Source organism: Chitinophaga sp. 10T418, assembly GCF_056394125.1.
Genome location: NZ_JBFTHG010000008.1, coordinates 1 through 57,671, shown reverse-complemented (window position 1 = coordinate 57,671; position 57,671 = coordinate 1). Strand labels below are relative to the sequence as shown.

45 protein-coding genes, 2 tRNA genes and 1 pseudogene (1 of these 48 running past the window's edge) are annotated in these 57,671 nt (G+C 45.1%); 20 read left to right on the top strand and 28 right to left on the bottom strand.

The window, feature by feature from the left end:
* From AC1DCV_RS22905 to AC1DCV_RS22890, 4 genes are all read right to left on the bottom strand, one after another.
* Window positions 1–160, bottom strand: partial view of an IS1096 element passenger TnpR family protein gene (locus tag AC1DCV_RS22905; RefSeq protein WP_477025329.1) — the start only. It extends 419 nt beyond the left edge of the window; the window shows 160 of its 579 coding nt (coding positions 1–160); it begins with the start codon at window positions 158–160; its stop codon lies off the left edge, out of view.
* A gap of 102 nt (window positions 161–262) precedes the next feature.
* On the bottom strand, window positions 263–1,699 hold the full coding sequence (locus AC1DCV_RS22900) for a CCA tRNA nucleotidyltransferase (protein ID WP_477025328.1): 1,437 nt from the start codon (window positions 1,697–1,699) through the stop codon (window positions 263–265).
* 69 nt (window positions 1,700–1,768) lie between these two features.
* The gene (locus AC1DCV_RS22895) at window positions 1,769–2,335 is read right to left on the bottom strand and encodes an L-threonylcarbamoyladenylate synthase (RefSeq protein WP_477025327.1); all 567 of its coding nucleotides are present in this window, start codon (window positions 2,333–2,335) and stop codon (window positions 1,769–1,771) included.
* A gap of 16 nt (window positions 2,336–2,351) precedes the next feature.
* Window positions 2,352–3,488, bottom strand: a complete 1,137-nt coding sequence (locus tag AC1DCV_RS22890; RefSeq protein ID WP_477025326.1) for a glycosyltransferase family 4 protein — start codon at window positions 3,486–3,488, stop codon at window positions 2,352–2,354.
* A gap of 141 nt (window positions 3,489–3,629) precedes the next feature.
* Here AC1DCV_RS22890 and AC1DCV_RS22885 point away from each other — a divergent pair, with 141 nt between their 5' ends.
* Window positions 3,630–4,442 carry a 2,3,4,5-tetrahydropyridine-2,6-dicarboxylate N-succinyltransferase gene (locus tag AC1DCV_RS22885; RefSeq protein WP_477025325.1) on the top strand — a complete coding sequence of 271 codons (813 nt, stop codon included), beginning with the start codon at window positions 3,630–3,632 and terminating at the stop codon, window positions 4,440–4,442.
* Window positions 4,443–4,572: 130 nt separating this feature from the next.
* Window positions 4,573–4,656 (top strand) — tRNA-Leu (locus AC1DCV_RS22880).
* A gap of 400 nt (window positions 4,657–5,056) precedes the next feature.
* Here the strand turns inward: AC1DCV_RS22880 and AC1DCV_RS22875 are convergent.
* Window positions 5,057–7,669 carry a DUF7133 domain-containing protein gene (locus AC1DCV_RS22875; RefSeq protein WP_477025324.1) on the bottom strand — a complete coding sequence of 871 codons (2,613 nt, stop codon included), beginning with the start codon at window positions 7,667–7,669 and terminating at the stop codon, window positions 5,057–5,059.
* A gap of 272 nt (window positions 7,670–7,941) precedes the next feature.
* On the opposite strand from AC1DCV_RS22875, the gene AC1DCV_RS22870 reads away from it, so the two are divergent.
* The 4 genes from AC1DCV_RS22870 to AC1DCV_RS22855 all read left to right on the top strand — a co-directional run bounded on the left by AC1DCV_RS22870 (window position 7,942) and on the right by AC1DCV_RS22855 (window position 14,787).
* Window positions 7,942–8,532: an RNA polymerase sigma-70 factor gene (locus tag AC1DCV_RS22870; RefSeq protein ID WP_477025323.1), complete on the top strand. Its 591-nt coding sequence runs from the start codon at window positions 7,942–7,944 to the stop codon at window positions 8,530–8,532.
* A complete protein-coding gene (locus AC1DCV_RS22865) occupies window positions 8,532–9,542 on the top strand; it encodes a FecR family protein (protein ID WP_477025322.1) in 1,011 nt (336 codons plus the stop codon). The genes AC1DCV_RS22870 and AC1DCV_RS22865 overlap by 1 nt, the downstream gene beginning before the upstream one ends.
* Window positions 9,543–9,670: 128 nt before the next feature.
* The gene (locus AC1DCV_RS22860) at window positions 9,671–13,312 is read left to right on the top strand and encodes a SusC/RagA family TonB-linked outer membrane protein (protein ID WP_477025321.1); all 3,642 of its coding nucleotides are present in this window, start codon (window positions 9,671–9,673) and stop codon (window positions 13,310–13,312) included.
* Window positions 13,313–13,314: 2 nt separating this feature from the next.
* Window positions 13,315–14,787 (top strand): RagB/SusD family nutrient uptake outer membrane protein, encoded by a 1,473-nt coding sequence (locus tag AC1DCV_RS22855; protein ID WP_477025320.1) that lies wholly within the window; start codon window positions 13,315–13,317, stop codon window positions 14,785–14,787.
* Window positions 14,788–14,895: 108 nt separating this feature from the next.
* Here the strand turns inward: AC1DCV_RS22855 and AC1DCV_RS22850 are convergent, their stop codons facing one another.
* The 10 genes from AC1DCV_RS22850 to AC1DCV_RS22805 form a co-directional block, all read right to left on the bottom strand.
* Window positions 14,896–15,807, bottom strand: a complete 912-nt coding sequence (locus AC1DCV_RS22850) for a DUF4302 domain-containing protein (protein WP_477025319.1) — start codon at window positions 15,805–15,807, stop codon at window positions 14,896–14,898.
* A 35-nt stretch (window positions 15,808–15,842) separates the two neighbouring features.
* On the bottom strand, window positions 15,843–16,730 hold the full coding sequence (locus AC1DCV_RS22845) for a substrate import-associated zinc metallohydrolase lipoprotein (RefSeq protein ID WP_477025318.1): 888 nt from the start codon (window positions 16,728–16,730) through the stop codon (window positions 15,843–15,845).
* A 77-nt stretch (window positions 16,731–16,807) separates the two neighbouring features.
* Window positions 16,808–18,283 carry a RagB/SusD family nutrient uptake outer membrane protein gene (locus AC1DCV_RS22840; protein ID WP_477025317.1) on the bottom strand — a complete coding sequence of 492 codons (1,476 nt, stop codon included), beginning with the start codon at window positions 18,281–18,283 and terminating at the stop codon, window positions 16,808–16,810.
* Between the two features lie 21 nt (window positions 18,284–18,304).
* On the bottom strand, window positions 18,305–21,682 hold the full coding sequence (locus AC1DCV_RS22835) for a SusC/RagA family TonB-linked outer membrane protein (RefSeq protein WP_477025316.1): 3,378 nt from the start codon (window positions 21,680–21,682) through the stop codon (window positions 18,305–18,307).
* A 366-nt stretch (window positions 21,683–22,048) separates the two neighbouring features.
* Window positions 22,049–22,381, bottom strand: coding sequence for a hypothetical protein (locus AC1DCV_RS22830; RefSeq protein WP_477025315.1), 333 nt, complete (start codon window positions 22,379–22,381; stop codon window positions 22,049–22,051).
* A gap of 295 nt (window positions 22,382–22,676) precedes the next feature.
* A complete protein-coding gene (locus tag AC1DCV_RS22825) occupies window positions 22,677–23,438 on the bottom strand; it encodes a DUF72 domain-containing protein (RefSeq protein WP_477025314.1) in 762 nt (253 codons plus the stop codon).
* A gap of 10 nt (window positions 23,439–23,448) precedes the next feature.
* Complete coding sequence (locus AC1DCV_RS22820; protein ID WP_477025313.1) at window positions 23,449–24,159, bottom strand: LytR/AlgR family response regulator transcription factor; 711 nt, start codon at window positions 24,157–24,159, stop codon at window positions 23,449–23,451.
* The gene (locus AC1DCV_RS22815; protein WP_477025312.1) at window positions 24,159–25,184 is read right to left on the bottom strand and encodes a sensor histidine kinase; all 1,026 of its coding nucleotides are present in this window, start codon (window positions 25,182–25,184) and stop codon (window positions 24,159–24,161) included. Before AC1DCV_RS22815 ends, AC1DCV_RS22820 begins: the two co-directional genes overlap by 1 nt.
* Before the next feature lie 25 nt (window positions 25,185–25,209).
* Window positions 25,210–26,433 (bottom strand): acyltransferase family protein, encoded by a 1,224-nt coding sequence (locus tag AC1DCV_RS22810; protein WP_477025311.1) that lies wholly within the window; start codon window positions 26,431–26,433, stop codon window positions 25,210–25,212.
* 136 nt (window positions 26,434–26,569) lie between these two features.
* Window positions 26,570–27,214 carry an NADPH-dependent F420 reductase gene (locus AC1DCV_RS22805; RefSeq protein ID WP_477025310.1) on the bottom strand — a complete coding sequence of 215 codons (645 nt, stop codon included), beginning with the start codon at window positions 27,212–27,214 and terminating at the stop codon, window positions 26,570–26,572.
* 237 nt (window positions 27,215–27,451) lie between these two features.
* Here AC1DCV_RS22805 and AC1DCV_RS22800 point away from each other — a divergent pair, with 237 nt between their 5' ends.
* From AC1DCV_RS22800 to tsaA, 10 genes are all read left to right on the top strand, one after another.
* Window positions 27,452–31,516, top strand: a complete 4,065-nt coding sequence (locus AC1DCV_RS22800; RefSeq protein ID WP_477025309.1) for a hybrid sensor histidine kinase/response regulator transcription factor — start codon at window positions 27,452–27,454, stop codon at window positions 31,514–31,516.
* Between the two features lie 275 nt (window positions 31,517–31,791).
* Window positions 31,792–34,869 carry a SusC/RagA family TonB-linked outer membrane protein gene (locus AC1DCV_RS22795; RefSeq protein ID WP_477025308.1) on the top strand — a complete coding sequence of 1,026 codons (3,078 nt, stop codon included), beginning with the start codon at window positions 31,792–31,794 and terminating at the stop codon, window positions 34,867–34,869.
* A gap of 28 nt (window positions 34,870–34,897) precedes the next feature.
* Entirely contained in the window at window positions 34,898–36,397 is a 1,500-nt protein-coding gene (locus AC1DCV_RS22790) for a RagB/SusD family nutrient uptake outer membrane protein (RefSeq protein ID WP_477025307.1), read from the top strand.
* Between the two features lie 121 nt (window positions 36,398–36,518).
* Window positions 36,519–37,568, top strand: coding sequence for a glycoside hydrolase family 130 protein (locus AC1DCV_RS22785; RefSeq protein WP_477025306.1), 1,050 nt, complete (start codon window positions 36,519–36,521; stop codon window positions 37,566–37,568).
* 5 nt (window positions 37,569–37,573) lie between these two features.
* Window positions 37,574–38,836, top strand: coding sequence for an MFS transporter (locus AC1DCV_RS22780; protein WP_477025305.1), 1,263 nt, complete (start codon window positions 37,574–37,576; stop codon window positions 38,834–38,836).
* A gap of 11 nt (window positions 38,837–38,847) precedes the next feature.
* Complete coding sequence (locus AC1DCV_RS22775; RefSeq protein ID WP_477025304.1) at window positions 38,848–40,554, top strand: hypothetical protein; 1,707 nt, start codon at window positions 38,848–38,850, stop codon at window positions 40,552–40,554.
* 202 nt (window positions 40,555–40,756) lie between these two features.
* Entirely contained in the window at window positions 40,757–41,221 is a 465-nt protein-coding gene (locus AC1DCV_RS22770; RefSeq protein ID WP_477025303.1) for a carboxymuconolactone decarboxylase family protein, read from the top strand.
* A gap of 66 nt (window positions 41,222–41,287) precedes the next feature.
* Window positions 41,288–41,623, top strand: coding sequence for a YciI family protein (locus AC1DCV_RS22765; protein WP_441574497.1), 336 nt, complete (start codon window positions 41,288–41,290; stop codon window positions 41,621–41,623).
* A gap of 58 nt (window positions 41,624–41,681) precedes the next feature.
* A complete protein-coding gene (locus AC1DCV_RS22760; RefSeq protein ID WP_477025302.1) occupies window positions 41,682–42,917 on the top strand; it encodes an RNA polymerase sigma factor in 1,236 nt (411 codons plus the stop codon).
* 17 nt (window positions 42,918–42,934) lie between these two features.
* The gene (gene tsaA, locus AC1DCV_RS22755) at window positions 42,935–43,333 is read left to right on the top strand and encodes a tRNA (N6-threonylcarbamoyladenosine(37)-N6)-methyltransferase TrmO (protein WP_477025301.1); all 399 of its coding nucleotides are present in this window, start codon (window positions 42,935–42,937) and stop codon (window positions 43,331–43,333) included.
* A gap of 51 nt (window positions 43,334–43,384) precedes the next feature.
* On the opposite strand, the gene AC1DCV_RS22750 is transcribed toward tsaA, so the two are convergent.
* The 11 genes from AC1DCV_RS22750 to AC1DCV_RS22700 all read right to left on the bottom strand — a co-directional run bounded on the left by AC1DCV_RS22750 (window position 43,385) and on the right by AC1DCV_RS22700 (window position 52,608).
* Complete coding sequence (locus AC1DCV_RS22750; protein ID WP_477025300.1) at window positions 43,385–43,678, bottom strand: DUF1330 domain-containing protein; 294 nt, start codon at window positions 43,676–43,678, stop codon at window positions 43,385–43,387.
* Between the two features lie 18 nt (window positions 43,679–43,696).
* Window positions 43,697–44,104, bottom strand: a complete 408-nt coding sequence (locus tag AC1DCV_RS22745; protein WP_477025299.1) for a DinB family protein — start codon at window positions 44,102–44,104, stop codon at window positions 43,697–43,699.
* A 67-nt stretch (window positions 44,105–44,171) separates the two neighbouring features.
* Window positions 44,172–45,029, bottom strand: a complete 858-nt coding sequence (locus AC1DCV_RS22740) for a helix-turn-helix domain-containing protein (RefSeq protein WP_477025298.1) — start codon at window positions 45,027–45,029, stop codon at window positions 44,172–44,174.
* Between the two features lie 65 nt (window positions 45,030–45,094).
* On the bottom strand, window positions 45,095–46,738 hold the full coding sequence (locus AC1DCV_RS22735) for an FAD-dependent oxidoreductase (RefSeq protein WP_477025297.1): 1,644 nt from the start codon (window positions 46,736–46,738) through the stop codon (window positions 45,095–45,097).
* A complete protein-coding gene (locus tag AC1DCV_RS22730; protein WP_477025296.1) occupies window positions 46,713–48,212 on the bottom strand; it encodes a polyamine aminopropyltransferase in 1,500 nt (499 codons plus the stop codon). Before AC1DCV_RS22730 ends, AC1DCV_RS22735 begins: the two co-directional genes overlap by 26 nt.
* Window positions 48,213–48,225: 13 nt before the next feature.
* The gene (locus tag AC1DCV_RS22725; protein WP_477025295.1) at window positions 48,226–48,441 is read right to left on the bottom strand and encodes a DUF350 domain-containing protein; all 216 of its coding nucleotides are present in this window, start codon (window positions 48,439–48,441) and stop codon (window positions 48,226–48,228) included.
* Window positions 48,442–48,706: 265 nt separating this feature from the next.
* Entirely contained in the window at window positions 48,707–49,981 is a 1,275-nt protein-coding gene (locus AC1DCV_RS22720) for a DUF4178 domain-containing protein (RefSeq protein ID WP_477025294.1), read from the bottom strand.
* 21 nt (window positions 49,982–50,002) lie between these two features.
* Complete coding sequence (locus AC1DCV_RS22715; protein WP_477025293.1) at window positions 50,003–50,356, bottom strand: S-adenosylmethionine decarboxylase family protein; 354 nt, start codon at window positions 50,354–50,356, stop codon at window positions 50,003–50,005.
* Between the two features lie 72 nt (window positions 50,357–50,428).
* On the bottom strand, window positions 50,429–51,616 hold the full coding sequence (locus AC1DCV_RS22710; protein ID WP_477025292.1) for a hypothetical protein: 1,188 nt from the start codon (window positions 51,614–51,616) through the stop codon (window positions 50,429–50,431).
* A complete protein-coding gene (locus tag AC1DCV_RS22705; protein ID WP_477025291.1) occupies window positions 51,616–52,014 on the bottom strand; it encodes a hypothetical protein in 399 nt (132 codons plus the stop codon). The genes AC1DCV_RS22710 and AC1DCV_RS22705 overlap by 1 nt, the downstream gene beginning before the upstream one ends.
* A 189-nt stretch (window positions 52,015–52,203) precedes the next feature.
* A complete protein-coding gene (locus AC1DCV_RS22700; protein ID WP_477025290.1) occupies window positions 52,204–52,608 on the bottom strand; it encodes a DoxX family protein in 405 nt (134 codons plus the stop codon).
* Between the two features lie 130 nt (window positions 52,609–52,738).
* Here AC1DCV_RS22700 and AC1DCV_RS22695 point away from each other — a divergent pair, with 130 nt between their 5' ends.
* Entirely contained in the window at window positions 52,739–54,646 is a 1,908-nt protein-coding gene (locus AC1DCV_RS22695) for an AAA domain-containing protein (RefSeq protein ID WP_477025289.1), read from the top strand.
* On the opposite strand, the gene AC1DCV_RS22690 is transcribed toward AC1DCV_RS22695, so the two are convergent.
* Window positions 54,633–55,559, bottom strand: coding sequence for an alpha/beta fold hydrolase (locus AC1DCV_RS22690; protein WP_477025288.1), 927 nt, complete (start codon window positions 55,557–55,559; stop codon window positions 54,633–54,635). The genes AC1DCV_RS22695 and AC1DCV_RS22690 overlap by 14 nt on opposite strands.
* Before the next feature lie 170 nt (window positions 55,560–55,729).
* Here AC1DCV_RS22690 and AC1DCV_RS22685 point away from each other — a divergent pair, with 170 nt between their 5' ends.
* From AC1DCV_RS22685 to AC1DCV_RS22675, 3 genes are all read left to right on the top strand, one after another.
* On the top strand, window positions 55,730–56,365 hold the full coding sequence (locus tag AC1DCV_RS22685; RefSeq protein ID WP_441574508.1) for a LysE family translocator: 636 nt from the start codon (window positions 55,730–55,732) through the stop codon (window positions 56,363–56,365).
* A gap of 107 nt (window positions 56,366–56,472) precedes the next feature.
* Window positions 56,473–56,922 carry a KTSC domain-containing protein gene (locus AC1DCV_RS22680; protein ID WP_441574509.1) on the top strand — a complete coding sequence of 150 codons (450 nt, stop codon included), beginning with the start codon at window positions 56,473–56,475 and terminating at the stop codon, window positions 56,920–56,922.
* A gap of 131 nt (window positions 56,923–57,053) precedes the next feature.
* Window positions 57,054–57,137 (top strand) — tRNA-Leu (locus tag AC1DCV_RS22675).
* Between the two features lie 110 nt (window positions 57,138–57,247).
* On the opposite strand, the pseudogene AC1DCV_RS22670 reads toward AC1DCV_RS22675, so the two are convergent.
* Window positions 57,248–57,648, bottom strand: a pseudogene (locus AC1DCV_RS22670) (ISL3 family transposase).
* Between the last annotated feature and the right edge of the window lie 23 nt (window positions 57,649–57,671).

The following is a 57,671-nucleotide window of genomic DNA, read 5'->3' as shown; positions in this document are numbered from 1 at the left end:
CGTTGCTACGGAAAAAGGTAGCTTTATGTTTTGAATCAAATTCGAATGCTTGCAAAATTGCTTGGTGAAATACTAAAAACGTCTGATTCGGCTTAATGGCAATGTCTCTGTAGACACTTTCATCTTCTTCCCAGTAAACTCTGAATTTCAAAACCGGCATGACAAAAAGGTTATAAGTTATGTAATGTTTAAACAGGCCGCAGTTAGCGGTAGGTTCTAAATGCTAGTGAATACTTATTATGGTTATGTAAAATTACCAATTTTATTTAACCGGGCTTAGATTCAATGCACCGGCTTTTTCCAATAAAAAAGCATAAGCTGCATCGTAAGTATTTGGGATTTCGCCATCCAGGATAGCTTCTCTGATGGCGCTTTTCAGATCGCCTACGATCCTGCCGGGTTTCAGCCCAAATGTTTCCATGATCATTTCGCCGGTTACGGGTGGCTGCCAGTTGCGGATCCGGTCGCTCTCCTCTACTTCTTTCAACCGCTTGCGTACCAGTTCAAAATTTTCCAGGTAACGTTTTACCTTGGCTTTGTTTTTTGAGGTAATATCCGCTTCACAGAGCATCATGAGTCCTTCTATATCATCTCCGGCATCGAAGAGTAATCTGCGGATAGCCGAGTCTGTTATGTTCTCTTTAGTGAGACTGATGGGTCGCAGGTGTAGTTCTACCAGTTTCTTTACCAGTTTCATTTTATCACTCAATGGTAATTTCATCCGGGTAAAAATACGTTGCACCATTTTACCTCCTACCGCATCGTGGCCATGAAAAGTCCAGCCATGACCCGGTTCAAATTTTTTGGTAGCTGGTTTGCCTATATCGTGTAATAAAGCGGACCAGCGGAGCCACAGATCCCGGGTATTTGCCGAGATATTATCCACTACCTGCAAGGTATGATAAAAATTATCTTTGTGCCCCTTCCCTTCGTTCATCTCTACGCCCACCATATCGATCATTTGGGGAAAAATGATTTTGAGCAGGCCGGCCTTGTATAAAAGATCCAGTCCTACAGAGGGTTTTGGCGAGAGCATGATTTTATTAAACTCATCGGTAATTCTTTCCTGGGAAATGATACGGATGCGTTCTGCATTTTCCTGAATGGCCGTAAAGGCGGAGGCTTCGATGGTGAATTGCAACTGTGATGCGAAGCGGATAGCGCGCATCATGCGCAGAGGATCATCACTGAAAGTTTGTGCCGGCGCCAGTGGGGTACGGATAATTTTCTTATCAAGATCAGCCAGTCCATCGAATGGATCGAGCAGGGAGCCATAATCGGCATCTTTCAGGCTGATAGCCATGGCATTGATGGTAAAATCACGACGGTTCTGGTCGTCCTGCAGGGAACCTGCAGATACTTCCGGATTACGTGATTCCTGGCGGTAGCTTTCTTTGCGTGCGCCTACAAATTCCATTTCCAGCTCATTCCATTTTACCTGAGCAGTACCATAAGTTTTAAAGAAACTAACGGGAATGTTGTTGCCTAAGCTTTCTGCGACTTTATGTGCGAGGGCAATACCATCACCTACACACACAATGTCCATGTCTTTTGTTTTCCTTCCCAACAGTTTATCCCGCACAAAGCCACCGATCAGATAGGCAGGCACCCCCAATTCGTGGGCTGCTAATGCTATCTTCTCCAGCACTTTTCTTTCCTGCAGGGAGCAGGGTATGTCCAACGGCTTGCTGCTGATCATATTAAAATATTCCTGTTAAATTTATTCCTTTCGCTGAAACCAGGGCGCAAATGTAATAAATAAACGTTTTTAATCCCGGATTATCGCTATTGATCCGTCTTTGTTTATCCGGATAATCCTGGATGCGATGCTGTTGGCAGCTTCTTCCTGCCTGTGTTTCACGATATAATCCACACCATTCCGGATATCGTCCGTTACATCGGAGAAGCGGGCGGGAGAAGGTGCTCCGCTGATATTGGCAGAGGTAGACACCAATGGTTTACGCAGTCTTTTTATCAGATGGCGGCAAAAAGGATCTTTTACAATACGGATGGCGATGCTGCCATCTTCGCTGATGACATTGGGAGCCAGGCCCAGCGCGCCTTCATAAATCACGGTTGTAGGACGGGTGAAACCGGCAATAATATCCGCGATATCGGGCCGGGGATTGGCGATAAAATGCAACAGGTCTTTCACATCTGCCAATAATATTACCAGGCTTTTACTTTCACTCCGCTTTTTCAGGTCAAAGACTTTCTGCACTGCTGCCTCATTGGTAGCATCGCAGCCAATGCCCCAGATCGTGTCTGTAGGATAAAGGATCAGCCCACCATTGCGCAGCACCGGCATCGCCGCACTGATATCATCTTCAAACATTTCGGTATGTTGTTATTTAGTTATTTAGTTGTTTGTATACTTTCATCATGGCCGCTGCACATTTTTCCGGTGTAAAATGTTGTGCATGCTGCCAGCCCTTTTCCTGCATCTGTTTTACCAGCGAGGGGTTATCCACCACCTGTTTCATAGCATGGGCAATGGTGCGGGGATCCAGGGGATCTACGTACAGGGCCGCGTCTCCTGCTGTTTCTGCAAAACAGGAACCATGAGAGGTTATAACCGGTGTACGGCTCCACAATGCTTCCAGGATAGGAATACCAAAGCCTTCGAAAATGGAGGGGTAAATCAGCGCCATCGCGCCCTGGTAAAGGCCAGGCAGCTCATTGTTTTCCAGGCGGACATGCTCATTCAGAAAAATCACCTGTTGCGTGAGCCCATTGGCCACCAGGTAATCCTTTACTTTCTTTTTATAACCACTGCCATTGCCCAGCACCACCAGCGGCAGGTCCATCGATCCTTTTAGTGTATTCATGGCCGTTACGATGCCCAGCAGGTTTTTGCGCTCAATCAGTGAGCCTACATACAGAAAATATTGGGAAGGCAACTGGTATTTAGCGCCTATAGCAGCAATTTCATCATCCGCCCAGGTAACGCCAAAAGCCGGATCACAGCTTTGGTATACCACCGCTATTTTATCGGCAGGCGTCTGGTAATAATTGATCAGATCCTGCTTTGTTTGCTCGCTGATGGCCACCACCCTATCCGCATGCTGACAAGCGTAGCGGGCCTTGCGGCGATAGGTAAGCACATCTATCCGGTTGTATTGCTCCGGGTATCTTTCAAAAATAAGGTCATGCATGGTCACCACAGAGCGGATACCGCTTTTATGGATTCCAAAAGGTAACTCGTGGCTGAGGCCATGGTACAGATCCATCTGATAACGCAACAGGTCCTTCACCACAAAGCGGCTGCGCCAGGCTGATTTAAGCCAGCGATGCAACTGCTTTTCGGGCAATACTACCTGTAGTTCCGGCATAGCACTCAGGTCGTACATGGGTGTTTGCTTAGGGGCAAACAGGTAGTACTCATCTTCCGGAAAATCCTTTACGAGAGATGATATAAGGGTACGGCTATAGTTCCCTAAACCTGTGTCATTCTGGAACGCGCGCTTGGCATCGAATCCTATTTTCATGGGGTCAAAATTACGAATTACGGATTATGAATTACGGATTTGTGGGGAGAATACCCGTTATTATCTTATACAAATCCCTAATTCGTAATTTCCCATTCGTAATTTCCCATTCTAGGTATTATGTTTGCAAAAAAAACGACAATGGATTTACAACAACAAATACTGGCTGCCTGGGCTGATCGCAGCCTCTTACAGGAGACACAGTACACGGATGCAGTTAAAGCGGTAATAGAGGCAGTAGATAAAGGACATCTGAGAGTTGCAGCACCAACAGAAAACGGCTGGCAGGTGAATGAGTGGGTAAAACAAGCCATCTTACTGTATTTCTCCATACAACCCATGGAAACAATGGAAGTACCTCCGTTTGAGTTCTATGATAAAATGAGATTGAAGTCCAACTATAAAGAACTGGGCGTAAGAGTTGTTCCGCATGCGATAGCACGTTATGGCGCTTTTATCGCTAAAGGTTGCATCCTGATGCCGTCTTATGTAAACATCGGTGCATTTGTTGACGAAGGTACCATGGTTGATACCTGGGCCACCGTAGGATCCTGCGCACAGATCGGTAAACACGTACACCTGAGTGGTGGTGTGGGTATCGGCGGTGTACTGGAGCCATTACAGGCAAGTCCGGTGATCATTGAAGACGGTGTTTTCGTAGGCTCCCGTTGTATCGTAGTAGAGGGTGTAAGAGTAGAAAAAGAAGCGGTATTAGGTGCTAACGTAGTACTGACACAGTCTACCAAAATCATTGACGTAAGCGGCAGCGAGCCGATTGAATATAAGGGCCGCGTACCTGCCCGCAGTGTGGTAATTCCTGGTACTTATACCAAGAAATTCCCTGCCGGCGAATACCAGGTTTCCTGTGCACTGATTATTGGTCAGCGTAAAGCTTCCACTGATCTGAAAACAAGTTTAAATGATACGCTGCGTGAATTTAATGTAGCAGTATAAATATCACCTTCTTCGTGGATCGCGCAGGGCATTTTATGGCTTTGCGCGATTTTTTTTGGGGCTGCGAAAAAAAATTTGGTGAATTTAAAAAAACGCTTACTTTTGCAATCCCTTAACGGGGACATGCGATGCCCAGATGGCGAAATTGGTAGACGCACTGTGTTCAGGTCGCAGCGTTCGCAAGGATGTGCTGGTTCGAATCCAGTTCTGGGCACAAAAAGGACAAACTTAGGTTTGTCCTTTTTTATTTTAAGCAAGAACACCCAGCATTACCGTCAGCATTACCTCATCATTATGGAGACCCCGTCTATACTATGCTTGGCACCCGCTAAGTGCGTATAGAAACACTGCAGCAGAGGTGGACTTGAGGTGGACTTGATGCGGGGGGGAGGTGGACTTGATGCGGGGGTAAATTCCGGATGTATACCCCCGGTTTTTCAACCTGATCCTTAAAGAAACGCTTCTACCGGCATTATGCAACAGCATTAGCCGGATAAAAGATAAACCTCTGGCACCAGGGTATAATATAAACTAAAAGCCCGCTCAAATTGAGCGGGCTTTTAGTTTATATTAGGCTTAACCCAATCATCGGGCATCAACTTTTAMCGGTTGTTTTATTTCTTTTGCTGAGACAGAAAAGTAACAAGCGATGCAAATTCGTCGTACGATAATGCATTAGCAAGACCAGTCGGCATCATAGATGTTTTCATTTCCTTACGGGTCAGGATATCCGCTGTTTTAACGGTGAATACGGTACCACTGATATCTCTCATAACTACTTTAGCAGCCGTTTCTTCTGTAACAAATCCCATATAAGACTTGTTACCTTTCGCCGTGATCATCACTGTGGCAAATCCCTGTGAAATGGATGCACTAGGTTTGAGAATGGATTCTGCGATCTGCTCCCGGTTCATGATAGATCCAATTTGTCCCATAAAGGGGCCTTTCATGATCTCTCCCTTGTTAATACTATGGCAGGCTACGCAACCCTGGTTGGTAAACAATACTTTCCCTCTGACAGGATCTCCTTTTAATTTATTAACGGCCAGCAAAACATCTTCGATAGATGATTTGCCCACCTGACCTTTTTTACTTTTAATTTTTTCCAGATCTACTTTGGGTTCTTTAGCTGCTACTGCTTCCACTTTTTTCGGTGTTGCAAATGCAGGAATATCCATCCTGTCGCGGGCGTCAAGATCTCTGAAAAACGCTATGCCGGCAGGGCCTTTCTTCAGCGACTCCTGTTTGAGGAATTTTTCGATAGCTGGTGATGCTTCCCAGGTTACGCCTTTGTAATAGGGGCCATGCGAATCCGGTCTGGTACCCCACCACCAGGATGCATCATAGGTATCCTCTTTTCTGTAGAGGCGTGCTAACGTGATGATGATCTGCTGTTTTAACTTCGCATCTTTCGACAGCTGGTAAGCATTTATTAAGCCACTCACTGCTTTCTGATCGTGCATATAACGTAACGCCCACAATGCGAGGGTGGCGTTTTCGCTGTTGATTCCCGCTACGGCAGCATCTACAGCATGAAGGTTTACAAGGGACTGTACGGCCAGATGAGGCAGCACAATAGCTGAATTGGGCGTAGCGTGCGGTCCTTCCACATCTTTCACTGGTGCGACAAATGATGCCGGAACTTTTGTTTGCAACAAAGCATTGGCAGTTTCAATACGGCCTAAGCGTCCCAGTCCGATTATCGCAGCAGCCTGCACGCGCGGAGACGGATCTTTAAGTCCTTCCAGGAAAGGTTCAGTAGCAACATCTTTAATGATACCTTTTCGGTCTGCCAAAGCCCGCAATGCATGTTCCCTCATGGAAGCATCTTTTGTTAATGCTGTTAAAGCAGGGATGCCATCTGCGCCGGCCGCCTGTGCATAAGTATAGATACCGGCCACGCGGGCATATAAAGGCAATTGAGCATCTGAAGCAATTTCCAATGCAGCAGCAATGGCTTGTTTATCCCTACGTGCGATTAATTCCTGAGAGGCATTCAAACGGGCTACCGCACTGGCCGATTTAAGCAATCGTGCCAATTCCTCAACCGGGGCTTTGGCCACGTCAGGAAATGGTTGATAAGTCCAGTTGTTCGGTACTGCCCGAATCACATAGCCTTTATCCGGACTGCCGGAATAGCCGGCGCCATCCCATGCGGAAAGGTAAAGTCTGCCGGATCCGTCAACATCCAGATCTGTAATCTGAGGAAGACCTATAAACTCTTCTTCTTTTTGAGTGAATGTAGGGCCATCAGGTGTTACCCTGTGAATGTACAGCATGCTGCGTCCCCAATCCGCCATCATTGGAACGTTATTGTATTTCTCGGGCCAATTGGGTTCCGCCATATATAAGGCGCCTGTACCGGAGCCACCGCCCAGATCCGCGAGGGCGGGCATTATTTCATCTGTAAAATGCTGAAACAATACCGGGTATCCGTATTCTCCGGATTGGATATGGTGGGAAAACCGCACATTCCATCCACCGCCGTCATTGGTATTTTCTCTTGTAAAAACGTTCATATATGGATCAATAGCCACATCGTATACATTGCGCGTACCGTGTGTATATATCTCCATTTCGGTACCGTCAGGGCGTACCCGGACAATACCACCGCCCAGCATGGTCAGTTTCTTACCGGAACGATCTGTTGCGTTATGAAACCCAAAATCACCTACCGCAATATAGATCCAGCCATCGATACCCATTCTGATACCATTGGTAGCGTGATCCGTTCCACGCTCCTGTATGTATTTGGTATTGCTTAGATTTTCGACAAGTGGTTGAGGAGGTCCATCTGCTTTTCCATCTCCGTCCTTATCTTCAAAAACAACCAGGGCCATTCCGGTAGCTTTACCGGTTTCACTGGAAAAGGTGGTGTGTAATACAAAAACGCGGTTACCCTGCACAATGATGCCACGTGGGTTATCCACCGTTGCAAATTCAATGTGCTGGTCCATTTTACCATCGTTATCCTTATCGATTAACTTAAGAATCCGGCCTTTACCCGGATCTTTCCCTAATGAACCGATCATATCCACGCCTACAAATACTTCGCCGGTAGGCGCAACTGCCAGGCAGGCGGGGCTGGGCGTTACATCAGGACCAGCAAATCTGGTAATAGTTAATTCAGGTGGATTGGGAGAACCGGTTAAAGTGTCTCCAACGAATTGTTTTGCGCCAATAAATACTGCAAGAGAATAAATCAGGCCAATAGAAAATTTCATCATTTTTGTTCGCTGTATTAATATGTAGGATTAGTCAATACTTTATCAAAAGCACCGATCAATATAGAAAAAATAAATTTTCAGGGCGGAATTATTTGCGGAGCGGCATAAAAAACGATTGTATTGGTAGCATCTTGTGGTATAAATGGGGAGAACAGGGTTAGCAGCTCCCCCTTGATTTCATAGGCATCATATGTTTATATCACTTATATTTACGAATGAAAAGGTTACAATAAACACAGTAATTCCGACGCCATTTTAGTGTTAGCAATAATATGAGCAATTCAAGCCTTAGCCAGATCAGGTTGGAATATTTATTTAATAAGTATTACGAAGTACTGTGTCAGTTTTCTTATACTATTGTGAAAAACAATGATGCAGCAAAGGATATAGTGCAGGATTTTTTTGTGAAATACTGGGAAAAATATATACTTCAGGAGCAGCCTGATAACTTTGAATCTTATGCCTATATTTCGGTTAAAAACAGGAGCCTTAACTATCTTGAAAGTGAGCAGGTAAAGCTACGTCACCAACAAGGAATTGAAAGATTGCTATATAGCGAGGATGATCTGCAACCAGGCAACAAGGAAAAGGAAAATGAAAATTACAGCATAAGGCTTTTAAAAGCCATCAACCAATTACCGGAACAACGGCGCAAGATTTTTACGATGAGCGCTATTGAAGGATTAAAGTACCTGGAGATAGCTGCACAAATGAATATTTCCATCAATACCGTAAAAACACAAATCCGGAAAGCCTACCTATTCCTGAGACAAAACCGTGAAATTTTGTCCATCCTGATTTTGTCCACCTCTTATATGGGGAGTCACCCTTTTTTCCTTTTCAACTGTCTTAATACAATATAATGGGTAAGCATAGAAAAAACACGGAAGTAGATTGGGAGAAGATCCATCATTTGCTCGATGAGCAAAGCGGATTGCCTGTATCTACCGGGCAAATGAGTGGGGAAGAACTTGAACTTTTAAAGGAAATAATTGCTATCCGTACACAGGCAGGTGAACTGAAGGGTTGGGAAGGCGTAAATACCGCGGAAGATCTTGCGAAACTCAAAGCGCGGTTATCACTGCCGGCCACTGCTGCTGTGTTTCCCATATGGCGCAAGGTAATACGCTATGCTGCCGTTATTTTCATACCGCTTGCCATAGCCGCTTCGGCATGGTTGTTTTTTAAGCAAAGAAGCCTGCCTGCTGCCGATGGGCTTAAGTATATCACCCAGGAAACACCAAAAAACAATACACAACCAGTTATCCTACCGGATGGCAGTAAAATATGGCTGAATGCGGGTTCCCGGTTACATTATTTACCGGCTTTTACCGGCAAACAAAGAGTAGTGGAAATGAGTGGTGAGGCCTATTTCGAGATCGCCGCCAATACACAGCAACCATTCATCGTTAAAGTGAATAGCCAGGTAGTGCAGGTGTTGGGGACTTCGTTTAACATTAATGCCTATGGAAGGCAGATCATCACGACCCTGACACAAGGTAAAATTACTGTAGGAACGGCAGACCAGCCTGCCACCACACAATACCTCCTGCCCGGGCAACAGGCAGCCTATGATACCCTCACCGGTGCACTGCATGTAAGTCAAGGCAGTACAACAACTGCCCTTGCCTGGAAATCAGGCCAAATTGCATTTACGGATGTAGCATTTGATGATTTAATGAAACAATTGGGCTTACGTTATGACTACAGGATTATTTTTACAACTGAGCAGTTCAACCGCCTTCATTATAATGTTCCGTTGATGCCCAGGCCTGAAACCATTCTCCCGTTATTGGAGTTGATAAAAGCTACCACTGCTTCTCCTGTTAATTTCAATATCGATACCTTAAACCGCACCATTGAAATAAAATAATAATTATTTATCTTTCAGGATTGGGAGGAGCTTTTGCTTAGAGAAGTACAATGACAGGCCAAAGTTGATATCGTTCTTTTGTTATCCATCATTATCGCATTAATTTGATGAACCAATCCAATTGTCTTTTGAAGGACTGGTTACATCTGTCCTTGCCATCATACCTGAAATGTTCGTTTTGCTTTGTCATTTGTTTACTCACATGGACTGCCAATGCCCAATCTCCGCGCATTTCAATTCACGTAAGGCACAAACATATCGCACACGTTCTAGGACTGATTACAGAAAAAACAGGCACCGCTTTTTTTTACAATACGGAGGAAATTAAAAAGCTCCCTCCTGTAAGCCTGCAGGTTGATAACGAAACGGTCGACAACATATTACAGCTCCTGTTAAAAGATCAGGCGCTGCGTATTGTTCATACAAATGGAATCATTGCCATCATACCCACCCATAGTGAAGACAACCTCTTATCAGTAAATGAAGTGACGGGCCGTATATCAGACACAAACGGAAATCCTTTACCACAGGCCACGATCATTGAGAAAGGGAGTAACAATTTTACAAAAAGTGATACCGCGGGCATATTCCATCTCAGCGTGAAGCCCTATGCAATATTACAGGTAACCTACATTGGTATGCAAACGAAGCAGGTGCCCATTAAAAGCCCTGCATTCCTCTCAATTTCTCTGCAACCCATATTAACTGCTATTAACGAAGTGGTGATAAACGGGTATTCCAATATTAAACAAAAATATTCTGCCGCCTCGGTGACCAATATTGTAGCCGGCAGCCTGGATCGCAATGATCAGCTTTCTATAGACAACATGCTGCAAGGCCAGGCACCTGGTCTGTCTATCAACGTAAACAATACTAATCCAGGAGCCGCTCCTAAAATAAGGCTACGCGGAACAGCCACACTACTGGGGAACCGGGAGCCTGTTTGGGTGATTGATGGTATTATCAGTAATCCGCCGGTGAAACTGGATGCTGCAAGTGTAAATTCACTGGACGATGTAAACCTGATGACCAGTCCTATCACTGGCCTGAATCCCAAAGACATCAAACAAATAGATGTATTAAAAGATGCTGCGGCAACGGCATTATACGGAGTCAATAGTGGCAACGGCGTGATCCTGATTACTACCCGTAACGGAATGTTGCATAAAGCACCGGCCGTTACATTTTCGCAAATGACCAATATTACCTTCCGGCCCGGCTATCATCAACTGAACCGGATGAACGCCTCACAAAGGATGGCGTTGTCAAAAGAAATTATAGATAAAAAATTACCCTTTTCAAATGGTATCCTTCCCCAGGGATTTGAACGGGACTATACTGCCTTTCTTAACGGGAATATGAGCAAGGAAAAACTGGAGGAACTGGAAAGAGGCTACGAATCCATGAATACAGACTGGTTCGATATTCTGTTCAACAACGGTGTTGCGCAAAACTACCATTTATCTGTAAACGGAGGTGGGAGTAAAACTGCGTATTATTTGTCTATGGGCTATGCCAGTCAGAAAGGGCCTGCCATCTTCACACAAGCCAGGCAATATTCCGGGATGATAGGGCTTACTTATCATCCTATCCCCGCATTCCAGGCCGGGATCAAGTTATCCGGCTCTCAGCACGCAGGCACCTATCCTTACCAGACAAATCCTTACCAGTATGCCTATAATACATCCAGGAGCCTGCCCTATACCATAGGACAGCAGCGAATGTATTACAGCTCCTCCCCTTTTACGCCTAACTGGTCACTGCCTAATTATGTAATGGACACTTCTCAGGTGGCATTGTCCAATATTGTTTCTGACATGGAGAACAGCCATACCAGTACGTTGGTGAACACCTACAAGGCAGTCATCCATGCAGACTGGACATTTCTTCGTTCATTTAAACTTCACGGATTATATGGCCTGGGGATGTCCGGGTCACGAAACAATAGTTATGCAGGAGAGACAACCGATTATATCGCCTCCAAATACCGGCTGGGACTGGGGTCGGGTATAGTATACAGTGATGCTGCAAAACAAAATATCATTCTTCCGGCGGGAGGCGAATACCAGGAAGCAAATACCCAACAACGTGACTATACCATCCGTCATTCCATAGAATATAATTTCACTACCTCTTCACACTATATACAATTGCTGGCCGGCAATGAATTAAGGCAATCAAAATACGATATCAACAAGCTTTTTATACTTGGATATTATCCTGATAGTGGAAAGGTAGCCCATCCCCCATCAGCAAAGGAATATCCCTTGTACAACAATTTTTTCCCCTATTCAGGTATTCATCCTACGGAGGAAATCATCAATAAATACCGGCAGATGAGCTGGTACGGCATGCTGGTATATTCCTATAAAGACAGATATACACTTAATTTTAACATCCGGCAGGATGGGGCCAATTATTTTGCTCAATATGGTAACGAAACCTGGCAGCGGACCTGGTCTGCCGCCTTCAAATGGAGCATCCTCGATGAACCCCGGATAAAAAAAACGATGCATGCGGATAACCTGCTCGCACTCCGGATATCATACGGATACAATATCGGATTACCTGAAATAAAATCACCGAATCTATCCATTTCCAATTCGTCGCGGAATGTTATTTCCGGAGATGGTCAGGCAACCGTGACCAATTTCACCAACCCCGGATTGCGCTGGGAAAAAACATATGTATTCAATGTGGGCATAGACTTTTCTTTTTTCAACAACCGGTTTTACGGAACGGTGGAAGCCTATAATAAACGAAGCACCAATCTGCTGGCCAATATAGACCTGGCCGAAGAAAACGGCTTTAATTCAGGCATGTATAACAGTGCGGGTGTGGACAACAGCGGTATAGAAGCCGGTATACAATGGCAGATCATCCGGCAACGCAACTGGAAATGGAATGTAGGCACCAATCTTTCATTTAACAAAACCCGTGTACTGCAAACTAACTTCACGGACCCCGGCATTATAGGCAATCAGCAACAGTACCTGGATGGAAACATTATCAAGTCAGGAACAGATCCTAATACGATGTATGCCTACAGATTTACAGGACTCAACAACAAGGGACTTCCAACTTTCCGGGGAATTTATGATAAAGACTATGCAGTTCAACCAACGGTGGCAGAATACTACGCCAATGTTTTCGTTCCTGTAGGTAGTCGTATCCCTTTAATAGATGGTAGCTTCTCCACGAATGTCAGGTACCGTAACTGGAATCTTAGCGCCGTTTTCCGGATAAAGCTCGGCTATAAACAACGACTGATCAACCTTTACGGAAGCGGAGGATTTATACCTAACCCGGCTGAAAATACTTCCAGCGCCATTGAGAAGCGATGGAAGCAACCCGGCGATGAAAAAACAACTGATATCCCCGGCATGGGTAACCAATCCGGACTTTATCTGGTTGATCCCATTACGATGTCTCCTGTACAATATTATCGCTTTGATGCTGCCACCATGCAATACTTTAATGGAACACTCCCACTTTACCTGATGTCTACATTCCCATCTGAGATGTATAACAATAGTGATATCCGGACTGTCAATGCCAGCCATGTGAGCCTCTCTACACTTTCCCTGCAGTACACTATTCATTCCCGCAAAGCCGGCAAGCAACTGTTTAAGGATATTTCCTGTTACACACAGGTACATGATGTATTGTTACTGGCGAGTAAAAAACTGCATGGTCAGGACCCGGAACTGCCCCCGGGAACAATGCCCAGGCGGCCTTCTCTCACACTTGGCATGGATGTAAATTTTTAGCAATGATGAAAATTAACTACTTAAAATATATCATCTGCCTGCTTACCTCCATATGTATCTTCAGTGGATGTAAAAAATACCTGGATACCCCGGCCGATAATCTGCGTACTCCAAAAACAGTGGCAGATTATACCGAAATGCTGAATGGTGAAGGATGGAGCAGGAGCCTGTCGGCCAACAGCGACTTGTCTCTTTACTTTCTGGATATGATGACAGCGGATGTAACAGAAAGTACAGGCCCCACTCCCCCGGTAGATGAGAGAGGTGCTTACTCCGCGTTTTACACCTGGCAAAATATATATGATGCCCAATATGATGAAAGACGTTCTCCCTCTGCTATCCTGAATAACACCTGGCTGGGACTATATAGAATTATAAAGGTTTGCAACATTATTACCGATGAAGGAGAAAACATCCAGGGAGATATTTCTTCCAGACAATTTTTGCTGGGGGAAGCACATTTTTCGAGAGCACTGGCTTACTATTATCTTGTAAATATCTGGGGGACACCCTATGATCCGGCAAATATTGCCGACTCCATGGGAGTACCATTGCAAACAAGCAGTACTTTAGTAAATACTTATCTCCCGAGAAGTTCGGTACATGAGGTTTATAATCAAATACTGGAAGATCTCAACAATGCGCTTGTTTATGTACAGGCATCCGGGAAAGCGGGAAGCATTTATCACTATTCTCCTGCTGCTGTTTACCTGTTACTGTCAAGGATACACCTCTATCTTCAACACTGGGAACTGGCCGCTACATTTGCAGGAAAATGCCTGGAAATCAAATCTGTCTTAAATGATATCACTACCCAAAACAATGTCCGGTCTGATTTTTATTCCAGTCTTCTGGGGGTAGATAACCCAGAGGTGATATATACCTTTTATAATGATTTAAATCCAAATGTCTTTAATATTTTCGGAGATGGAAATAGTTATGGCTTTAGTGTTTCCCGGGAACTCCTGCAACTGTATGCCGGAGCTGATCAACGGTTAGGCGGTTATTTTTATGACAATGATGCAACGATTATTCCAAAAACATTTAACACTTACGGCAACATTTATTGCTTTTCCTTCCGTACAGCAGAAGCCTATCTTAACAGGGCAGAAGCGAATGCACATCTGGGAGAAACCGGTAAAGCACTAGCGGATATTTATCTATTAAAAAACAATCGCGTAAAGGGTGGTGCCTCCAATCCCCTGATGAATCAACCAAACCTGTTACCAGAAATACTGATGGAGCGGAGAAAAGAACTGGCGTTTCAATTGCATAACTGGTTTGATCTCAGACGAACAAACAGTCCGGCTATTATCCACTATTTTACGCCGGTAATTAACCAGCAGGTCCATGCCATGCAACAATTTGTACTTCGAAAAAACGACCCTGGTTATACACTGGAGATTCCGGCCAAAGCTTTACAGGTTAACCCGGCATTAAGACCACTTGGCCTTAATACCAGGATACCTCAGTGATAGTTAACAGCTACATCTTCATTACAAAATTTAAATTGCAGCAGTAATAATACTGCCGCCTCTGTTATCAACCAAAGTCGCTATTATGAGGACTTACATTTCCTGACATTACTGCCGGATCAATATTTCTTCGGTAACCCGATCCGCACCGGCGGAATTAGTATAAAATGTTTTTAAGTATATGCGCCCGCTCACCGGATCATAAGACTTATCCAGCACTTTAAAGGAACCTTCTTTTATTCCCTTTTGCATTGTTGTATTAATAGTAACTGTTATGTCCCTGTCCGTAGCGTTTTTCGCGAAGATGCTGTACTGCCAGCCAGATGCCCCCAGATCACTGTAGTCTACACTCACAGTACCGGCATATTTAATCGGATTGGCTGTCTTAACTCCGGAAATTTTCGCAGTACTTGCAATTGTTCCATTTGCCAGTGTTGTTTTGTACAGGATACGTACAGAAGTATCCAGGTAATTACCTGCCAACGGATATCCCGGAATAACAACGCTGCCGGAAGTATCTTTCACAGTGGCTCTTGACATAGTAACGTCAGATCCGTTGTACTTGCCTTTTAAAACAAAGCTATCTGCCGAACCGGAAATAATTTCCAGTTCGAAGTCGGACTTCAGTCCTGTACCTGGCTGTGCGCCAGGCACTTTGGCTTCTGCATCCGCCAATAAATGCAGGTAGGTGTAAGTATCAAATATTAATTCAGGCTGCTGTAATGCTTTAAGGCGGTAACTGCTGTTTAATGATGGCTGGTCTTTCCATCGTGAAGCCACCCGATTGCTATCGTTGAACTTAAACCAGAATGCATATACGTTGTCGTTTTCTTCCGGATTAGGAACCACCGTTGCTATCCAGCCGTAAGGAGCTGCTACCAGGATAGACTGATAATTCGCCAGCACAGCATTCAGCCGTTGGTCTGAAGATTTGTCAAAAACCGATGAATGAAGGTCCTTTTTACAGGAAACAAAAACCACCGCAGCCAATAATATAATATATACCAGATATTTAATCATTTCTGTAAAATTTATAGTGAAATAACTGACTGCACCTATCGATGCAACACATTATGGATCTGTTGTTGAACAGAGGTTTGTAAACTATAGAAATCAAGGTTATAAGCATCTCTAAAGTAACCCACCACTATTTTCTCTTTTTCTCTCAGCAACCTGATACCATCGGGATTATTAAGACTGTCAGGATAGTCCGGGAAGGGATGGTAAAGCGTATAATCATACCGGGAACGGCCCATTACCAACATGGTGGATACCAGTTCAGCAATGTCTTCGCCTGGCTCTTTCCGGGCATAGTTGGTAACAAATCCATGCGTCCATGGATTATCATCGTCGGGCAAAGCGCTCCAGTTACCGGTATAACCGTCCGGTGTTACCTGGTTAAAAGCAATTGGATAAGCTTTCTTCTGGTTCAGGATATGTGTATACTCATGATGGATCAGATGCGCCATATCGGCTACTCTCCCACTATCCTGCCTGCTATATGAATTAATACCGAACAACAGTATTTTAAGTCCACCTTCTGCCAGGCCGGCTACGGCATTACCGTTACTTTGCAATGCAATACTTCCGGAGAGCATAATTTGCTTCGGCGTATTTAATTTCATAAAAGTAGAATCGCCTGCGGTCTGATTATAAGGTGCAATCCATATGCTGATAATATCCTGTGTTACCGGGACTACTCTATTCTCGATCGGGGGTACCAGTATCAGGCTCTTATCAAACTCCGACTGATCCCATTTGTATTTCATTTCTATATTATAGGGCTTTATCATAGAATCATATAGCCACTTATCAACGGAGCTCTGTATCCATGAATCACCACCCAATCCGGTAATATCTGCATTCAGCGTTTCTTTCTTGTTACAGGAAATAACAGCGCCTGCAATTACTACCAGAAACATGAATGATTTTAAATATTTCATTCTTAAAAATTTAAATCAGTTGTATATATTATTTCAACACGCATGATGTACCATGCCTACATGGATCAATACCACTACTACCTGGGGTTAGGAGCCAGTCCATTAGCTTGTGCCACCTGCGGTATTTGTAACACTTTCTTTGGATCATCAGCAGTAATATTGATAATAACGCCCTTATCATCTTTATGTGTAACCGGGAGTTTATTTCTCAGGATATCCATCCAACGCATTCCTTCCTGCATAAACTCGGATCTGCGTGTATCAAGAATTGCCTGAATGGTAGCATCCAGAGGATCCGTGGCCTTATTATAATAACTGGTAATTTTATCTAAAGTAATACCGTTAATAACCGGATCGTAATTACTAACTCTCGTGCTATAGTAGGTGTTCAAATCTGCGATAGCCGCATTGAAATTTCCGGTCCGCGCACTTGCTTCTGCATGATTAAATAATACTTCTTCTGCAGTAAACAACGGTACATATATATAAGGATTGCCAATATCGGCGCTGGTGTGCACGAAATTTTCCAGCCACTTTTCGATGCCCTGATCGTTGTTATTGGAACCATAATAAAACACATTATAGGCCAATGACCCCCTGGTGATATTCCCGGAAAAAAACACACTTCTGGAAATAGCAGCGTTTAATCCATACTGGTACCCAATCCAGGCCCTTGCCCATACAGAGTTGGTGGTAGCAAGCAACAGATTCGATTTTGTATCGGGGCTTGTAAATCCAGCCTGTCTTTCTGCACGGGTGGCGGTACTAAAAGTAGTATTAAGTGGACGCAGGTAATCCCCGAAATTATTGCCAGGGAAAATCCGGCTGGTATAATTCAGTACTTTGATATAGTCTTTCTTAAACAGGTAGAAGCGGGCAGCAAAAGCATTTGCTGCTGCTTTGTTGAAATGAAAAGAAGGAACTTTATAGGCGCTGTTGTTGATTAACGGCAATCCATCGGTCAAATCTTTTTCAATCATTTCGTACACATACTTCACCGTTTTCCTTTCATACTTTGGATTGATGGTTTTTTCCGGTGCCAGCACATATGGAATACCAGGATCAGTGGCTGCACTGGCTGGATCATAAGCCTTTGAGAAAAAAGTCACCAGCATAAAATGTGCATAAGCCCTTGCCAGCAAAGCTTCTCCTTTATAAGGACTATAGRCAGTTTGGTTAGCCGCCTTATTAATAGCATCCAATGCCTGGTTTGCTGCAGCGATTGCCTTATAACAACTTTGCCAGTAAACATCCGGAGAGCCCTGTTCCGTACTCGCATAATCTATAAACTTATACGCATTAATGTTTACACGGAGATCACCACTGTATTGATCACCCGAATGCCCCCTGTCACCTGCATTATCAGACATGGACTCGCTAAAACAGATATAGTCCTGATCCGGGTAGGCTGAGGTAAGCATTTGTGCTACCTTATCCGGTGTATCCAGGGTGGTTCTGTTATCCGGATCTACTTCCAGGTACTTATTGCACGCGGTTAGTAACAACGCACCCGTACCTATCAATACACTTACTTTTATAATATTTTTCATCATGATAGTTCTTTTAAAATATCCTTACAAACCAACTTTTAATGACATCACCAACTGGCGTTGCAGTGGTTGAGCAACACCCCCTGCATTAAAGAATTCGGGATCCTGTCCTCTTAGTTTACTATCGGAATACAACAACCAGAGATTGCTGGCCGAAGCAGTCAGTGACAGATTATTTAACCCTATATTCTTAATCATACGAGGAGGTAATACATAGCTGAGCGCTATATATTTAACCCGTATAAATCCTCCGTCTGCCACCCTTGCGGAAGAGTAATTGTAGTTATTGTAAGGATATGCATCCGTCATTCTGTAATTGGTGAGGGCGTCAAGAATAGAAGGCACATTGGTTACCTTTTGATCGCCCGTCAATGACCAACGGTCCAGGAACTCCCTTGGAAATGCGTCGAGGTCGGAGTAGGTGGATTTAAATACAGGATTGAGTCTTATTTTATTTCCTGCCTGGTAGGTAAGCAATACATTCAGCGATAAACCTTTGTAGCGGAATGTATTTGAAAAGCCACCGGTAACAGGTGGATCAACAGGTCCTTCGTATACCAGGTATTTTGTTTCTATATCCTGTAAATTCACTTTACGGGAAACTTCTCCTTTTTCATCCACAAACAACGGGATTCCTGTATTGCTTTCCAATCCTTTGTAGTCAAGGGAGAAAAGACTGCTTACCGGGTAGCCATCTTTGTTTCCACCTTCTGGTTTCACCTGGTCAAATATAATAGGGGTATTTTTTGCGTTGGTAATTTTATTCTTGTTGTAACCAAAAGTCACGTTCGTTTTCCATCCTATATCAGTACTACGAATGATATCAGCACCAATGGTTACTTCTATTCCATGTGAGCTCAGGTTGGCATAATTGGCGACTCTCACATCCTGCCCACCTATGCCGGAAGTTTTTATCCCGGCAATGAGATCGAATCCTTTTTTTCTATAGAGATCAATGCTGGTGGTGAGCCTGTTGTTAAATAGTGCCGCATCTACGCCAACGTTCAATGAGTATTGCTTTTCCCAGGTAAGGTCGGCATTCTCCAGGTCAATAATCTGAATACCTGATTCAATTACCCGTGCATATTGACGGTAAGTATTCTGCGCTTTTAGTACTGCGGCCGAATTGGTAGCGGAGCCTAAATCTGCCGTCAGTCCGTAACTAGCCCGTAACTTCAACATGTTTAATTTTCCTGCATCTTTCAGAAAATTTTCCTGATCCAGGTTCCATGCACCACTCAAACTCCAGGTAGGCAACCAGCGGGCAGATGGTGATTTCCCCATACGATTGGAACCATCTGTACGTACTGCTCCTGTAAAGTTATAGCGGTTATTGTAAGTGTATCCGGCAGTGGCATAAAAGGCCGCATAACGATCATATGTTTGCTGCATACCGAAATACGGAAGGTTGGCTTCACTGGCCTGTTTAAATGCGAGGTAGTAAGGAATTACACTACCGCCATAACCATATTGATAACCATAACCGGTATTCAGTGCATTTTGTCTGTTAGCGTATTTAACTTCCTGTCCTACCAATACATTCAGGTCATGTTTACCAAATGTTTCTGTATAGTTCAGGCTATTCCTGAAGTTATAATTGGTCAGGGAATTTTCATTCCTGTTATAAAAGCCACCTACTGGTAATACAATCTGTGGGAAGGCATTTGGATTATCCGGATCCTTGTACAGAAAGCGGTTCGCATTGGCGATAACAGAATTGGTAGCAGCCCGGTATGCCTGTGCTTTATTGGAACTCTCATTCACCAGGTCTTCCTGGCTGGTTTTAGCATACCTGATAGCTCCCAGGAAATCGTACCTGAGATGTTTGGTAATTTTGTAAGACAGGTTACCCTGTAATTTGAGGTCTATGACGGAGAGTTTTAACTTGTTATTCTGCAGCTCGTTGAGAATATTAAATGGCGCATAGTTTCTTGTAAAATATTCCAGGTCGCCATTCTCATCATAAGCCGTCAATGCGCGGCTGGTATTTAATGCGTAGTTATATGGGTTGATGTCAAAATCCCTGCTCATCTTCCCATAGAAGGCATCGGTGCTGCGTGATACTGTACCAGGAGCTTCCTGTTGTCTGACAGATCCGGTAGCAATTAGTCCGGCAGATAATTTATCAGAAAAAGTATAATTATTCTGGGAGTTAAAGGTGAAACGTTTGACTTTATCGGCCACTGTCCAACCGTTGTCATTATAGAATCCGGCAGAAAAATAAGACTGCATTTTTTCTGAACCTCCGGAAAGACTGATCGTATGTTCCTGTATCAGTGAGTTGCGGAACAAGATATTAAACCAGTTGGTATTCGCCAGTGCGTAACGTTGTAAAAAAGCTTTTCTGCCTTCCTGTGTATTTTCCAGCAGGAACTTCCCGGTAGCAGGATTATAAGTTTGTAACTCGTCATACATTTTACCGTAGACGCCCTTGTCGGCACGATTGCCAATATCCGCCAGATTCATTAATCCTTTTCTGGCTATCTCTGCATCAACAGACATCTGTTCTGCTGAGTTCATGATATTGAAGTTATTATAGCTGGGCCTTAATTGTGTGCTGAAGTTGCCTGTATAATTAGTGGTCATTTTTCCGGAACGGCCTTTCTTGGTATTGATGACCACCACACCGTTCATAGCCCTGGCTCCATATAAAGAAGTAGCCGCCGCATCTTTCAGGATATAAATATCTTCCACATCGTTCATATTCAGTCCTGCAACGGAAGACGCAAGCAAAGTAGATGGATCTCCGCTGGACAACTGATCATTGGAAACATCAATTACATCTTCCAATGCAATACCATCCACTACCCATAAAGGTTTGTTTTCACCGGTAAGAGAGGTGACGCCCCTGATACGTACCTTGGGTGCAGATCCGAACGTGGCAGATACACTTTGTATACTTACCCCGGCTGCTTTTCCTTCCAGCGCACGACTGATATCTGTGGTGCCATCCATCCGGATATCCTCTGCTTTCAGCCTGGTAGAAGCACCCGCAAATTTTCGTTTATCAATTTCCTGGAAACCGGTTACAATGACTTCATTCAAGCCTTTTGCCCCCTGCTTCATGATTATATCCAGGTGTTTGCTGCCATTAACATTTTTCACAACAGCAGCATAGCCTAAAAAAGTAAATGCCAGTTTATCGTCCGGAGTGGCCGCAATGCTGAATTCCCCCAGGTTGCCGGTCACGGCTGCCTTCTTACTGTTTGCCGCTCTCACCACTACGCCGGGTAATGCGTTTCCTTTTTCGTCCGCTACTTTACCGGAAACGATAATGGATGAATCGCCGGCCCTGGATGCTGATACCCCCTTTACCGGATTTTGCTGCGCTGTGGCTTCCCCGGTGCCCGTTACAACTAATATAAGACCAGTGGCGATGACCAGTGATAATTGTTTGATCATGAAGACTGGCCTGACAAATGATTTGGTTGACACGCACAGGTTCCCTATACGGAACGCTCTGTAAAAGTCCATATTCATACTGTTATAAAATTAATTAATCCCCTACCTGGTGGTCAGGAGCGAGTCAGGTTTAGTCTTTCGTTATAACAGTGGGCCCACTGTCTGATTTTAGCCGATTATGTTTTATTACATTTGGTTGCAAATGAAATTACTGATATACGACAGGCGAGAAGTGAAAAAGGGTGACTGGGAGGAAAAAAAATCTCAAAGAAAGCGGGGCTGGATAAATTCCAAGGTAACGGGTAAATCATTTATTATAGAAAAAGCCGTATAAACCTTACAGTCTATACGGCTTCCAGGCAAAATTTAATTAATCCTGATACGGGATATCTTTCCATCCAGGCCATTATTCCGGATGAAAGTTACTCTCACGTATTCATCCTCATAAGTCCGTTCAAACGAACCCACCACATACTCTGGAGACACCCGCTTTACGTTAACGATGCAGAAGTCATCATTAGTAGATGCATCAGGGGAGTCATACACCCGGATCTCTGCGCCGGGACGTACGCCATAGAGTTTGGCTGACCGGATCTCATCATTCCTTACTGGTTTAAAATCCTGCCCTGGAACGTCTTCCACGGTTTGAACAATGTTCTGGGTGGCGTTGTTGCCTTCATAAAATGCAATGATTCCCATAAAATGGTGATTTGAGGTGAAGAAAAATTAGCAATAAAAGCTTCTTTATAAGACACAGCAAAGCCTAAGGAATTATCCTTACCCATCTGCACAAAGATGCTACAGATATTACTTTACGTGCAAAAAATATGTTTGATTGAAAAACAATAAAGTTCATTCATGGATAGTTATTTTGAGTAACATTCAATTCTGTAACAAAACAATCAATTAAAGGGAAGGTGAAGTTAAGTAACTTTTGAGATAAAAAAAAGTTCCATTAAATATTCTCTCATCAATAATATGGAAGGAATACTTACTACTTATGAAGGACATTCTCCACATAAGACTTTAGTAACTCCAGGTCATTTAAGGCAGCTCCTATTGTATTATTAAAATAGACATACACTTCTTTTCCGGCCGCCAGCCATTCCCTGATGTACCCGGCGTATTCGTAGAGAAAACCATCGTCATAACTACCTTTATAATCACCTGCAGGGCCATGAAATCTTACATAAACAAATGGCAGTTCCATCTCTTCCAATGGCGATTCTGAATTTGTTTTATCATGAATCACCATTCCCGCTTCACAGCTACTTAACAGCCGGTAAGTTTCTTCCCGGTACCAGGAAGTATGCCGGAATTCTACTGCCAGCTTCCATTCCCGGTGTGGATCTACTTTGATGATGGTGGCCAGTAATTTTTTAACGTGGGAGTTATGGTTGTAACGCAATCCTGGCGGAAACTGTATCAGTAAACAACCTTTCTTTGATCCGGCAGCTGCCATGATGTCCATAAACTGCCTGACATCTTCCGCATTAACATGCAGTTCTTTTTGGTGGGTTATTTCTCTCCATAGCTTAAAAGTAAATTTAAAATGTGCCGGTACACTATCTGCCCATTTCTGAATAGTACTTTGCATGGGCAGTTTATAAAACGTGCTGTTGATTTCTATGCTATTAAACAACGCGCCGTAAACGGACAATCTGCTTTTACCCTGAAACGCAGCAGGGTAAAACTGCTGATTTTTATAGGGCAACAATAATCCGCTGGTGCCTGTGTAATAGGTTCCCTTCTTCATCTGCAGCTATTTACTTCTTAAGTAACTTATTGTTGACGATTCTTTCCAGTACCTCTTCCTTCTGATATTTGCTGATGGGTACTTCATATTTACCTACATGCAATACATTCCCTTCAATAGCACTGATATGATTGATGTTAACCAGGTAGGATTTATGTGGCTGCAAAAACTGCCGCGGGTGCAGCTTTTCCTGTACAGCCTTCAATGTAGCATGGGTCACTATTTTTTTGTCTGCCGTATAAAAGGCCACATAGTTGCCCAGGGCTTCGGCAAACAGGATGTCGTTGAATAATATCTTTTCCAGTTTGGTATCTGACTTAATAAAAATATATTGCTGATCACCGGTTTGCTGGGCAGAAAAATAATCATAGGCTTTATTTGCCGCCTTTAAAAACCGTTCAAAAGAAACGGGCTTTACCAGGTAATCCAATACATCCAGTTCAAAACCCTGTATAGCATATTGCTCATAAGCAGTGGTGAAGATCACCTTGGGTGGATTAGGATAACTTTTCAGAAATTCGATGCCTGTCATATAAGGCATCTCAATATCCAGGAATAGCAGGTCCACCTGTTGCTGTTTCAGCACGGTATTCAGCTCAATAGCATCTTCACATACGGCCACTACCTGTAAGAAGCCAATTTTGGAAGCATATCCCTGCAATCCTTTTCCGGCAAGGGGTTCATCATCGGTGATAACACATTTTATGATAAGGTGATCCATCAGTTGAATGTTAGTTTTAACTCAGCTAAATAACTATCTTCTTTCTTCTGCGTCGTTAATGCGTGCATACCGGGATATAACAATTCTAATCTTCTTTTCAGATTATCTAATCCAATACCGCCTTTCTGCGTAAAAGGAATATGATCAGGTATTGAATTCTCCACAAAAAAACATACTTCATTATCTTGTTTTATCATCTCCATACGAATATGAAAGTTGCCACCTACATATTTAAACGCATTTTCTACCAGTGGTAAAAAAAGCAGCGGATACACCTTTTCCTCACGCAGCGATTTATCAAAACATACGCTGAGCTGCAGCTTTGCAGAAGACCTTATTTTCTGCAGGTCAATAAAGTTTTGCAGATATTGTATTTCGTTGAGGATGCTCACCGTTTGTTGCTGATCATACAACTGATACCGCAGCAGTTCAGAAAAACTTTCCACTGTTTTTTTGGCCGCCGTTACGTCTTCATCCATCTGAAAATAAATGGTATTTAAGGCATTAAACAGAAAATGAGGATGATATTGTGCCCTCAAAAACTTCAACTCCGTTTGCAGCTGATCGTTAGCTATTTTTTCCAGTTGTAACCTGTTTTGTACATATGCCTGTAGAAAGATGTTACTACGCCGCACGCCATAGTATATCAGGGAATATAACAAGGGGATTACATTAATATCTGCCACATCCATCCATTGCAAACCGTCATCTGTAAAGGCTGCCATGGGAAGCATCGTGGCATTCTGTACCACCAGGTTTACCACAAAAACATATAATAGCTCCTGCGTTATTCTTTTGTAGGACAAATCGGTGGCTCTTTTTTCATCAAAATGCCGGAACAACTGATTAAATGCCCACATGAAAAAGTAGCCCATGATGATACTACATACTACTTCTATCGTATTTAACAACAGGGGCCGATACCAGAATCGCATACCGGAGGAACTATCTGCCAGCAGGCGAATGGTATAATATACCAGCATGCCGTAAATAGCGGGGAAAATATATTTCCAGAATACTTTCATAATAATTACCGGAAGTTACAATTAATTATGCGGTTGCAGATTCAACAGGCAATGCCGGTGGCATTGCCTCTTTTTCCCGAGCCTTCTCTCCTACCCGCTGACGAGGCCTCATACCAAACAGGAAACGCATCACTCCAAATGGCCGGATAAACAAATGAAAGATACCCATAGAAAGGACAAAAGTAACGATGACAGTGAAAAAATATTTCAATCCAACTTCATCGGGAGTTTGCACCAGGTAGTACGTGAGTATTACAATCACCGTTTGATGCAAAATATAAAAAGGATATACTGCCTCATTCAGGTAAGGCAACACCGGGCTTTTCCTGTTGAGATACTTTTTACCATATCCCACAATGGCGAATACCCACATCCAGGCCACCACCGCTGATATTGCCAGGAACATATAAGTACCGGCAGTAAGTTTAAAGTCTGTATACACATGCCAGGGCTCCAGCTTATTCCAGCGCAGGTAATTAATGAGCAATGTACCTGCGAAGGCTATCCTCAGCGAAGTGCGGCGGTTGCGCTCCAGGCTATTCATCAATGCCGGGTTGGCAATACAGATAAAACCGGCGAGTACGTAAAACAACCAATACAACAAAAAGGCATAGTCATTTACCAGGGTATTGGTTTCGGGAAACTTCAATACCATAAAAGTATAGACCAGTACACCTGGTATCAGGAGCAGGTAAATAAATTTACCCTTCGCTATCCAATCTGTTTTCTGCAGGAAGGCTTTCCCTTTGGAGGAAATAAGCCATACAAACACCGGGGCAAAAACGATATCATACAACAGCAGATAGCAGATAAACCACAGGTGATGCCAGCTCAGGTTTCCTTTGGGATAGGCGCCCGTAGTAAACATATTCGTGTAAAAATCCCAGAAATTGCCTTTGAAGCCCTGTGTGAGCCGTTCCATATATACCTGGGGAGGTACTATCACCAATATTCCCAACAGCAGGGGAATAAATAACCGCCTGAACCGGAGACCAATAAAGCCGCCGCCTGTTCTGCGTTGCAGCATATAATAACTTACGGTACCGGAAATAAAGAACAGCAGCGGCATACGGAAACGGTGGGTAAAATCATTGAACTCCAGCAGCATGTTGCTGGTTTCCTTATTTTTTATGTGCCAGGACCATTCGGCTACATAAGGCATAGCTGAATGAAAAAACAATACGCAAAGGATGGCCAGGATGCGTAGCCAATCCAGATAAGCCTGCCTGGGAGGTGATTGTGGTTGCATAAAATATATTTTTATACAAACCTATCCGTAGCAGGCGGTATGGTAAAAGATATTTGATGTCAGGACATATTCCGGTGGTGAAAAGACAGTTTCTTATCCTTTAAAAAAAGGCGTCAAAAAACGCCCGCCCCATTTATTACTTCAACAACTTAAACGCGTGGTTCCAGTCGTTGTGCGCCAATCCTGGTATGCACCACAAGATACATAGCGGCTCAATAGCACGTGCTGATATGGCCTTGCCCATGTCTTCCGTTTCCCAGCCAAAAGCTGTTAAGATATCCGTCACGGTTTTCTTAGCGGCGGCATCGTTGCCGCAAATAAACATGGTAGGCGTACCACCAGAAAACTGTGGCTTGTACATCAGCGGGCTTCCCACACTGTTAAAAGCTTTTACCACACTGGCATCCGGGATCCGCTGTTGAATTTTTTCCAACAGCGATTCATTCTGGTCCGTAAAAAATTTCAACACGCCATCTTCCGGAGGTGCACTGGCAATGGGGTTAGTGGTATCTATCACTATTTTGCCCGCGAAGTGCGTTACTCCCGCCTGTTCCACTGCTGATACGGCAGCGCCGCCGGCAACAGATAATATCAGCAGTTCGCCAAATTGTGCGGTAGTATCCAAGGTGCCGGTTTGTCCCTTCGCATTTTCACTTTTCCATTGCTGCACTTCTTCTTTTTCCGGGTTCCGGCTACCCAACATGACTTCGTAACCCTCTGTTAAGAAAGCGGTTCCCAGCGCTTGCCCTACGTTGCTGGAACCAATAATACCTATTTTCATCGTATATTTTTTTGAGAGAATGATTGCAATGGTTAATGGTCTTATTGCTGAGGTGGTGAAAAAATCCGGTCTATGATAAAAAGATGATTGTACAAGGAAGATACAAATTAGTGCCGATAATCAATACCCATACAAGTTAAGTTTACACTATCTGCCGGAAAGCCGCACTCCCCCCACAAGCAGAAATTCAGTATCTTCCGTAATGGCAACGGATATGCCACCGTAAACCAGCCCGTTATGAAGCGATTGTCCCTGATCTGTTCTTTGCTGATCTGTATATTCACCGGTTTGCCAGCTGCTTTTGCGGGTGACACTGCATCTTACTATACACAACAGCTTGATAACCGCAACGGACTTTCTAATAGTGCTGTCAACTCCCTGCTTCTTGATTCAGATAAGTTATTATGGGCCGCCACCTGGGATGGGCTCAACATGTACGATGGTACAGCCTTTCATGTATTCAACTATAGTAAGGATAATCCATTACACAGTATCGGTAACAATGTAGTACTGCAGGTAATAGAAGATGGAGACCAGCGGATCTGGCTCAGCACCATTGAAGGAGTATCCCGTTATGATAAGCTAAGTGGTAAGTTCTATAATTATTTTTACAGCCGGCAACAGCGCAGTCGTATCAGCGAGCAGGAATACAGATTAATCGCCGATACGGCAGGACAGTTATATTGTTTGAGCCGTCAGGAAGGACTCACCCGGTATAATGCCCGGGCAGACTCATTTGTGGTATGCCCGTTGCCTGCCGGCAATAACCGGATCAGCAAAGCCGTTTTTGATGCCGCCAATCACCTGTGGGTGCTTCGTGGCGATGGCAGCCTGGAAATATACGCCGACTGGCAGGCACAGTGGCCGCTGTTGCAACGCTACACCAACGTACAGGCGCTGTTTTCGCTGGAAGGCAGCATCTTTTTCACAACTACCGCACACGAGCTGATGACCGTCTCCCCCGGTACACACCAGGTGCAACTGCGGGCACTGCTCCCTCATGCGGTGACTGCGATGACCCGCTATGGGCCCGATTATTTGCTGGCATGGACGACTCAGGGCTTTGGTGTATATGATGCACAATTCCAACCGGCTCATCTGCTGCCTGAAGTAACCCGGCAGTTGCAGGACATGAAGATCATATCGTGGGCTACCAGCAGTGAACAAATATTGTGGTGTGGTACAGATGGCAATGGTATCATCAAAGTGTATCCGCAGACAAAATACTTCGGCACTGTTACCCGCAATACCGGTGGACCGGCCTTCAACAAACCTATCCGTGCTTTTTGTGATAATGGCAACGACCTATGGGTAGGCACCAAAGGCAGCGGTATTATCTGTTTACCGGGCTTTACGAGGCAACCTGCCATTATATCGCCACAACTGTTTACGGCAGAACTGGATGATAATTCCGTGTTTGCCCTTTGCCACGCACCCGATAGCATGATCTATATCGGCACCGATGGCAAAGGCTTGTCCATATACGATCAATTGCATAAACGCTTCTTACGGTGGCAAGAGGTGAGCGGTAGCAGCCAGCTACCTGCTTTCGGCTCTGTATATGCCATACAGCCGGATGCAGATGGTTCATTGTGGCTGGGTACCAGCGGCTATGGCCTCGTACACCTGCGTATTCAGCGACAGCAGCGGAACATGGTGGTTACCGGATTTGAACAATATACCTTTAACGGTACTGACGGCGGACCGGCCAACGATATTATTTATTCCCTCGCCACCGGCCCGGGCAACACCCTCTGGGTGGGCTGCCGCTATGGCGGGCTTAACCTGTTCAATAAAACCCAAAAAAAATTCCTGGCCTTTAAAGCCTTCAGCTATGAAGGTGGACTATCCCACAATGATGTGCTGGCACTTTACCGCGATACGCGGCAACGGCTATGGATAGGCACCAGCTATGGACTGAACTGTATTGCGGAAGCAGACATCAAACAAGTACACCCGGAATTTATCAGGTATAATACAGGCAACGGACTGCCGAATAATACTATTCATGCCATCACACAGGATAACGATGGCCTGATCTGGGTAAGTACCAACAAAGGACTCGCACGCATCAATCCGGCTACATCGGAGATATCACATTTCCAGGAGGCAGACGGACTGCAAAGCAATGAATTCAGCGATGGGGCCGTATGGAAAGATGCCGGCGGCAGACTTTACTTCGGTGGCATCTATGGCTTCAATTATTTTGTGCCGGGTAATATCCAGGAGCGTCGGGTGTATCCGAACCTGCTGATATCCGGGCTGCAGCTGGCCGGCAAAACAAATGAAAACGGATTGCAGGTGCTTAAACCAGGGCAGTATAACCCCTCCGCCTATACGTTATCCAGGCGCGATAACTTTTTTGAATTGCAAGGCAAGGCTGTCAGCTTTTTGCATGCTGAAAAATGCGAATACGCCTGGTTCCTGGAGGGCTACGACAAAAGCTGGCAATACACCGGCGGCAATGGTAAAATTGCCTACAGCAATGTACCTCCCGGCCGGTATGTGCTGAAAGTAAAATGGAGTAATGGCGAAGGCGTATGGACACCTCCCAGTGTATTACTCACACTGACCATCCAACAATATTTCTGGCTTACCTGGCCAGCATTTGGATTATATGGATTGCTGTTGATCAGCGCTGGCACTGCCTTCTGGTTGTACCGTAGAAATAAACTGGAGATGAAACACCAGTTGGAAATGGAACATCTGCTGCGTAAAAAAGAGGAAGAAGTACACGAAGAACAGCTCCGCTTTTTTACCAACATTGCCCATGAACTACAAACACCACTTACGCTGATCGTTGGCGCAGCAGAACGCAGCAGGGAACAACCCGGTGATACCTATCATCAGGCATTGGTGCATCAGCATGCATCCAGACTCACCTATCTTGTGCAACAGCTACTCGAATTCCGCCGGGCAGAAGCTGGCTTTCTGAAGAATTATTATTCTCCCCTGAATATTTCTGCGCTGCTGGAAAATATTGCTGCACTATTCAAACCCATGTGTCAGCAAAAAGTACTGCGCTTCCAAACGGCTATTGCTCCCGCCATGATGGCGGCAATGGACAAAGACAAACTGGAAAAGATCCTGTTTAATTTACTGAGCAATGCCTTCAAGTATACTGGTCGCGACCAGTCCATCGTTTTCAATGCCACGCAGGAAAAGGATTGCCTGGAGATCTATGTGTACAATTCAGGCGCACATATTCCGGCAACGCAACTGGATAGTCTCTTTACCCGTTTTTTTACCACCGGCGCCCATACACAGGAAAAGTTCGGCACCGGCATCGGACTGGCTTTTACCCAACAGATGGTACTGCTGTTGAATGGCAGCATCTGCGCCGTAAATGAAAATGAGGGAGTCGCCTTTTATGTAAAACTGCCGCTGATAGAAGCAGGTATCAGCATGATGGAAGCGCCGGCTAATCCTGCTCCCTCCTACCTGTTGCAATCTATTACGGCCAACCTGTCCTCATCCGGGGCACCAGCCATTGATCCCAATAAGCTATCCCGCATACAAAGTCTGCAGGAAGCAGGTAAAAAAAGTATACTGCTGGTGGAAGATGAATACGCCATCCGGCAACTATTAAAAGATCAGCTTTCCGGTCAGTATATTATATATGAAGCCAATAATGGCAGCGAAGCGCTGGAGCTGATCCGGCAAACCCTCCCCGATCTGATCATCAGCGATATTATGATGCCAGACATGAACGGCCTGGAGCTTTGTAGTAAAATAAAGAATGCGGCCAGCACCTGTCATATTCCTTTTATTATCTTATCTGCCCGTGGCACCATGGATCAGCAAACGGAAGGTTATGAAGCTGGTGCAGATGCATACCTGCCCAAGCCGTTTTATGCTTCACATTTACAGGTACGCGTACGTAAACTGCTGGAATACCGCGAACGCCTGCACGAAATTTTCAGGAGAGATCACGGGCTGGGACAATTGGAGGAAACAGATATGGCTGATGCCGATAAACAATTTCTGCAGGAACTGGTACGCGTAATAGAAGAACGTATAGATGAGGAAGGCCTCAATGCAGAAATACTGGAAAAACATCTGCTCCTTAGCAAAATGCAGTTGTATCGTAAACTGAAAACGATTTCCAATATGACACCGGCAGAGTTTATCCGTTATATCCGGTTAAAGCATGCAGCACAACTGTTAGTAAAAACCCAGTTAACAGTAGCCGAAATCTTTTACAAAACAGGTTTCAATAACCAGTCGTACTTCTTCAGGGAATTTAAAAAGATGTATCGCTGTTCCCCGAATGAATACCGGGAACAACAAACCGCTGTGTAATACACTATGCATAGGCACAAGACAAGGAAAATCTCAACGCATTGATTTACAACAAATACCAATCATTTATTTTTACGATTGTACAGTGCTTTGTAACTATAGTACAGCATCTTCGTACTGCTTCCCCCTATCTTTAGACCATCCAAATCAATCCAAAAAGAATTCACGTATGAAGAAGCAGGGATATGTACTGCTGTAGTTCCATTCAAATCCAACATTAATTACTTTTTTAAAACAGGTTCCTCCAGGGGGACGGAGCCATTAAATTCTTACGAATGAAAAACTGGACACAACTAATGTCAGCGGTGTTATTGCTGCTGCTTGGCGGGGCTACCTATGCCCAGGTTAAAGTAAGTGGCCGTGTAAGCGATGAACAGGGTGGCGCGCTCCCGGGCGTTACCGTGATACAGCCCAACACCCGGAATGGTGCTGTTTCCGCTGTTGATGGCAGCTATACCATTACGCTAACTGCCAGCGAAACACCTACGCTGCAATTCTCCTTTATGGGTTATCTCACCAAAACGATCCGCTATTCCGGCAGCGGTGCACTGAATATTGCACTGCAAAGAGATGAAGTGGTGTTGAAAGACGTCATCGTAATTGGTTATGGTACACAGCGCAGAAGCCAGGTAACAGGCGCCATCTCTTCTATAGATGGAAAAAGTCTGGCTAAAACACAGGCGGTAGATCTCAGCACCGCTTTACAGGGACAGGCGGCCGGTGTATCTGTCACCTCCCCTACCGGCGCGCCGGGAATGGAGGCTGTGGTACGTATAAGAGGTATTGGTTCGCTTAGCCAAAGCAGTAACCCACTCTATATCATAGATGGTGTGCCAATGAATACAGGCTTGAATACTATTTCGCCCAACGATATCGCCTCCATTGAAGTACTGAAAGATGCTGCCGCTGCCGCCATCTATGGCTCCCGTGGCGCCAATGGGGTGATACTGGTGACCACCAAATCCGGGCAGGCGGGCAAAAATGAAATAGGGCTGGACATCGCTTATGGTTTGGCCAAGGCCAGCGGCTTGCCCAATATGCTTAGTACCAGCCAGTTTATAGAACTGCAGAATGAAGCTTTTGCCAGCGATGGCGCTACCGCCCGCAACCAGGACGATCCATCCAAACTGCCTAACACCAACTGGCTGGATGCGGTATTCCGTCAGGCGCTTACCCAGCGTTATAGCCTGAACTTCTCAGGAGGTTCTGATAAAACACGCTACTACCTGGCGGGCAACGTAGTAAACCAGGATGGTACTATTGTGAACTCCAATTTCAAGAGATATGGTTTGCGCTCGAATGTGAGCAGCGATGTAAAAAGCTGGTTAAAGGTGGGTGAAAACATGAATATCACTTACGACAAAACCCAGGAAATAGGAGCCTCCGGCGATGGCGCCAGACCCGGTAGCTTACCCGGTGTAGTACGCTATGCACTCATCAGGCCGAATGCGTTACCGCTCTACGATGATAAAACCGGTTTTTATACCGACCTGCCGCCTGCGAATCTCTATAAAAATGCTTTGCTATATGGTGACGGTAAAAATCCATTGGCCATTGCCGATTACCGTACCCGTACTGCCAGCAAGTATCGCATCTTGGGTAATGTGTTCGCAGAAGCTCACTTCCTGAAAGATTTCAAGCTACGCACTGATCTGGGTACTGATTTCTATATTGCAGAACAACAGCAATACAGCGGACAGATACCCGGTGATCGCACCCTGATGCAGGATAAAGACAAAGGGCTGGATAAATACCGCAACCGTTATACTACCTACAACTGGACCAATGTGCTCAGTTATAATCATACGTTTAATGAGAAACATGCCGTAGGTGTAACCCTTGGTTCAGAATATATTTCATCTAAAGTAGACTACCTGGCTGCTTCCCGCAACGGTTATGACAATCGCGCGGATGGCTCTCCCAGTTTACAGTATCTCGACTATGGTTCCGGTCAGCAGTTCAATAGTGGTACTATGGAAGAATGGGGCCTGATGTCTTACTTCGGCAGGGTTACCTATGCATACGATAATAAATACATGGTGAACGCCAACATGCGGGCCGATGCGTCTACCCGTTTTGGTGCTTCCAACCGCTGGGGTTATTTCCCTTCTTTCTCTGCCGGCTGGAATGTAGCCCATGAAAATTTCATGAAAGATGTGACCTGGCTCAACGATCTGAAAATCCGCGGTGGCTGGGGACAGCTGGGTAACCAGGATATTGGCCTCTATCCTTTCGCCACCATCTACTCTACCACCAATAATATCTTACAGGTGATCAGTCGTGGTAACCCTGATGTAAAATGGGAAACCACTACCCAGTCGAACATTGGTGTAGACGCGGGTTTCCTGAAAGGTGCCCTGACACTCAGCGTAGATTATTTCAATAAGCAGTCATCCGACATTCTCATACAGCTTCCTTCTTCCTATACCAACGGAGATGCTACCCCACCGTATGTAAACGGCGCTAAAATGAGTAATAAAGGACTGGAAATTACTGCTGCTTACCGGCAATCTATTCAGAAGGATCTCTCTTTTAATATAACCGCTAACGTTACCACCTTACGTAATAAGGTAGTATCCCTTTACAAGGGTCGTGAGCAGATTTTCTCCGCAGGATCCGGTCGTGTGATATTGCGGGAAGGCGAGCCTATCAGTTCTTTCTATGGCTATAAAACCAATGGATTATTCCAGAATGACCAGGACGTAGCCCAATATAAAAACAGTAAGGGAGAAGTTTATCAACCTAATGCCAAACCCGGTGATATCCGCTTTGTAGACGTTAACAACGATGGAAAAATTGACGATGCTGACCGTACTATTATCGGTAATCCCAATCCGAAATTATTGTATAGTCTGAATGTAGGTGTCAACTACAAACAGTTTGATCTTACCCTGTTCTTCAACGGCGTACAGGGCAACCAGATTTATAATGAAGTAGACAATATCATTAACAGTTTTGATGGGCGCGGATTTAATAATAAAGAAGATTTCTACACGAACCGCTGGCATGGTGAAGGTACGAGCAACAAGACGCCCAGGGCCACTTTCCTCGATCCTAATAATAACCGCCGCACCTCAGACAGGTATGTAGAAAACGGCAGTTATGTGCGATTAAAAAACCTGATGCTGGGTTATACATTGGCGCCTTCGTTGCTGCAACGCATTGGCTTCAGCAATGCCCGCATCTACATCAGCGCACAAAACCTGTTTACTATTACCAAATACGGTGGCATGGATCCGGAATTATATACCAATGAAAACCTCGCCAACTATGGCGATATGGCCGTGGGCATAGATATGGGCACTTATCCCCCTTCACGCACCTATACATTTGGTTTACAATTCGGTTTCTAGGAATGCCAATTATTTAAAACAACACACCATGAAAAAACTAGTTGTTATAATAGCTGTTGCCGTTAGCATGTTGAGTTGCTCCAAGCGACTGGAAAAGTTCCCACAGGGAAAGCTAACTGCAGGCAATGTATTTACGGAAGCCAATGATTTTGTGATGGCTACTGATGCTGCGTATCTGCCTGTTACCAATCGTTTCCGCGGTGACTGGGGCTGGGATGATGGCAGCAGTATTCCACGTGATTGGGTGGTAGGTGACCTGATGAGTGATGATGCCGTGAAGGGCGGCGGTAGTTTGGGTGACCAGGAAGATATGCGCCGGATGCAAACATTCGGCATTTTCCCGGAGAACAATAATGTGCTGGGGCTCTGGCGCTTTAACTACAAAGGTGTGGATGCCTGCAACACGCTGCTGGCACAGGATGGCGCAGGTGTTCCTGGTCTTGATCCGGCGTTACTGAAACGTATGAAAGGCGAAGTATATTTCCTTCGCGCATTCTACTATTTCCGACTGGTTGTGAATTTCGGTGATATTCCTTTGCTCATACCGGAAAAGAAGCTGATAGATAATACTGTACGCACACCAGCGGCACAGGTATATGAACAGATAGAAAGTGACCTGACACAGGCCATCAGTATGCTGCCTGCCAGCTATGATGCAGATAATTACCAACGGGCTACCACGGGTGCCGCACATGCACTGCTCGCAAAGACTTACCTGTACAGGCAGCGCTGGCAGGATTGTTTGAACCAGGTAGCAGAAGTAGAGAAAGGCAGCTACGCGTTGCTGGATAAATTTGAAGATAACTTCAACGGCGTTGGTGAGAAAGCAGGTGAAATCATTTTTGCGGCGCGTCATGATGCCGGCAAAACGCCTTCACAGGGAGCGGTGCTGAATGCTGTATTCGCGCCACAGGGTAAAGGCTGGGGTTTTGAAATTCCAACCAAAGACCTCGTGGATGCCTTTGAAACCGGCGATCCACGCAGGGCCGCCACCCTTTTCCAGGCAGGCGATAAATATCTGGATGGTAGCAATTATGATCCGGCCTGGTCACCAATTACTGGTTTTAATGTGCGCAAGTTTATGAGTAATGTCAACCCTATAGATGATGGTGGTATTGACTTTGTATACATCCGTCTCGGTGACGTCATACTCTGGAAAGCGGAATGCCATGCTAATCTCGGCGCATTGCCCGAAGCACGCACCGACCTCGAAAGGATCCGGGCACGGGCACGCAAGTACGCAGTTAATCCTGCCACTGCACTGCCACCTGTAACAGCCACCAATAAAGACGCGCTTCTCTCTGCCATTCAACATGAAAGACGGATAGAACTGGCCATGGAAGGGCATCGCTATTATGACCTGGTAAGATGGAACCTGGCGCAGACCGTGCTGGCCAAAGCACCCGATGCAGATCCGCTGAAAGGCTATAAAGATTACGGCAATGGCTGGAAGCCATTAAATAAACTGTTGCCTATTCCGCAGCGCGAAGCAGATCTGTTGAAACTACCGCAGAATACAGGATATTAAAATACTACAGGCAGACATCAAATGCCTGCCTGTAAAGGAATATACGGAAACCTGCCTGTTGTCCCGTAAGGCGCAGTAAGCACCTTGTGGGACAGTCAGTAACATTATCAAGCCATTCAATATGAAACTAGTAACTGCCAACCGTTTTACCGAAAATCCATTGCTACGGCCCGCAGATGTGCGGCCAAGCCGACCCGGCCTGGAAGTGGCCTGTTTGCTGAACCCGGGTGCTTTCGAATTTGATAATAAAATATGGCTCATTATCCGCGTAGCGGAAAGGCCGCAGCAACAGCACAATATCATTTCTTTCCCGATCCTGCAAAATGGTGGTATTGAAATCCTGGAGATCTCAAAAAATGATCCGCACCTGGATGCCAGCGACCCGCGGGTACTACGTTACAAAGGCGATGACTACCTGACTACGCTGTCGCATCTACGTCTTTTTTGTAGTGACGACGGTATTCATTTCCACGAACCGGAAGGCTACCCGGAACTGCATGGAGAAGGTCCGCTGGAATCATTTGGCGTAGAAGATTGCCGCGTAACAAAAATAGCCGACCTCTATTATCTCACCTTCACCGCCGTATCGCCGAATGGCGTAGGCGTGGGCATGCGTACCACCCGCAACTGGAAAACCTTTTCGGACCAGAGTATGATCATCCCACCGCATAACAAGGATTGCGCACTCTTCGATGAAAAAATAAATGGCAGCTACTATGCCCTGCACCGGCCCAGCAGCGTGGATTTGGGCGGCAACTACATCTGGCTGGCACAATCGCCGGATGGGATGCATTGGGGCAAACATCAGTGCCTCATTAAAACGCGGCCGGGATACTGGGACAGCGTACGTGTGGGCGCCGGCGCCGCACCGATTAAAACAAACGAAGGGTGGCTGGAAATTTATCATGGCGCCAATGAAAAGCACCAATACGGATTAGGCGCGCTGCTGCTGGATTTACAGGACCCGTCCAAAGTGCTGGCGCGTAGCGATGACCCTATTATGATTCCCGAAGCACCTTATGAGCTTACCGGCTTTTTCGGACATGTGGTTTTTACCAACGGGCATATTGTAAGGGGTAATGAACTCACTATCTATTACGGCGCGGCCGATGAAGTGGTGTGCGCTGCCCGGTTTTCTATCAGGGAAATACTTTCATCCTTAAAACGGTAAAACTTATGTTCAGCAAGCTTTCTGCAGAAATAAAACATTTCAACCGGCAGCCCCATGATTTTCGCATACTTGTGCTCACCAATATGATTTATGCACTGGTATTACCGGTGATCGACATCTTTGTGGCAGCGTACGTGATGCGTAACTCTAACGACCCTACGAAAGTGGTGATCTATCAACTGACTATTTACACGGGTATACCGCTCACGTTTTTGATCAACGGTTTTTTGTTGAGCCGGTTTAGTATTAAAACATTGTATTCGGCCGGCATGTTACTAAGTGGTGTATCCATGATTGTGATGATGTCGTTGAAAACGCTGGACCTCACCGGCATTGGTATTGCAGGAATGATTATGGGCATGTCTTTCGGCTTCTACTGGGCCAACCGCGACTACCTCGCCTTGTCCATCACCAATGATGAAAACCGTAACTATTACTATGGCCTGGAAACATTTTTCTACACCATCATTGCCGTTGTCATCCCTATTTGTATTGGCTGGTTTATAGAATCCGGTGGTGAAATGAATGTGAACAATGCCTATCGCATCATCACCGGGCTGGTTTTTGTAATTACTATTTTTGCCTCTGTGGTTTGTTTCCGCGGGCATTTCCGTAATCCGGATCAGAAAACATTTATCTACCTGCGCTTTCATCCTTACTGGCGGAAGTTGTTGATGCTGGCTTCACTGAAGGGATTGGCACAGGGGTATCTTGTTACCGCTCCTGCCATGCTGATTATGTTGTTGCTGGGAAAAGAAGGCGCATTAGGCACGGCACAATCTGTAGGTGCTATCATTGCTGCGGTGCTGATGTATATTATTGGCAGGGCGGCAAAGCCGGAACACCGCTTGTCTATTTTTGCGGGCGGCCTGGTATGTTTCGCGCTGGCGGCTATTTTCAATGGCACCTTTTACAATGCCACGGGAGTAGTCATCTTTATGCTGTTCCTGTTGCTGGCAAAACCATTGCTCGACATGGCTTATTTCCCTATCCAGTTTAGTGTGATTGATATTCTTTCTAAAAAAGAAAAGCGCAATGAATACGCTTATATTCTGAATCATGAAGTAGGACTGTATGCCGGCCGTTTCCTGGGTGCGGGCACCTTTATTTTCCTGGCGTATTATTTTTCCAACGAGGTGGCGCTGCGTTACGCCATCATCATTATTGCCGTGCTGCAACTCCTTTCCATTGTGGTAGGGAAAAGTATTATTAAAGAAGGAAAGGCACTGATTAAAGAAACCAAAGAAAAAACATCCGTAGTGATATAAATTGTATAAGCATGGTAAAATTGACAACAACGGGAATAGCCCTCTGCCTGGTATGGATGGCCTGCAAAACGCCGGCGCCACAGCCGGTGGTGCAGCAGCACCTGGCTCGCCTGGACTCCATGGCAGATGTGCCGCAGCCGTTACAAATCATAGACTGGTATGCCCTGGCCCGGCAATTTGACAGTACAGCCTACAACTTTAATACGCCAGGACCTCACTGGCCACTGGTATGGTGGGATAGCAGCCGTCATAATTTTGATCAGCCGGTAGTAGGATTGTATACAGCGATGGATGATCAGCGGCAGGGACCTGCACACAACAAAGGGATCTTTCACGAAGCACTGGCCACCATGGGGGCTACTTTGGGAGCTACCCTGGTGGGCGTAGATAAAAGTCAGCAACAGGGCCTTAACTATGTGGCCATGTTAAAAAACTATTTTAACCGGGAAACAGGATGGGATATTATGATGAATAATACCTGTCCGGAAGTAGCACAGCTGGGTGGAGGCTATGGGCGCGACTGGTGGTATGACGTATATCCTAATGTACTCTTTTATGGCATCTATGATCACTATCCGGCCACAGCAGGCTTTGATACGCTGGCACATCGCATCGCGGAAAAGTTCTGTGCAGCAGACTCTGTGCTGAATGGCAATTATGATCATTCGTTTTTTGATTATGCACAGTTGCAACCAAAAGATAACTGGATCTGCAAGCAGCAGGATGCTGCGGCAGGTCATGCTTATGTATTATATGCCGCCTACCGGAAGTTCGGTGATCCCCGATACCTGCAACATGCAGTACAGGCGCTGCAAACACTGGAAAAACAGCCACATAATACCAACTATGAAGTGCTGATGCCTTTCGGGGCTTATATGGCAGCAAGACTGAATGCCGAGCAAGGCAAACAATTCAACGTACAAAAATTCCTGGAATGGAGTTTTAATGGCGACCCCGCATGCCGCCTTGGCTGGGGTGTACTGGCCGGCAACTGGAATGGTATTGATATATCCGGCATTGTGGGCAGCACCACCGACAGAGGGGGTTACGGCTTCCTTATGAACACCTATGATGCGGCCTGGCCGCTGGTGCCACTGGTGCGTTATGATCCTTCCTATGCGGCTGCTATTGGCAAATGGATGCTGAATGCCGCTAATGCAGCCAGGTTTTTCTATACACAGTATATGCCCGATGATCATGAAACCATTCCTGAAAAAGCAGCCATTACCAAAGGCGTGATTGGTTATGAAGGCATTATCCATACCTCTTCTTACCCCGAATACGCCCACCTGAAAGCTCCCGTGGCACAGGGAGACGGACCACAATGGGCAAAAGGAAATCCCGATGTATCACAGTTCAGCGTATATGGCAGCGGACATGTGGGGATTTTCGGCAGCATCATCCGCACCACCAGCGTACCCGGCATATTACAACTGAATTTACTGGCCACTGATTTTTTCAGAGATAAGGCGTATCCTTCCTATCTCTATTATAACCCTTATACGGAAGAAAAAACAGTGAAGGTAAATGTAGGAGATGTACCGGTAGATATTTATGATACTGTTAGCAGGCGTTTTATAGCACGACAGGTGAAACAACAATACGACCTGGCAATGCCGGGCCGCAGTCCGGCCGTGCTGGTGTTTACGCCTGCGGGCGGAAAAGTGAGTAAAATGGGTAACCGGATGCTGGTGAATGAGGTAGTGGTGAGTTATTAGCGAAAAGCCGAAAGGGAAAAGCAAAAAGCTATTGCATGGGAGATAAACATATATATTATGTTCTCCTATACAATAGCTTTTTGCTTTTCCCTTTCGGCTTTTCGTCTTTTTTTAATTTTTTTTTCCAGAGATGTCCAATTTGATTTAAGTCAGTCCTTATTGAAGTATAAACACAAATATTCAACAATAAAATAAACACATCATGGAACAGAGAATTAACTATTACGAAAAAGGTCAGGGCGCATTCAAAGCATTAAATGGTATTGGAGCCTATCTGACAAAATCTATTATTGAGCAACCACTTTTGCACCTGATTTATTTCCGGGTATCACAAATCAATGGCTGTGCTTATTGCCTGGATATGCATTCCAAAGATCTTCGTGCTATCGGGGAAACAGAGCAGCGTCTTTACATGCTGAATGCATGGCGCGATGCTCCGGTTTATACGGAGCGGGAACGTGCCGCTTTTGCCTGGGTAGAAGCAGTTACCAAAGCACAGGTACCGGATGATGTGTATGCTGCCAGCCGGGAGATATTTTCTGAAGAAGAGCTGATAGACCTGACCATGGCCGCTCTTGCCATCAACAGTTATAATCGTTTAAACGCCGCATTTCTGCCTGTAGCAGGCGGTTACAAGCCTGGCATGTTTACTGCAAAAGCAAATTAGTGCCTGATTATTTTGTCATATCTATCAAATTCGTACATTCATTTATCTATTAAAATATAATACGCCATGAAAGAGTTCATGTTAATATTTCGTCAACCTAGTTATGATTACAGCAATGCTACACCGGAAGAAATGCAGGCCCTTTCCAAGAAATGGGGAGACTGGGCAGGTGGTATTGCAGCACAGGGAAAAGTAGTTGCTCCCGGCCGCCGCCTGGACACCACAGGTAAAGTATTAAAAGCAGGCGGTGTAATTACCGATGGTCCCTTTGTTGAAATCAGGGAACGTCTGGGTAGTTTTCTTATTGTGAAAGCAGACAGCATAGAAGAAGCCACCACCCTGGCTCATGGCTGTCCTGCGCTGGATGCCAACGGCAGCGTTGAAATCAGGGCTATCTTATAATTTATCAATATCATCAAACAAAGCCACTCTTTCGCGAGGGTGGTTTTGCTATTTATATATGGAAAAGGGACACACGGCTTTAAAGCATTTATTCCAGCAGGAATTTTCCAAAATGGTAGCTGTCATCAGCCACCTTTATGGCTTACAGCATATTGAAATAGCAGAAGATATTGTCAGCGAAACATTTTTGCTGGCAACGGAAACCTGGGAAGCAAAAGGCATTCCTCCAAATCCAACAGCCTGGTTATACACAGTTGCCAAACAAAAAACCTTGTATCATTTCAGGAGAAATAAAATATATGAAAAGAAGGTGATGCCGGAATTAACTGCCAGAGAAGAACGCAGCGTGGAAACAGAAGACTTTAGTTTCTCTCCCCAGCAAATTAAAGATAGCCAGCTACAAATGCTTTTTGCCGTGTGCACACCTGCTATCGCCAGCGAAGCCCAGATCGGACTGGCTTTGCGTATTCTTTGCGGCTTTGGTATCGATGAAATTGCCGAAGCCTTTTTATCCAATAAAGAAACCATCAACAAAAGATTATTCCGGGCCAAAGAAAAACTGCGGACTGAAAATATAAAAATGGAACTGCCACCGGAACATGAAATCGTGAACCGGCTCGATAATGTACTACACATTATTTACCTTCTTTTCAGTGAAGGCTATTACTCACAAACGCAGAACCAGATCCTACAAAAAGACCTGTGCATAGAAGCATTGCGCCTGGGCTTAATGCTGACGGAATATGACCTCACCAATCTGCCTAAAACAAATGCTTTAATTGCGCTCATGTGCTTTCATGCCTCCCGGTTTAATGCACGACAATCCAACGACAACACCGTAGTGCTTTATGAAGAACAAAACGAAGCATTATGGGATCAGGCGTTGATCAACCAGGGCCAACACTTCCTGGCACTGTCTGCACAAGGCGACGAAGTCAGCTCTTACCATCTCGAAGCCAGGATTGCCTACTGGCATTGCATAAAGGAAGATAGCCCTGAAAAATGGGAGGATATTCTACAGTTATACAACGCCCTGCTAATGATCAACTACTCCCCCAGCGTAGCCCTTAACAGGACATTTGCATTATACAAAGCCAATGGGAAAAAAGCAGCTTTGGCAGAAGCAGAAAAATTAAAGCTGGAGAATAACCATTTTTATTTTCTGTTGCTGGGTGAATTATATAAAGATATTGATAACAAAAAAGCGTTGATGCATCTTCAGAAAGCGTATGACCTGGCTAAAATACAGGTGGAGCGCCAGGGAATTAAAGAAAAGATGGATAGCATCCGCTAATAAATACTGATATACACATGGAAGCCAATATAAAATTTATCGGTAAAATCGATTCCATTCTAACGGCACTCGAAGAATGTCCGTTGCAGGAAAGTGAAAATGCACCAGCCGCAATGATCACTATCTTCCCGGAATTTATAACAGGTATCCAGCACATTACCGAGGGAACAGACCTGCTTTTATTTACCTGGCTGCATCAGGCCAACAGAACAATATTAGCATGCCAGCCCAGGAATAATCCGGCAGCTCCGCTTACCGGCGTATTCTCCACCAGATCACCTGACCGGCCTAATCCTATTGGTATGCATCAAGTGAAAGTATTGGCGGTTTCACCTGATGGCGTCATTTGCGTATCCGGCCTGGAAGCATTGGATCAAACACCTGTAGTGGATATTAAACCGGTCATCCGGAAATAAAGCGAAATATCCGGTTGTTGCAAAAAAAGCAACAACCGGAGCAGATGGTATTTACTCCCCAAACCCATGCACCAATGTCATGGTACAATTATCTGTAGAAGCCCACCGTATGGCCTTTAACGGCTGATACGCCGGATCATTATAACATTGCAATGCCGCCGCTTCCGACGGAAATTTAATCACTGCATTCATTTTCTTTACTGCGCCTTCTACCCCGATGGCTTCCAGATCGGATGCCAATACCTCCGCGCCATATCGATGCAGTAACGCTATTACCGGCGGGCCGTATTTGCGGTATTCTTCCATGTTGGTGATATCGTAGCTATTGATATAATATACTGGCATAAGTGATGCTTTCAAACATTAGTAAATATATTCCGGTGGTACGATTCCATTCATGCGGAGGTACACGGTCGCCTGTCCGCGGTGATGGGTGATGTGATCAATCGTAGCATAAAAGCCGGCTATCGCCTGATCAGACAGTTGCATATGCTCCATGCTTTTTTTCAGGTCAGAAAAAGCATGGTCCAGGTAAGCAATGGTAGCATCTTTGCCGGTGGTGGCTACAGGAGGATCCCAGTCAGAGGGTTGTTGTCTTATAAAATTTTCTTCCCACCAACCAATTCCATAGCCTATATGATGCATTAGTTCTCCAAATGTCCACACGGCTGCAGTGGGTTTAAAACCGAAGTTTTCTGCGGGCATAGCGGCGGCCACGCTCAACGTGTAATCCTTTGCATTGCCGAGCGTTGTTAATAATTGTGCTTTCATAATATTCAATTTGATAAGCCAAAATTAACCTGCCCGGATAGCATCTGTTTAAGGAAAATTGCTGTTTTTACAGGCGTGTGGCGGAAGGAGATTTTCCAAACTGCTTTTTATAAGCTGCGGAAAAATGTTCAAGACTGTTAAAGCCGGAGGAGAAGGCAATATCTGTAACGGGTAGCTGTGTATTACAAAGCTGCAGGTGCGCCTGTTTGAGTCTTACCTGCAACATATAGTTGTATGGCGCTGCTGCTGTAATTTGCCTGAACAGGCGGTTAAAATGAAACGGGCTCATATTACCCAGTGCCGCTAATTGTGGCAGGCTAACATCATCTGCATAATTTTCATTGATAAATTCCTTTACCTGTTCAATTACCGGGAGATAATTTCTCTTTTGTTTGTCATTCAACACCGGCAAGGGCTGCCGCGGGTTACCAGCGGCCAGTACCAGCAGAAAAAGCTCCGTCATCAGTTGTTCCGCCCATAGCCGGGAGTAGCGTGATTGTTGCAGCAAAGTGAATATACGCTGGTGCAGAAACTCCATTTCAGCAGTGGCTTTTACGAGTATCGACTGTATATCCGGGTTATCAAAAAACCAGGCGAAGGCTGCAGCATGCGCCATTAAGCCGGCTGTACTTTCCTCCGGAAAGGAAAAAATGGTGCATTGATCCGGAATATCGTGCACATGGGCTACCTGGTGTTCATAGCCAGGTTTACAGAGCAGGAATAAGCCACTGTAAGCATCTAAATCATTTCTGAAAACTTTAAACCGGAAATTGCCTTTGCGGATATAGGCCATAGAAAATGTGGCCTGATATTCTTTTTCAGATACAGCGCACTCCCTGCACCGGCACAAAAAATTATGTACCGTACAAATAGGTGAATCATAAAGTGTTTGTATATCCGCCTGCATATGTATAAAGTTAGTCATTGTGAGATAATAATGACCAAATTTAATACGGTATACTGACAGCGTTATGTCAGGAGTATTACACTTTATTTCCGGCTGGCCAGCAGCGCATTGGCTGCATTATTTCCATGATAAAATGCTTCTTCAAATATGGAAATACCACTCAGATCAGAATGGGCCAGGAATACATGCGGATGGCCGCTTTGCGCTGCGGCAGCCCTGGCGGGCCCTGTAATAAAACCGGGATGAGGCCGGATCATACCATGGCCCCATACCCACACCTCTATATTCCTGATCAGTGCATGGATACCAGGATGCGCCTTTTCCAGGTCATCCGTAATCAATTTCACCCAATGCGCATGTGCCAGTCCTAATGCGTATTTTCTCGACTCTACGGGCGACAGATGATCCAACGGTAGATAGTAAGTAATGACTTGTTTTGCCAATGGTATTTGCGTGATTTTTTGCTGCTGGGCATTCACATAGCCGAGTGACCGGCCTCCGTATATCACATTATCCCAGCATAAAGGATAGCCGCGTGATTCAGGTACATGATCCAGGGTAATATTGGCTACTAACCAGGGAGAGTATACGAAGTCGTGATTATATCCTGCAGATGGCAATAGACGCTGGGTAATAAATTGTGGCGTAGCCATAATACAGGCATTGGCGACTATGCGTTTAGTCTGCCGGGTAGCAACGTCCAGGTAGTCTACTATTACCTTATTTCCTTCCGGTGTTACTTTATAAGCGAGACAATTTGTACGGAGATTATTTTGGCTGAATTGCTGCAGATGCTGTACCAGCCGGCCATTGCCCTGGGGCCAGGTAAGTACCTGCGAACCATCTGCATTAGCGGCTTTGCCTTTGCGGCCGGCAAAATAATGGATCCCAGCCCAGGCACTGATGGCGCCGATACCCGCGCCGTAATCATCCCGGCAGCAATAGTCGATATACCAATACAGTTCTGCCGAATGGTAACCCTGTTGCTCGAGGTATTCCTTCATGCAGATATGATCGAGGGCCGTGTAGACCGGATCTTTGGAGCTACCGGCTACCGGTATGTCAAATGCAAACAATGCATCATTTCCTTTCTCCCAACGCAATTTCTCCACAGCCGCAAAGAAGCGGCGAAACTCTGCCAATGCAGTGGCTGCTACTCCAAATTGCGGGACCAGTCCTTCCTGCCAGCGGTCATGAATAAACAGCCTTTCTTCCGGATCAAAGCACAGGTCTGTTTCGTTGTAAACGGGTAGTCCATTTGCATCGTAATTTATAAGTATGCCGGCTTCCTCTAATAAGGAAAGCAGCGGTTTATTATCCAGGTTAGGTATTGGCAGATAATGCGCTCCCAGCGGGTAGGCGGAGTATTCATTTTGTCCGCTGGCGGAATTACCGCCGGCATGAGATTCCAGCTCCAGCATACTGAAACGGTGTATTCCGTTTTGTTGCAGTACCCTGGCTGCCGATAGTCCGGCAATACCACTCCCCACTATCACTACATCGAATTCCTCTATGTGTTGCGGTGTGGTAAAAGTAGTGTCCCGCAGTTGATGACCAATCGCTGCTGAAGCACCATGTATTTTACCTGTTATATGCCCGTATTTATCCTTTTTGCTACTACACCGGGTGTATTGTGTAGCGGTAACAGTGGCGCCTGCAATGAGGGCCATATACCGCAAAAAATCTTTGCGGCTAAGTGGTTTACTCCTGGTATTTTCCCCATTCATCTTCAAAATATTGCACTAATACCTGATTGTTTAAATGATTCGCCAACACTTCACGTTTATCCATATCGGCTGTGAACTGGCACATTTGCGGGAATACGGCCGTTGAAAAATACCGTAACCCTGCGGGTAACTGTTCATGATGTTCAACCAGCCCTGCAGGCGAAGCCATTACATAGCCCCATTCTCCAAAAGAAGGAACGTACGTATGATAAGGTAAGGTTTGATAGCCGCATGCGTGCAGGGTAGCATTCACACACCAGAACGCTTTGGGCGCTACAAAAGGCGAGGTAGACTGTATCACCACCACGCTGCTGTCGTACAGCGAACGGCGAAGCTGTCTGTAAAAAGCAGTGGTATATAATTTCCCGACGGCATAATTACCTGGGTCTGGAAAATCAACAATCACTACATCATACAAAGTTTTATTTTCTTTCAACCACTGAAAAGCATCTGCATTGATTACTTCCAGCTTAGGGGAAGTAAGGGAGTTATGATTCAGTTTCGATAACATGCTATTCTGCCTGAATAGCTTTGTCATAGACGGATCCAGGTCTACCAGTGTAATATGTTCTACCTCCGGATATTTCAGTATCTCCCTGGCGGCCATTCCGTCTCCACCACCCAGTACCAGCACCTTGTTATGGCGGGGGCCATACATCATAGCAGGATGTATCAGCGCTTCGTGATAACGGTATTCATCTACGGAGCTGAATTGCAGGTTACCATTCAGATACAGCCGCAGGTCCGTTTTACTGCGGGTGATGACGATCCGTTGATAGGGAGAAGAATGAGAATAGATGACCGGATCACGGTATACCTGTCCCTCTGAAAAAGACATGATTTCATTGGCCCAGACAAAAATACTGATCAACAACAGCATCACCACTATCGCTTTCAGCTTCAGGTAGGACGCCCATTTAATCTCCCGTTTAAACTTCACACACACGACCATGGCTACCAGTACATTGAGGATACCGAAGAAACAGGAAGTCCGGATTAATCCCAGATAAGGTACCAGTAGTAGGGGAAATACAATAGAAGCCAGCAATGCACCGATATAATCAAATGTAAATACCCTTGACACCAGATCACGGAACTCATAGCGGTTCTTTAAAATGCTCATGAGCAACGGAATTTCCAATCCTACAAGGGTACCTGTTAGTCCTACCAGCAGATACAGGATCAAACGAAATGAGGCCGCGTGCTCGAATAGCAGGAACAGCAGCGCGGAGCTGATGCCTCCTATCAGGCCAACCAGGATTTCCAACTGAATAAACCAGCTTAACAATTCTTTTTTAAAGAAGCGCGACAGGTATGCTCCGATGCCCATCGAGAACAAATAGGCCCCGATGATCGTAGAAAATTGTGTAACCGAATCTCCCAGTAAATAACTCGCCAGCGTACCTGCCACCAGTTCGTAAATCAGGCCGCAGGTAGCTATCACAAACACAGATAATAAAAGCAGTACTTCCACTGATCCCCTTAATTTAACCATGAATCGCTGAGCTGATAATCATGCCGATAGCGATAATAAAAGCAGCTACTACAATTGCCAGCGCCACATTTTTGTTTTGTACAATTTCTTTCCAGGTATTTTCCGGTGTAAAGCGATCTACCAGCCAGAAGGCCAGCATAAGGATGATGACTCCTATGAAAGAATAAACTACTGATGCGAGAATGTATTTGAGTTCTAATGCGTCCATAAATTATAGGTTATTGATAAAATGGATTTATTTATGATAAAAATGATTTACTCCACTGCGGCCGCGGGCAGTGCGTGCAGTACCAGGCTCCCATTTTTCGGTACTGGCACAGTTACAGATGCGGTAGCCAAAATGATTACTCAATAGTAATGCGATTAAAAAAAGCGAGGCAAGGCAAATGATAACCTTATCTTTTTGCCATAATATAGCGAGTCGCTTCTTTATAACTGGTAAATATCCGTTGTCTTCCTGCATTTGTTAGTGTTTAATGTTTAACAACATTGCTTTCCTCCCAGCGTCTTTGTTCGAAATGCCGCCCTAAAAAGTAAATGATCACCGCAATGGCGCCCAGTATACAACACAGCAGTCCGGCATTCCAAAAAGAAGGGATATCCCAGAATACGGTTAAAGTAATATCCACCGGCACCGAAATAACTTCCTTTGTAGGAGTGACTACAAAATGATAGGTGCCGGGAGCTACACTACATATAAATTCCTTTTGCCGGGGATTTCCTTCCGACCAGGACTCTCCTTCAGAATAGCCATGGTAGTAGGATGCGCCGACCACAAAATTAGTTTCCTTACCGGTTTGCTCATTCACCAGGTTTATTTCCGTTTCGCACCAGTTATTATCTACGTTGCTACTAACTTCCACCTGCATATTGGACATGCTGCCCGTTAGTTTAAAGGATGGCGAAACCCGGGGCTTATTTGCGGTAGCGGTATCGATGGTAATATTTTCATGAAAAACTTCTACCTGTTTGCGATAGCTGCTGTATACCAACTGAATGATCAGTGCCAGCACACAAAACATCAGGGTTCCGGTCAGGAAACGCCGGGGTTGAATATTCCAGTAAAGCGGCTGCGCAGGGGCTATACCTACTGGTTTATTCATGGTAGCTGTTGAGGGAAATGCCAGCCGGATTTCCTTATGCGGAATGTAACTGCCCTGAAACAGGTCTGCTTCATCGCGGCTCCTTTCATCATATTCCATCGCAATCATCTCCGGTGGATGAATAAATTCCACACATCTCACCTGGTTGTTAAAGTCGGCCTCCCAGTTAAACTCTCCACTGGCATAATTATATTTTGCCTGGTATTTACTGAATCGCTCATAATCTTCGCCCTGGAAGCTGATTGTTTTTTCACCACCCAGCGCAGCATTACCCAGTTGCTGATCATTGGGGATGGGCGCCAGTAGGTTCCAGTGACCATCGTAGGTTGACAGAAATGCTATTTCATGGCTATCTCCCCGCTTCAAGGTATATTCCTCCCAATACCAGGAAGTACCTACTTCAAAGCGTTCTGCGTAAGCGATCACCGTATATGGCTGCCCGCGAAGCTGACCGGTGGTACCCAGCGGAATCAACTGATTTTTTTTAGGCGAATGAAGCTTGTATATTTTTTCGAAACCCAATCCCGTATTCTTTAATACCGCATTGCAGTTACCACAAACGTAGCAAACGACTTTAGCGGCATCAAATAATACCTGTTTTTTATTACACCCGGGGCAGGTGATCGATTGTTGTGGTATGCTCATTACAGACAAAGGTTAAGGGAGCTATCTACGTAAGCTATGGGATTCATGATGTGTGATTTCAAAAAAAACTTTTATGCTTTCCATGAGTGCAATGGTGGTATCATCATTGTTTCTTTTAAAATTCGACAGGAATACATCGCATGTGCACAATCCATATTCCGGCCAGGTATGTACCGATATATGGGATTCCGTGAGACAACTCACCGCCGTAAATCCGCCACCTGGAAAGTTATGTACACTATTTCCTACTTCTGTGAGATGATGTTGCAATATCTGCTCATTGATAAAATCCTGCCAGCGTTCACTACTATACAAAAGGTCTGTTCGTTGGGTATACAACGTGGTTAACAAGTGTAATCCCGGTTTATATTCCATACATGTGAAAATGTTAGCAACCGGCAAAGTAAATTAAAGAATTCCGGATTTAAAAGAATAACGGAAAAATACTTACGGCACCGCAGGCAGCTTGCTCATGTCAATTTTCTCATTCCCAAATCCAAACGTTACGCCGAACATGGCCAGTATCCGCGACTTATCCAATCCAAAATCGTTGCCAAAGGCGCCGTTGATGTACATATCTTTTGCTATCCGGTAATTAACAAAGCCAACTATCCGCTGGGATTTCAAGTTATCCTGCACCGTATAGTTCCGGTACACCGCTTCCATGCCAAAACTCACGGGGTCAAATTCAAACGACAGGCGCCCGCCTACATCCACACTGTTGGCCGGGGTGATGGCGCCGTTTTCCAGGGCATAGGCATCATACATATATCTGGCGTAAGCAGCAATACTGAGATAATTGGTAGTGGTGGCCCCGGGGTGATTTAAATTGAGTGGGGTATTCAGGGCAAATGTACTCCATATGCCCGCTCTGCCGGCCTTCCAGGCAGTATCAGCAATACCATAGGTAGCGTAGGCGCCGGCCACGTCCCATTGAAAAAGAGGTTTTTCTGTCAGCTGATTTTTTACCCGGGTCATTAAAGCCGACAGGGCTTCGTTTTTACGGGCGGTATATTGTCTGAAGATCCTGGCAACAGTGGCAGTATCACCGTTTTGGACAGCGGTGCCATATGCAGGATCCGAGTTCACAGCATCCAGTATATCCGCTTGCTGCTTTTGGGTGAGCGTGTCCACGGTGGCGTGTAAGCGTTCCGCATACCCTTTGCGGTAGGCCCGCAGCAGTGTGCTCCGGAAACCGGCAGAGAAAACTTTCTGGGTGGTGCCGGCACTATCCGGGATCATATCTTTCCTGATGAAAGCGATAGAAATAGTAGTGAATTTAAGGGCGGAAAAAGGCTGCGTTTTCCATACTTCCGGCGCGGTGCCTGTTTTGTAGCGTTTAATGCCGATGAACCGGAACACGTCGCGGTTTTTCGGGAGTGCCCACCAATAGGGCGTAAACTGAGCGGCATAATTCTGTGGCCAGCCATCTCCGTTAAAGTTTTGCAGTACACTTAACCCGAAAGCTTTGGGCGTAGCGGGTGATTCAATTAAGGTGGGCGAAATATCTACCAGCTTAAAAGCACTGGATTGCGGTACGCTGAGTTTTTCTGCAGGTGCTTCCTGTGCATAAAGCTGCTGGCGGGTCAACAGCAATAACAACAACGACAGCCAACAGATAAGTTGCTTCATCATTAGTCCAGTTTTACGGTCACCAATAAATAAACAGTACTGAAATCGCCACTGGCGTTGATTACCTGGTCAGGTATAGTGAATTCCTTATGACCTTCCGTGCCGGCATCAAACACGTAACGGGCCCCTATTTTCCCAAATTCAATTTTTCGGGTGGCCAGGTCTTCCCAGAATAATTCTATTTTGGTAACGATGTGAATACTTCTGCGCTGCAAACTCATAGCCCGTCCCAGCGCCATTTGCCGGATATCTCCGGATGCATCGGATACGCCATCGGGAACAGGAAATTTGCTGCCATCGTCCAGCATTGTAAATATTCTCGTCCACGCAAATCCATTGGTAGTAATATCAACAGCCAGCTTGAGCTGCTGATCGCCGTTTCCGGCTACGTAATGGTTCATAGGATTGTTGATTAAAGCATGATTTAAATTCTGGCAATGACATACTCCCGGTGGTTTTTCCGCATAAGCTTATTCATTTCGGGCGTATAGGTTAATACGCATGCAAAATAATAAATCTCCGCTGTGCTGTCAAAATAAAAATGCGGGTGTATTGCGTTGCAATACACCCGCATTTTTATTTTGTTCCTCTTATTTGTTCAGGGGAAAAACAGTACGCAGTGCGGGAAAGCGTAAATATACACCGGCCCATACCAGGATGCCGAAAATAATGGGGAACCAGTAGGATATATTTAGCCGGGACATCACCGCTACTGCTCCACCCAGATAACAACTCAGGAAGATAGCTCCCAGTATAGCGGTGCGGGGTATTGCGTATAAAATGGTGCAGAGCAGCAGTACTACGCCAAGGCCCTGTACCTGTTGTTCCGGCCAGCCCAGATCCACACTACCTTTAACAGATACTGCGGCATTAGCTACTTTCATCACTGCATCTACCAGGAGAAAAAGTAATACGAGAATAGTGATCACCCAACCGGTAATACGGGTGCTTTTAGAAGGAGCTACTGGTTTCATATAGATTGTTTGCGTTTCCATATACTTTAGTTTTTTTTGGTTGTTTGTTTAACGATACAAACTTATACCGATTCATTATTTTTTGCCGAGGGCGAATACGACATTCTTAATGGCCGATTGCGACAAAAGCAGAACATCTTACCTTTGCGCCATGGATTATTTCAAAAAGCAGCTTGATTTACTCAAAATAGAACGGGAAACGGACCAAAAGTCTTATCAGCAAATGACAGAAACCTCGTCCGTAGCAGATCGCAGGGCGAATGGACTTACCTGGTACCCCATTGCTATCCGGGGTTCTGAAATGAGCCGGGGCGACTACCTGACCGTGGAAGTAGAGCGTACCACCCATCAGGATATTCCTCATCAACTGCGTTTTGGCGCTTCCGCGATGCTATTTTCCAACCACGACCGGAAACAGGATCATCTGGAAGGTACCATCTCCTACCAGGGCGGCAACCGCCTGAAAATAACCCTGCGCACCGATGAACTGCCGGAATGGGCCAGTGACGGCAAGCTGGGAATTGATGTATTATTCGACGACAACAGCTATGATGAAATGCAGAATGCCCTCAAACAGGCAGACGCATTACAGGATAAAGAACCGGAAGGCAGACTGATAAAGATACTAACCGGAGAAAAGAAGCCCTCCTTTCACCCGGAGCAGCCACCTTATGTGAATCCAAAATTAAATGCATCCCAGCAATCAGCCGTTACCAATATATTATCTGCCAACGATCTGGCGATTGTACACGGACCTCCCGGCACGGGTAAAACAACCACGCTGGTACAGGCCATCAAAGCATTGATACAACAGGACCGTAAACAAATACTGGTAGTAGCCCCTAGTAATACCGCGGTAGATCTGCTCAGTGAAAAACTATCGGATGAAGGTTTGAATGTGCTCCGTGTAGGTAACCCCGCCCGTGTTTCCGAAAGACTCATGTCACTCACGCTCGATAGTAAAGTGTCTGAACACAGCAGCATCAAGGAAATCAAGCGACTGAAGAAACAGGCCAATGAGTTCCGCGATATGGCGCATAAGTACAAACGTAATTTCGGCAAAGCCGAAAGAGAACAACGAAAAGCGCTGTTTGATGAAGCCCGCAAGATCATGAAAGAAGTAGGCAACACCGAACAATATATCATTGACGACCTGATCACCAAAGCGCAGGTGATTACGGCCACACTGGTAGGCGCCAATCATTATACCATCAAAAATCTGCAGTACCATACTGTGGTGATAGATGAAGCCGGGCAGGCACTGGAACCTGCCTGCTGGATTCCCATTCTGAAAGCACAAAAGGTGGTGCTGGCAGGTGATCATTGCCAGTTATCACCCACCGTTAAATCAGAAGAAGCTGCCAGAAAAGGGTTGAGCACTACCCTGCTGGAAAAATGTACGGCCCTGCATCCGGAAAGTGTGACGCTGCTGGAAGAACAATACCGTATGCACGAAACCATTATGGGATATTCTTCCAGCATTTTTTATGAAGATAAACTGAAAGCACATGCATCTGTTGCCCGCCATCTGCTGTTTTCAGCAGATAATCCGCTTTCCTTTGTAGACACTGCCGGCTGCGGGTTTGATGAAAAATCTGAAGGCACCAGCACCACCAATCCGGAGGAAGCTGCCTTTTTATTTAAACATCTTACCTTGCTGGTAGCTGATCTGAGTGCGCATTACCAGCCGAAAGATTTTCCAACAATAGCAGTGATATCTCCCTATAAACAACAGATACAACTGCTAAAAGAACAGCTGCTGCATTCACCGGTACTACAGCCTTATGCAGACAAAATTTCTGTGAATACCATAGATAGTTTCCAGGGACAGGAGCGCGATATTGTATACATCAGCATGACGCGCAGTAATACCGAAAACAAGATTGGATTCTTATCCGATATCCGGCGTATGAATGTAGCCATGACACGGGCACGTAAAAAACTGGTGGTGATAGGTGACAGCGGAACGCTTTCCCAGCTGGGATTCTATGCGGACTTTATCACCTATGCAGAAAATAAAAATGCCTACCAGAGCGCCTGGGAATTTATGGATATTTAACTGCCGTACTCATAACGGACAATAGCTGCTGATTAAATGCAGGCTGTTGTTCAAACATCGGAAAATGGCCGGCACCTTGTATCCAATATAATTTTATATCCGGGCGGATGATTTTCAGCTCATAGGTGTAAAATGCCAATGGATCCTGGTTGCCGGCAATGATGGTGATGGGACCTTTATAATGAAATAAATTTTTGCTCAGGTCGTAGTGTACCCGCCGCAGATCACTCACCATCAGTTGTTGCATCAGCAAATTCGTTTTCGCTCCATTCATCTTCACCATCATACTATCGATCAGCGACTTGTTATAGATATAGGCCAGTCGTACGGTTCTGGTATACAACGCAGAATCGGCCTTATTTCCGTGACCCGCTTCCAGTTTTTTATCCAGTGAATCCATCAACACCACATCTGATGCGCCCAGGCGGGCACGCAGGTTATTGACATGTGTTGTCAACAGGTCGGCAGAAAACTTATAGTATCCCGGATCGGCGAGTACCAGGGCACTTACTTTGTCCGGGTAATTGGCCGCAAAACTCATTGCCAGCATAGCTCCCCAGGAATGACCATAGAAAACAGCCCGCTTTACATGCAGGTGTTGCAACAGCCGGTTTAGGTCATCCATGACCGCCTTGAGATTGATGGTAGTAGAATCGAATGGAACCGGAACAGACAATCCTGTCCCCCGTTGTTCCAGCAAAATACTGCGGTATTGTTTGCTGAGTGCAATGGCTACTTCTTCCTGCTGCAAACAGGAGTTTCCGGGACCGCCGGATAAAACAATTACTGGTGTTCCGCTGCCGTAAGTATGATAATAAAGATAGCCATTGGGATATCTGATAGAGTCCAGTTGCTGTGCGTAGCCTGTTAATGCGCAAAACAGCAGCATGGTTAACAACACGGGTGTTTTCATATAAGATCAGGTTGAAAAAGTAAACAGGTATTTCTGCTATTAAAGTAGTGCAATTTCCCGATTACAACAATTTATACGGGAAGACCCGTGTTGGTCATTATCACCGGGAGGACTTTTTATTTTTCAGAATGTTTTATCTTGTGCCATCTTTCTCCTTTAATCCAATAACGATGATACCGATCAGCCAACTATTGCTTTTTGCATTTACTGCATTGCTCATGGTATTAGTGCCGGGGCCGAATATGATTTACCTGATTTCCCGGTCTGTTACGCAGGGGAAAAGGGCAGGATTTATTTCGCTTTGCGGAGTGGCCTGTGGATTCCTGTTTCACATCACCCTGGTATCTTTTGGGTTAACCGCTGTTTTAATGGCCGTTCCTTACGCCTATACGGTACTAAAAATGACCGGGAGCCTGTATTTGCTGTACCTTGCCTGGCAAACGCTTAAACCGGGCGGAAAAGGCATGTTTGACACTGACAAACAGCTACAGGCAGATAAGCCGCTTAAATTATTCAGTATGGGTCTTTTCACCAATCTGCTGAATCCAAAAGTAGCCGTGTTTTACCTGTCTTTTTTTCCGCAGTTTATCAAGCCGGCGTACGGGTCTGTGCTGGCACAAAGCTTCCTGTTGGGCCTTACGCAGATAACGGTTAGTTTCACAGTTAATTTTTTTATCATATTTTCCGCTGCGAAGGTAACGCGTTGGTTTTCCGCTAATCCGAAGTGGGTACGCCTGCAGAAGTGGGTAATGGGCGGTGTTTTCGGCGGATTGGCCATCAAAATGGCGCTGGACAAGGGTAAATAAATGCTTGGCGGGAGCTTAAAAAAGCGTACCTTTGCCGGTTTTTCGGGTAAGATAAATGGTAGCCTGCTCATAGTGATCAGCCTGTTTATTTTTTGAACAAATACATTATGAGTAAAATAGTTGATTACAGGAAGTTGCTGGGCGTTACCAAAACTACTGAGTTAAAAGAATTAAAAACGATTTACAGGAATTTAATGAAGGAGTGGCATCCGGATAAATTTGAAGGAGTAGAGGAAGAGAAAAAGCTGGAAGCCGAAACGAAGAGTAAAGAATTGATTGAAGCATATCATTTCCTGGTGAGTATTGCGCCTGAAACAATTGAGGCTGCACTTCCACAGTATACTGAAACGATATCTGCCTCTACAATGGTGGATTTCAGTTATACCAAACAAACATTGCAACTTCATTTCCAGGATGGCAGCAGCTATGAATACCTGGATGTTCCGAAGGCATTATACGTGAAGCTGATTAACTCAGATACACCGGGTAGATTCTGCCGCCGGCATATCTATCATGAGTTTGTGTATCGTAAAGTAAGTAAGGCGGTTGAGGCTTAAACAAGCCCGGACAAAGGGTTCCGGCACATGATTATTATTTATGTGCTGAAGTTTTTTTCAAAAAAGTCTGGAAAAAATTTGGTGAAATGCTTTGTCTGCTTATCTTTGCAACCCCTGACACGATATCAGTTGCCCAGATGGCGAAATTGGTAGACGCACTGTGTTCAGGTCGCAGCGCTCGCAAGGGTGTGCTGGTTCGAATCCAGTTCTGGGCACTAAAATGGACAAATCGAGATGACTCTTGGTTTGTCCATTTTTATTTTTGGGAAAATTCCAGAATCAAAACTAACGGATCAAGTTGAAAACCTGGGGGATAGCATAAATTTTAAGCATAGAGTTTAGTTAATCTATAAAGGAAGAATTCAACATCCCGCACCCCTCGCAGTGCATTTCTAAAGGATTTTACTTTGGCATTAAAAGACTCTGCAGCGGCGTTGGTAGCCCTTTGAAGAAGTTGAGGATGCCCAGATAGTGAGTTCTAATAGTCCTGGCAACAGTTTTGAAAGATAATATCCCCGCTTCCTCTACGTCATTATACCACAAAGCCAGTTTCTTAAACGCCTCTTCTTTACATTTGCACTGCCTGTAAACCTCACCCAGTCGAAGGGATAGCTGATAAGATTTATGAATAAGAGGATAATGACTAAATAAAAGTTCCGCTCTTTGTTGCTGTTCTCTGGTCCATAGCCTGGGATGTTTGAATAATAAATATCKACTTCTAGCCAGCAGTTGCTTGGTCGTGTCTCCGT

Coding starts and splice junctions, on each gene's coding strand:
- AC1DCV_RS22900 (WP_477025328.1), bottom strand. CDS start 1,699: ATGATCAGCAGCAAGCCGTTGGACATACCCTGCTCCCTGCAGGAAAGA.
- AC1DCV_RS22895 (WP_477025327.1), bottom strand. CDS start 2,335: ATGTTTGAAGATGATATCAGTGCGGCGATGCCGGTGCTGCGCAATGGT.
- AC1DCV_RS22890 (WP_477025326.1), bottom strand. CDS start 3,488: ATGAAAATAGGATTCGATGCCAAGCGCGCGTTCCAGAATGACACAGGT.
- AC1DCV_RS22885 (WP_477025325.1), top strand. CDS start 3,630: ATGGATTTACAACAACAAATACTGGCTGCCTGGGCTGATCGCAGCCTC.
- AC1DCV_RS22875 (WP_477025324.1), bottom strand. CDS start 7,669: ATGATGAAATTTTCTATTGGCCTGATTTATTCTCTTGCAGTATTTATT.
- AC1DCV_RS22870 (WP_477025323.1), top strand. CDS start 7,942: ATGAGCAATTCAAGCCTTAGCCAGATCAGGTTGGAATATTTATTTAAT.
- AC1DCV_RS22865 (WP_477025322.1), top strand. CDS start 8,532: ATGGGTAAGCATAGAAAAAACACGGAAGTAGATTGGGAGAAGATCCAT.
- AC1DCV_RS22855 (WP_477025320.1), top strand. CDS start 13,315: ATGATGAAAATTAACTACTTAAAATATATCATCTGCCTGCTTACCTCC.
- AC1DCV_RS22850 (WP_477025319.1), bottom strand. CDS start 15,807: ATGATTAAATATCTGGTATATATTATATTATTGGCTGCGGTGGTTTTT.
- AC1DCV_RS22845 (WP_477025318.1), bottom strand. CDS start 16,730: ATGAAATATTTAAAATCATTCATGTTTCTGGTAGTAATTGCAGGCGCT.
- AC1DCV_RS22835 (WP_477025316.1), bottom strand. CDS start 21,682: ATGATCAAACAATTATCACTGGTCATCGCCACTGGTCTTATATTAGTT.
- AC1DCV_RS22830 (WP_477025315.1), bottom strand. CDS start 22,381: ATGGGAATCATTGCATTTTATGAAGGCAACAACGCCACCCAGAACATT.
- AC1DCV_RS22825 (WP_477025314.1), bottom strand. CDS start 23,438: ATGAAGAAGGGAACCTATTACACAGGCACCAGCGGATTATTGTTGCCC.
- AC1DCV_RS22820 (WP_477025313.1), bottom strand. CDS start 24,159: ATGGATCACCTTATCATAAAATGTGTTATCACCGATGATGAACCCCTT.
- AC1DCV_RS22815 (WP_477025312.1), bottom strand. CDS start 25,184: ATGAAAGTATTCTGGAAATATATTTTCCCCGCTATTTACGGCATGCTG.
- AC1DCV_RS22810 (WP_477025311.1), bottom strand. CDS start 26,433: ATGCAACCACAATCACCTCCCAGGCAGGCTTATCTGGATTGGCTACGC.
- AC1DCV_RS22805 (WP_477025310.1), bottom strand. CDS start 27,214: ATGAAAATAGGTATTATTGGTTCCAGCAACGTAGGGCAAGCGCTGGGA.
- AC1DCV_RS22800 (WP_477025309.1), top strand. CDS start 27,452: ATGAAGCGATTGTCCCTGATCTGTTCTTTGCTGATCTGTATATTCACC.
- AC1DCV_RS22795 (WP_477025308.1), top strand. CDS start 31,792: ATGAAAAACTGGACACAACTAATGTCAGCGGTGTTATTGCTGCTGCTT.
- AC1DCV_RS22790 (WP_477025307.1), top strand. CDS start 34,898: ATGAAAAAACTAGTTGTTATAATAGCTGTTGCCGTTAGCATGTTGAGT.
- AC1DCV_RS22785 (WP_477025306.1), top strand. CDS start 36,519: ATGAAACTAGTAACTGCCAACCGTTTTACCGAAAATCCATTGCTACGG.
- AC1DCV_RS22780 (WP_477025305.1), top strand. CDS start 37,574: ATGTTCAGCAAGCTTTCTGCAGAAATAAAACATTTCAACCGGCAGCCC.
- AC1DCV_RS22775 (WP_477025304.1), top strand. CDS start 38,848: ATGGTAAAATTGACAACAACGGGAATAGCCCTCTGCCTGGTATGGATG.
- AC1DCV_RS22770 (WP_477025303.1), top strand. CDS start 40,757: ATGGAACAGAGAATTAACTATTACGAAAAAGGTCAGGGCGCATTCAAA.
- AC1DCV_RS22765 (WP_441574497.1), top strand. CDS start 41,288: ATGAAAGAGTTCATGTTAATATTTCGTCAACCTAGTTATGATTACAGC.
- AC1DCV_RS22760 (WP_477025302.1), top strand. CDS start 41,682: ATGGAAAAGGGACACACGGCTTTAAAGCATTTATTCCAGCAGGAATTT.
- tsaA (WP_477025301.1), top strand. CDS start 42,935: ATGGAAGCCAATATAAAATTTATCGGTAAAATCGATTCCATTCTAACG.
- AC1DCV_RS22750 (WP_477025300.1), bottom strand. CDS start 43,678: ATGCCAGTATATTATATCAATAGCTACGATATCACCAACATGGAAGAA.
- AC1DCV_RS22745 (WP_477025299.1), bottom strand. CDS start 44,104: ATGAAAGCACAATTATTAACAACGCTCGGCAATGCAAAGGATTACACG.
- AC1DCV_RS22740 (WP_477025298.1), bottom strand. CDS start 45,029: ATGACTAACTTTATACATATGCAGGCGGATATACAAACACTTTATGAT.
- AC1DCV_RS22735 (WP_477025297.1), bottom strand. CDS start 46,738: ATGAATGGGGAAAATACCAGGAGTAAACCACTTAGCCGCAAAGATTTT.
- AC1DCV_RS22725 (WP_477025295.1), bottom strand. CDS start 48,441: ATGGACGCATTAGAACTCAAATACATTCTCGCATCAGTAGTTTATTCT.
- AC1DCV_RS22720 (WP_477025294.1), bottom strand. CDS start 49,981: ATGAGCATACCACAACAATCGATCACCTGCCCCGGGTGTAATAAAAAA.
- AC1DCV_RS22715 (WP_477025293.1), bottom strand. CDS start 50,356: ATGGAATATAAACCGGGATTACACTTGTTAACCACGTTGTATACCCAA.
- AC1DCV_RS22710 (WP_477025292.1), bottom strand. CDS start 51,616: ATGATGAAGCAACTTATCTGTTGGCTGTCGTTGTTGTTATTGCTGTTG.
- AC1DCV_RS22705 (WP_477025291.1), bottom strand. CDS start 52,014: ATGAACCATTACGTAGCCGGAAACGGCGATCAGCAGCTCAAGCTGGCT.
- AC1DCV_RS22700 (WP_477025290.1), bottom strand. CDS start 52,608: ATGGAAACGCAAACAATCTATATGAAACCAGTAGCTCCTTCTAAAAGC.
- AC1DCV_RS22695 (WP_477025289.1), top strand. CDS start 52,739: ATGGATTATTTCAAAAAGCAGCTTGATTTACTCAAAATAGAACGGGAA.
- AC1DCV_RS22690 (WP_477025288.1), bottom strand. CDS start 55,559: ATGAAAACACCCGTGTTGTTAACCATGCTGCTGTTTTGCGCATTAACA.
- AC1DCV_RS22685 (WP_441574508.1), top strand. CDS start 55,730: ATGATACCGATCAGCCAACTATTGCTTTTTGCATTTACTGCATTGCTC.
- AC1DCV_RS22680 (WP_441574509.1), top strand. CDS start 56,473: ATGAGTAAAATAGTTGATTACAGGAAGTTGCTGGGCGTTACCAAAACT.